This is a genomic window from Mesorhizobium australafricanum (genome assembly GCF_033977265.1).
Lineage (GTDB): Bacteria > Pseudomonadota > Alphaproteobacteria > Rhizobiales > Rhizobiaceae > Mesorhizobium > Mesorhizobium australafricanum.
Genome location: NZ_JAVIIT010000002.1, coordinates 566,244 through 623,090, shown reverse-complemented (window position 1 = coordinate 623,090; position 56,847 = coordinate 566,244). Strand labels below are relative to the sequence as shown.

Annotated in this window: 52 protein-coding genes (2 of these 52 running past the window's edge); 30 read left to right on the top strand and 22 right to left on the bottom strand. The window is 63.7% G+C overall.

The window, feature by feature from the left end; translation table 11 throughout:
- The 3 genes from RFM98_RS06425 to RFM98_RS06415 all read right to left on the bottom strand — a co-directional run.
- Positions 1–500 carry the 5' portion of a response regulator gene (locus RFM98_RS06425; protein WP_320308051.1) on the bottom strand. Its footprint begins 148 nt before the window's first position, so only the first 500 of its 648 coding nucleotides appear in the window; it begins with the start codon at positions 498–500; its stop codon lies off the left edge, out of view.
- Between the two features lie 5 nt (positions 501–505).
- Positions 506–2,206: a sensor histidine kinase gene (locus tag RFM98_RS06420; RefSeq protein WP_320308050.1), complete on the bottom strand. Its 1,701-nt coding sequence runs from the start codon at positions 2,204–2,206 to the stop codon at positions 506–508.
- Positions 2,207–2,449: 243 nt separating this feature from the next.
- Complete coding sequence (locus RFM98_RS06415) at positions 2,450–2,944, bottom strand: LysR substrate-binding domain-containing protein (RefSeq protein ID WP_320308049.1); 495 nt, start codon at positions 2,942–2,944, stop codon at positions 2,450–2,452.
- Between RFM98_RS06415 and RFM98_RS06410 the strand changes: the two genes are divergently transcribed.
- Both RFM98_RS06410 and RFM98_RS06405 read left to right on the top strand, forming a co-directional pair.
- Positions 2,928–3,566: an ABC transporter permease gene (locus RFM98_RS06410; RefSeq protein WP_320308148.1), complete on the top strand. Its 639-nt coding sequence runs from the start codon at positions 2,928–2,930 to the stop codon at positions 3,564–3,566. The two genes, RFM98_RS06415 and RFM98_RS06410, sit on opposite strands and share 17 nt — an antisense overlap.
- Before the next feature lie 649 nt (positions 3,567–4,215).
- Positions 4,216–4,467, top strand: a complete 252-nt coding sequence (locus tag RFM98_RS06405; protein WP_320308048.1) for a hypothetical protein — start codon at positions 4,216–4,218, stop codon at positions 4,465–4,467.
- Positions 4,468–4,709: 242 nt separating this feature from the next.
- Here the strand turns inward: RFM98_RS06405 and RFM98_RS06400 are convergent, their stop codons facing one another.
- Positions 4,710–5,828 (bottom strand): DmpA family aminopeptidase, encoded by a 1,119-nt coding sequence (locus RFM98_RS06400; protein ID WP_320308047.1) that lies wholly within the window; start codon positions 5,826–5,828, stop codon positions 4,710–4,712.
- Positions 5,829–5,835: 7 nt separating this feature from the next.
- Entirely contained in the window at positions 5,836–7,401 is a 1,566-nt protein-coding gene (gene xseA / locus RFM98_RS06395; protein ID WP_320308046.1) for an exodeoxyribonuclease VII large subunit, read from the bottom strand.
- Positions 7,402–7,521: 120 nt separating this feature from the next.
- Here xseA and RFM98_RS06390 point away from each other — a divergent pair, with 120 nt between their 5' ends.
- Positions 7,522–9,732 carry a bifunctional diguanylate cyclase/phosphodiesterase gene (locus RFM98_RS06390; protein WP_320308045.1) on the top strand — a complete coding sequence of 737 codons (2,211 nt, stop codon included), beginning with the start codon at positions 7,522–7,524 and terminating at the stop codon, positions 9,730–9,732.
- 128 nt (positions 9,733–9,860) lie between these two features.
- Here RFM98_RS06390 and RFM98_RS06385 read toward each other — a convergent pair whose 3' ends face one another.
- Complete coding sequence (locus RFM98_RS06385; RefSeq protein ID WP_320308044.1) at positions 9,861–10,817, bottom strand: LysR substrate-binding domain-containing protein; 957 nt, start codon at positions 10,815–10,817, stop codon at positions 9,861–9,863.
- A 237-nt stretch (positions 10,818–11,054) separates the two neighbouring features.
- Between RFM98_RS06385 and RFM98_RS06380 the strand changes: the two genes are divergently transcribed.
- Positions 11,055–11,345, top strand: coding sequence for a DUF1127 domain-containing protein (locus RFM98_RS06380; protein WP_320308043.1), 291 nt, complete (start codon positions 11,055–11,057; stop codon positions 11,343–11,345).
- A gap of 152 nt (positions 11,346–11,497) precedes the next feature.
- Here RFM98_RS06380 and RFM98_RS06375 read toward each other — a convergent pair whose 3' ends face one another.
- The 4 genes from RFM98_RS06375 to RFM98_RS06360 all read right to left on the bottom strand — a co-directional run bounded on the left by RFM98_RS06375 (position 11,498) and on the right by RFM98_RS06360 (position 15,291).
- Positions 11,498–11,776, bottom strand: coding sequence for a hypothetical protein (locus RFM98_RS06375; protein ID WP_320308042.1), 279 nt, complete (start codon positions 11,774–11,776; stop codon positions 11,498–11,500).
- A 14-nt stretch (positions 11,777–11,790) separates the two neighbouring features.
- Entirely contained in the window at positions 11,791–12,819 is a 1,029-nt protein-coding gene (locus RFM98_RS06370) for a DUF937 domain-containing protein (protein WP_320308041.1), read from the bottom strand.
- Between the two features lie 158 nt (positions 12,820–12,977).
- Positions 12,978–14,351 carry a glutamate--cysteine ligase gene (locus RFM98_RS06365; protein WP_320308040.1) on the bottom strand — a complete coding sequence of 458 codons (1,374 nt, stop codon included), beginning with the start codon at positions 14,349–14,351 and terminating at the stop codon, positions 12,978–12,980.
- Between the two features lie 205 nt (positions 14,352–14,556).
- Entirely contained in the window at positions 14,557–15,291 is a 735-nt protein-coding gene (locus RFM98_RS06360; protein WP_320308147.1) for a 16S rRNA (uracil(1498)-N(3))-methyltransferase, read from the bottom strand.
- Between the two features lie 130 nt (positions 15,292–15,421).
- Here RFM98_RS06360 and RFM98_RS06355 point away from each other — a divergent pair, with 130 nt between their 5' ends.
- The gene (locus tag RFM98_RS06355; RefSeq protein WP_320308039.1) at positions 15,422–15,817 is read left to right on the top strand and encodes a GFA family protein; all 396 of its coding nucleotides are present in this window, start codon (positions 15,422–15,424) and stop codon (positions 15,815–15,817) included.
- Between the two features lie 6 nt (positions 15,818–15,823).
- Here RFM98_RS06355 and RFM98_RS06350 read toward each other — a convergent pair whose 3' ends face one another.
- Positions 15,824–16,459, bottom strand: coding sequence for a hypothetical protein (locus RFM98_RS06350; RefSeq protein WP_320308038.1), 636 nt, complete (start codon positions 16,457–16,459; stop codon positions 15,824–15,826).
- 86 nt (positions 16,460–16,545) lie between these two features.
- Between RFM98_RS06350 and RFM98_RS06345 the strand changes: the two genes are divergently transcribed.
- The 4 genes from RFM98_RS06345 to RFM98_RS06330 all read left to right on the top strand — a co-directional run bounded on the left by RFM98_RS06345 (position 16,546) and on the right by RFM98_RS06330 (position 19,851).
- A complete protein-coding gene (locus tag RFM98_RS06345; protein ID WP_320308037.1) occupies positions 16,546–17,244 on the top strand; it encodes a type 1 glutamine amidotransferase in 699 nt (232 codons plus the stop codon).
- 447 nt (positions 17,245–17,691) lie between these two features.
- Positions 17,692–18,156: a hypothetical protein gene (locus RFM98_RS06340; RefSeq protein ID WP_320308036.1), complete on the top strand. Its 465-nt coding sequence runs from the start codon at positions 17,692–17,694 to the stop codon at positions 18,154–18,156.
- Positions 18,157–18,159: 3 nt separating this feature from the next.
- Positions 18,160–19,443: a methyltransferase family protein gene (locus RFM98_RS06335; protein ID WP_320308035.1), complete on the top strand. Its 1,284-nt coding sequence runs from the start codon at positions 18,160–18,162 to the stop codon at positions 19,441–19,443.
- 276 nt (positions 19,444–19,719) lie between these two features.
- On the top strand, positions 19,720–19,851 hold the full coding sequence (locus RFM98_RS06330) for a hypothetical protein (RefSeq protein WP_263498119.1): 132 nt from the start codon (positions 19,720–19,722) through the stop codon (positions 19,849–19,851).
- A gap of 44 nt (positions 19,852–19,895) precedes the next feature.
- Here RFM98_RS06330 and RFM98_RS06325 read toward each other — a convergent pair whose 3' ends face one another.
- The 3 genes from RFM98_RS06325 to RFM98_RS06315 all read right to left on the bottom strand — a co-directional run bounded on the left by RFM98_RS06325 (position 19,896) and on the right by RFM98_RS06315 (position 22,805).
- Positions 19,896–20,663: a metallophosphoesterase gene (locus RFM98_RS06325; RefSeq protein WP_320308034.1), complete on the bottom strand. Its 768-nt coding sequence runs from the start codon at positions 20,661–20,663 to the stop codon at positions 19,896–19,898.
- Positions 20,664–20,844: 181 nt separating this feature from the next.
- Positions 20,845–21,981 (bottom strand): alpha-hydroxy acid oxidase, encoded by a 1,137-nt coding sequence (locus RFM98_RS06320; protein ID WP_320308033.1) that lies wholly within the window; start codon positions 21,979–21,981, stop codon positions 20,845–20,847.
- A 20-nt stretch (positions 21,982–22,001) separates the two neighbouring features.
- Positions 22,002–22,805 carry an FCD domain-containing protein gene (locus RFM98_RS06315; RefSeq protein WP_320308032.1) on the bottom strand — a complete coding sequence of 268 codons (804 nt, stop codon included), beginning with the start codon at positions 22,803–22,805 and terminating at the stop codon, positions 22,002–22,004.
- 208 nt (positions 22,806–23,013) lie between these two features.
- Here RFM98_RS06315 and RFM98_RS06310 point away from each other — a divergent pair, with 208 nt between their 5' ends.
- From RFM98_RS06310 to glcF, 5 genes are all read left to right on the top strand, one after another.
- Complete coding sequence (locus RFM98_RS06310) at positions 23,014–24,336, top strand: DUF3422 family protein (RefSeq protein WP_320308031.1); 1,323 nt, start codon at positions 23,014–23,016, stop codon at positions 24,334–24,336.
- Positions 24,337–24,497: 161 nt separating this feature from the next.
- A complete protein-coding gene (locus RFM98_RS06305) occupies positions 24,498–25,994 on the top strand; it encodes an FAD-linked oxidase C-terminal domain-containing protein (protein ID WP_320308030.1) in 1,497 nt (498 codons plus the stop codon).
- 239 nt (positions 25,995–26,233) lie between these two features.
- Positions 26,234–27,490 (top strand): FAD-binding protein, encoded by a 1,257-nt coding sequence (locus RFM98_RS06300; protein ID WP_320308029.1) that lies wholly within the window; start codon positions 26,234–26,236, stop codon positions 27,488–27,490.
- The gene (locus RFM98_RS06295) at positions 27,487–27,864 is read left to right on the top strand and encodes a DUF4870 family protein (protein ID WP_320308028.1); all 378 of its coding nucleotides are present in this window, start codon (positions 27,487–27,489) and stop codon (positions 27,862–27,864) included. Before RFM98_RS06300 ends, RFM98_RS06295 begins: the two co-directional genes overlap by 4 nt.
- 10 nt (positions 27,865–27,874) lie before the next feature.
- Complete coding sequence (gene glcF, locus RFM98_RS06290; protein WP_320308027.1) at positions 27,875–29,203, top strand: glycolate oxidase subunit GlcF; 1,329 nt, start codon at positions 27,875–27,877, stop codon at positions 29,201–29,203.
- Positions 29,204–29,209: 6 nt separating this feature from the next.
- On the opposite strand, the gene RFM98_RS06285 is transcribed toward glcF, so the two are convergent.
- Both RFM98_RS06285 and RFM98_RS06280 read right to left on the bottom strand, forming a co-directional pair.
- Positions 29,210–30,130, bottom strand: a complete 921-nt coding sequence (locus RFM98_RS06285) for a bifunctional 5,10-methylenetetrahydrofolate dehydrogenase/5,10-methenyltetrahydrofolate cyclohydrolase (protein ID WP_320308026.1) — start codon at positions 30,128–30,130, stop codon at positions 29,210–29,212.
- A gap of 368 nt (positions 30,131–30,498) precedes the next feature.
- Positions 30,499–31,239, bottom strand: coding sequence for a L,D-transpeptidase (locus RFM98_RS06280; protein WP_320308025.1), 741 nt, complete (start codon positions 31,237–31,239; stop codon positions 30,499–30,501).
- Between the two features lie 217 nt (positions 31,240–31,456).
- Between RFM98_RS06280 and RFM98_RS06275 the strand changes: the two genes are divergently transcribed.
- Entirely contained in the window at positions 31,457–32,095 is a 639-nt protein-coding gene (locus RFM98_RS06275; protein WP_320308024.1) for a DNA-3-methyladenine glycosylase I, read from the top strand.
- Between the two features lie 125 nt (positions 32,096–32,220).
- Here RFM98_RS06275 and RFM98_RS06270 read toward each other — a convergent pair whose 3' ends face one another.
- On the bottom strand, positions 32,221–32,604 hold the full coding sequence (locus RFM98_RS06270; protein ID WP_320308023.1) for a hypothetical protein: 384 nt from the start codon (positions 32,602–32,604) through the stop codon (positions 32,221–32,223).
- Between the two features lie 469 nt (positions 32,605–33,073).
- On the opposite strand from RFM98_RS06270, the gene hisS reads away from it, so the two are divergent.
- The 5 genes from hisS to RFM98_RS06245 all read left to right on the top strand — a co-directional run bounded on the left by hisS (position 33,074) and on the right by RFM98_RS06245 (position 39,191).
- The gene (gene hisS / locus RFM98_RS06265; RefSeq protein ID WP_320308022.1) at positions 33,074–34,669 is read left to right on the top strand and encodes a histidine--tRNA ligase; all 1,596 of its coding nucleotides are present in this window, start codon (positions 33,074–33,076) and stop codon (positions 34,667–34,669) included.
- 178 nt (positions 34,670–34,847) lie between these two features.
- Positions 34,848–35,969, top strand: a complete 1,122-nt coding sequence (locus RFM98_RS06260; protein ID WP_320308021.1) for an ATP phosphoribosyltransferase regulatory subunit — start codon at positions 34,848–34,850, stop codon at positions 35,967–35,969.
- Positions 35,966–36,664 (top strand): ATP phosphoribosyltransferase, encoded by a 699-nt coding sequence (gene hisG / locus RFM98_RS06255; RefSeq protein WP_320308020.1) that lies wholly within the window; start codon positions 35,966–35,968, stop codon positions 36,662–36,664. The genes RFM98_RS06260 and hisG overlap by 4 nt, the downstream gene beginning before the upstream one ends.
- A gap of 71 nt (positions 36,665–36,735) precedes the next feature.
- A complete protein-coding gene (locus RFM98_RS06250) occupies positions 36,736–38,502 on the top strand; it encodes an AMP-binding protein (RefSeq protein ID WP_320308019.1) in 1,767 nt (588 codons plus the stop codon).
- Between the two features lie 74 nt (positions 38,503–38,576).
- Positions 38,577–39,191 (top strand): poly-gamma-glutamate hydrolase family protein, encoded by a 615-nt coding sequence (locus RFM98_RS06245; protein WP_320308018.1) that lies wholly within the window; start codon positions 38,577–38,579, stop codon positions 39,189–39,191.
- A 247-nt stretch (positions 39,192–39,438) separates the two neighbouring features.
- Here RFM98_RS06245 and RFM98_RS06240 read toward each other — a convergent pair whose 3' ends face one another.
- Together RFM98_RS06240 and RFM98_RS06235 are read right to left on the bottom strand one after the other, a co-directional pair.
- Complete coding sequence (locus RFM98_RS06240) at positions 39,439–40,113, bottom strand: TetR/AcrR family transcriptional regulator (protein ID WP_430682260.1); 675 nt, start codon at positions 40,111–40,113, stop codon at positions 39,439–39,441.
- A gap of 175 nt (positions 40,114–40,288) precedes the next feature.
- Entirely contained in the window at positions 40,289–41,233 is a 945-nt protein-coding gene (locus tag RFM98_RS06235) for a nucleoside hydrolase (RefSeq protein WP_320308016.1), read from the bottom strand.
- Positions 41,234–41,325: 92 nt separating this feature from the next.
- On the opposite strand from RFM98_RS06235, the gene RFM98_RS06230 reads away from it, so the two are divergent.
- The 4 genes from RFM98_RS06230 to RFM98_RS06215 all read left to right on the top strand — a co-directional run bounded on the left by RFM98_RS06230 (position 41,326) and on the right by RFM98_RS06215 (position 45,083).
- Positions 41,326–42,336, top strand: coding sequence for an isopenicillin N synthase family dioxygenase (locus RFM98_RS06230; protein ID WP_320308015.1), 1,011 nt, complete (start codon positions 41,326–41,328; stop codon positions 42,334–42,336).
- 96 nt (positions 42,337–42,432) lie between these two features.
- On the top strand, positions 42,433–43,290 hold the full coding sequence (locus RFM98_RS06225; protein ID WP_320308014.1) for an ABC transporter substrate-binding protein: 858 nt from the start codon (positions 42,433–42,435) through the stop codon (positions 43,288–43,290).
- A gap of 54 nt (positions 43,291–43,344) precedes the next feature.
- Positions 43,345–44,280, top strand: a complete 936-nt coding sequence (locus RFM98_RS06220; protein ID WP_320308013.1) for an amino acid ABC transporter permease — start codon at positions 43,345–43,347, stop codon at positions 44,278–44,280.
- Positions 44,277–45,083 carry an amino acid ABC transporter ATP-binding protein gene (locus tag RFM98_RS06215; protein WP_320308012.1) on the top strand — a complete coding sequence of 269 codons (807 nt, stop codon included), beginning with the start codon at positions 44,277–44,279 and terminating at the stop codon, positions 45,081–45,083. The genes RFM98_RS06220 and RFM98_RS06215 overlap by 4 nt, the downstream gene beginning before the upstream one ends.
- 19 nt (positions 45,084–45,102) lie before the next feature.
- On the opposite strand, the gene RFM98_RS06210 is transcribed toward RFM98_RS06215, so the two are convergent.
- Positions 45,103–46,011: a hydrogen peroxide-inducible genes activator gene (locus RFM98_RS06210; protein ID WP_320308146.1), complete on the bottom strand. Its 909-nt coding sequence runs from the start codon at positions 46,009–46,011 to the stop codon at positions 45,103–45,105.
- A 166-nt stretch (positions 46,012–46,177) separates the two neighbouring features.
- Here RFM98_RS06210 and katG point away from each other — a divergent pair, with 166 nt between their 5' ends.
- Positions 46,178–48,388 (top strand): catalase/peroxidase HPI, encoded by a 2,211-nt coding sequence (gene katG, locus RFM98_RS06205; protein ID WP_320308011.1) that lies wholly within the window; start codon positions 46,178–46,180, stop codon positions 48,386–48,388.
- 74 nt (positions 48,389–48,462) lie between these two features.
- On the opposite strand, the gene RFM98_RS06200 is transcribed toward katG, so the two are convergent.
- Positions 48,463–49,140, bottom strand: a complete 678-nt coding sequence (locus tag RFM98_RS06200; protein ID WP_320308010.1) for an MIP family channel protein — start codon at positions 49,138–49,140, stop codon at positions 48,463–48,465.
- A gap of 331 nt (positions 49,141–49,471) precedes the next feature.
- Here RFM98_RS06200 and RFM98_RS06195 point away from each other — a divergent pair, with 331 nt between their 5' ends.
- The 5 genes from RFM98_RS06195 to RFM98_RS06175 all read left to right on the top strand — a co-directional run bounded on the left by RFM98_RS06195 (position 49,472) and on the right by RFM98_RS06175 (position 55,241).
- Entirely contained in the window at positions 49,472–50,761 is a 1,290-nt protein-coding gene (locus RFM98_RS06195) for an RsmB/NOP family class I SAM-dependent RNA methyltransferase (RefSeq protein WP_320308009.1), read from the top strand.
- Between the two features lie 94 nt (positions 50,762–50,855).
- On the top strand, positions 50,856–51,317 hold the full coding sequence (locus RFM98_RS06190; RefSeq protein WP_320213315.1) for a PaaI family thioesterase: 462 nt from the start codon (positions 50,856–50,858) through the stop codon (positions 51,315–51,317).
- Between the two features lie 228 nt (positions 51,318–51,545).
- A complete protein-coding gene (locus RFM98_RS06185; RefSeq protein WP_320308008.1) occupies positions 51,546–52,187 on the top strand; it encodes a 5'-methylthioadenosine/S-adenosylhomocysteine nucleosidase in 642 nt (213 codons plus the stop codon).
- A 72-nt stretch (positions 52,188–52,259) separates the two neighbouring features.
- Positions 52,260–53,834 (top strand): glutamine-hydrolyzing GMP synthase, encoded by a 1,575-nt coding sequence (gene guaA / locus RFM98_RS06180; RefSeq protein ID WP_320213313.1) that lies wholly within the window; start codon positions 52,260–52,262, stop codon positions 53,832–53,834.
- Positions 53,835–55,007: 1,173 nt separating this feature from the next.
- Positions 55,008–55,241, top strand: coding sequence for a hypothetical protein (locus RFM98_RS06175; RefSeq protein ID WP_320308007.1), 234 nt, complete (start codon positions 55,008–55,010; stop codon positions 55,239–55,241).
- A gap of 166 nt (positions 55,242–55,407) precedes the next feature.
- Here RFM98_RS06175 and RFM98_RS06170 read toward each other — a convergent pair whose 3' ends face one another.
- Positions 55,408–56,847: the 3' portion of a GMC family oxidoreductase gene (locus tag RFM98_RS06170; protein WP_320308006.1), read on the bottom strand. Its footprint extends 267 nt past the window's final position; 1,440 of the gene's 1,707 nt are visible here — the last part of the coding sequence; its start codon lies off the right edge, out of view; it ends in the stop codon at positions 55,408–55,410.

Genomic DNA, 56,847 nt, shown 5'->3' with positions numbered 1-56,847 from the left:
CCCTGCGCCAGCAGGGTCAGCACGTGCATCTCTCGGCCGCTGAGTTCTTCGCTGCTGACGGCGGCCGCAAGCTTTGCCACCAGCAGCGACGGGATGCAGGTTTCACCTGCATGAACCTTGCGGATGCAGTCGAGCAGATCTTCCCGCTGAGCGTCCTTAAGCAGGTAGCCGCGGGCACCGGCTTTGACGGCGCGGGAAATCTCATGGTCCGTGTCGAAGGTGGTCAAAACGACAACGCGCGCGGAAGGATCCTGCTGTCGGATCTCGCCCATAGCCGCGATACCGTCGAGAACCGGCATACGCAGGTCGAGCAGCGCGACATCAGGATGCTGCTGTCGCCAGAAATCGACGGCATCGCGGCCGGTTGCGGCTTCCGCGACGACCAGCATGTCCGGCTGACGGCCGATGATTGCGGCCAAGCCTTCGCGTACCGTTACGTGGTCGTCGGCAACCAGAACCCTGATCTTGTCGGATGGCGTTTTTTCGGGCGCAACGCTCATGACGTTCAAGCCTCCTGCGAGGGCAATGTGATGCGCACGGCCGTGCCCTTTGCCGGCGAGCTTTGAACAACAAGCTGACCGCCTATTCTTTCGACACGCTCCCTGATTCCGAGCAAGCCGTATCCATCATTCTTGCTCGAAGGATCAAAGCCGCGTCCGTCATCGATCAGATCGAGGCAGACTTCTCCCGGCAGAAAAATCAGCTTGGCGGTAACGAGTTTCGCCTGTGCATGGCGCAAGGCGTTGGTAAGAATCTCCTGACCGATACGAAACAGATTCTCTTCCGAATCCGGAGGCAGCGGTCGCGGTGCGCCAAGCACCGCGAACTCCAATTTCAGGCTGGTTCCTGCCGTCATCTTCGTGAACAGCTCGGCCAGCGCTGCGCTGAGATTGCTGTCATCCAACGCCTGCGGACGCAGTGCATGTACGGAACGCCGGGCTTCGTTGAGACTTTCGCGAGCTAGGCGACGGGCGCGGTCCAGATGCTCTCCAGCTTCGCTTGAAAGCCCCCGCAGGTTTGCATCCTCGGCAGCTTCCAGCTGCACGATCACGCCCGTAAGCCCTTGGGCAAGAGTGTCGTGTATGTCGCGAGCGATGCGATTGCGTTCTGCGATCACGGCCGTTTCGCGTGTCTGAGCGGAAAGGCGCGCGAACTGGATCATCAGCATCACTTGGTTGGCCAGCGCCTGAGCAAGGTCCAGTCCCTCGGTGCCAAACATCCGTTTCTCGACGAAGCGAAGACCGATCGCCCCTTCAAGGTGGCCGGCAGCGAACATTGGCACTAGCAGCACGGTGATGATGCCCATCGGCAGCAGACGGTCGCGCAGAGAAAAGGCTGGAACGGTGCGGATGTCTTCGATGAGGCTGGGTTTTCCGGTACGGAAGACCTCCGGCCACGGCCAGCGCTCTTCCATCGGCAGCCACTTGTCCATCCCGGCAAACCGCGGATCGGCACTGGTTACCACCCGGCCCTCTTCGAAGGCCATCTCGATGCCTATCATTCCACTGCCTGGATCCCGTCGCCAGACGCTGATGCTATGCGCACCGAATTGCTCGGTGATGATGCGCAGCCCGTGTTCCACCAACTTATCGGCGGCGGGTTCCATCGCCAGCGCATCGAGCGTGCTCTTGAGTGCCTCGACCTGGCCGCGCGACAGATTTTCTGAAGCACTGAGCGCCTGCTCGACGCGTTTGCGCTCTTCGATGTCCGTGTTCGTGCCGTACCACCTGATCACCATGCCCGACTCGTCGAGCAGCGGCGCGCAGCGCAACAAAAACCATCGATATGCGCCATCGAATCGGCGCATCCGCGCTTCATGCTCGTCCGGACGTGCCGATTTGATGATCTCGCCCCAATGTTCCACCAGGCCGGGGAGGTCTTCCGGGTGGATGACGCTTGCCCAGTTCCAGCCCAACCCCTCTTCCATGGTGAGCCCGGTATAGGCGCACCATTGGCTGTTCAGAAACTCGACCGAACCGTCCGCACGGCCGAACCAGATCAATCCGGGTGTCGTGTCGGTGGCGAGCCGGAAGCTCGCCTCCCACTGTCGCCGGTCCGCATAGATGCGAAGAGTTTCGTTCTCTTCAGTGAGCCGGGCTGAAAGCATCTGGCTGGCTTCGAGGTCACTCCTCGAGCGGGCCAGTTCTTGCTCGAGCAGTTTCAGCGTCGCGCCCGCGTCGTCAGCTGTTCCCCTGCCTGTATCCATGACGCTTCCTTGACTGTGTGAAAGCAGCCTATCACCCCCGGTTTCGCCCGGAACGAAAAATCGTGCGCGGGCAGCGGCGGCGCAAGAAAAGCGCCCCGACCGCCATCCACTGGCAAAGGCTCGCCGCGACACCGCCGATCAGGAACAGCGGAATGGCTGCTTGAGGACGACTGCGCAGCGTGGCTCTCCCGCTGCGGTACTGTACCCATGGCATCCCGGGCCATCGCGGTTGGCACACAAGATTTACGGCGAATCTGCCCGACGCAAACCCGAATGCTGAGCTTCCTGGCGATTTGCGACCGAGACGATCCAGGCGCGGAGCTCCGCGCCATGAGGCTTTTGCAACGCCGAGCGATCCCAGGCGAGGAAATACGGGTGGGGCAAACGGAGCGGCAGGTTGAACGGCACCACCAGCCGGCCGGAGGAAATGTGATCCCTGGTCATTGATAATTGCGCCAGCACGAAGCCGCGGCCGTTAATGGCGGCGTCAATGGCCGCGCTCGACAGCGAAAATGCAACCTCGCCCGATGTTGTGCGATATTTCGCGCCGATGCTTGCCGCCCACTCGCTCCAGGTTGGCGGCGAGCGATGGTCGCGTGCCCATTCGATTGCAAGCAGCGGCCTTTCGAGGATGTCGACCGGCTTGCGCAGCGGCAATCGCTCCAGCAGCGCCGGCGAGCAGGCCGGCACGACCCAGTCGGTGAACAGTTCGACATAGTGGCTGAAGGTCACCGCCATCCTCACCTTCCTGTCGGTGCTGATCGGTTTCAACCTCGGCCTGGGGCTGGCTATCATGCGCCTGTCGTCGAACAGGCTCGTTTCCGGCATCGCCAAAGGCTACAGCACGGTCTTTCGCGGCACGCCGCTGCTGGTGCAGATATTCCTTTTCTACTATGGCCTCGGCCAGCTCTCCTTCGTCAGGGACAACGCCGCGCTGTGGTGGGTGGTCAGCGACGGTGCGCGCTGCGCGGTGCTGGCGCTGGCGCTCAACACGGCTGCCTATACGTCCGAGATCCTGCGCGGCGGCCTGATGTCGGTGCCGGCGGGCCTCGTGGAGGCAGCGCAGGCCTGTGGCATGTCGCGCGCCTTGCGCTTCCGTCGCATAGAGTTTCCGCTCGCCATTCGCCAGGCATTGCCGGCCTATGGCAATGAACTGGTGCTGACGCTGAAGGGCACCAGCCTTGCATCGACGATCACGGTCCTGGAAGTCACGGGTTACGCCAAGCGGCTGATGAGCCAGACCTTCGCGGTGTTCGAGATATTCGCCATTGCGGGCGCACTCTATCTGGCGACCAATCTTCTGCTGATCACCTTGGTGCGCGTGCTGGAGCGCCACCTCAATCGCCACCAGACACGATAAAGAGATGATAGTGAAGGCAGTTGCTGGGGCTTCGAATAGCACCACGCAACCGTATCGCCGCCTCTGCGGAGGAACATTGCATGCGGTATCGTTCTCGATAGGGTCCTCTCGTCGCGACGGACCCATACGGTGCTCCTCGCCGGGGCCATCGGTCCCGCGTCCCGCCATTGGCGGCGCTATGCTGGCGCTCCTTCGGCTGCTTTCTTTTCCGGTCTACCTCTACGGACCTTCGGAACTTCAATGCGAACTGCAAATCCCAATAGGCTTCCCTGCAAAAGTAGAATGGCTCCGGAGTCGACATTCAAGGAGGACGTCTCTATATACCGCCTGCCTTTGGCGATGGCTGGGTGCGTTTTGCGATACCCATTGTGATGCAAATTCGCTGTCAAAAGAAGAAAAATAGAGCAAAAACAATAACTAATGTAGCGTAGCGATCCCAGCCAACGGTACCACATTCCTCAACGATCTGAACGTGCACCCTGAACCCTTCCACTCCTTCGGCTCTGCGGACCATGGGCAAGATGTCTTGTCCCACAGGCAAGATGTCTTGCCGGTCGAGGCCGACTCGGCTCGAATGGGGTATGCATCCTTTGCGGGGGTGCGGACGTTCATGGCTACCAACCGGCTTAGCCGCTAGGGAAGAAGCAGTATGAGTGAACATGCGATCGAGTTCTTGCGCGGATGGATTGGCGAGAAAGTCCAATGCCAGCATTCGCCGATCAAGATCGAGCAGGCCGAGACCCTCGCCAAGGAGTGCTGTGCCAAGGCCGCCGAGGCAGGCATTCTCCTGGAGGACATCCAGGAAGAGGTCGGCGACATCCAGGAACTGATCGCATCGCGCCTCGAGGAAGCCGCCGAAGAGAGCACCGGCGCAACGGAGCCGGACAAGCCGGCGGAGTAGAAACGCCAGCCCCGGCACAGGCCGGCAGGCGGTATTCTCAGAGCAATTCCAGGAAAAGTGCGGGCGGTTTTCCGTCCGGAATTGCGTAAAAACAAAGAGATAGGGCGTTTGGCCGTTTCCGTGAAACGGTGAAACGCACTAATGCATGTCGCGCCGAACCGGATTCAGGCGACGCGCTTTAAGTCTTTGTTTTGATGCATGTCGTTGTCCCAGAACCGCTGCACACTTCTGGGCGGCATGCATTAGCCGAACGTCTCCTTCAGCCAGGCCTTCGGCAGCGCCGGCACGAAATTTCCGTCGCGTCCCGTCATATCCTCGTTGGCGACCAATGCATTGAGGATCGCCTCCTCGACACCTTGCACGACCGCGTCGAAGAACGGGTCGATGTCGACGTCCGGAATGAACTCCGCGCGTCCGATATTGCCCGAGGCCCCGAGCGCCGCTTCCGGATTGGCGGTCGAGAACGCCAGAAAGATATCGCCCGAGCTGTGGTAGCCATAGCCGCCGGTCATGGCGATGCCGAGCGGCACCCGCCTGGCCAGCCGCTTCATCTGATGCGGCAGGAAAGGCGCGTCGGTGGCGACGATTGCGATGATCGAGCCCTTTTCGGCGCGCGGCGTGCCTTCGCGGATCGCCGGCTTGGTGAGTTCCGGCCCGACGCGCCGGCCGCGAAGGGTGAAATTGTGCCTTTTGCCGAAATTCGCCTGCACGAACACGCCGAGCGCATAACGCCTGTCCTGCCATTCGATGATGCGCGAGGCTGTACCGGATCCGGCCTTGAAGCCGAACGAGATCATGCCGGTGCCGCCGCCGACACTGCCTTCCTCGATGGCGCCGCCTGTCGCGCCGTCGAGCGCGGCGGCGACGTGGTCGAAGCCTACATGATGGCCATTGATGTCGTTGAGGAAGCCGTCATAGGTCTCGGCCGCCACCGGCAGGCCCCAGCCGCTGTCGAGTGCGGCCGGCAATACTTTGTGCATCCAGCGCAGCGTGCCGTCGCGGGTCACGCCGCAGGAATGCGTGTTGGTGATGGTGACCGGGAAATTGAAGGCGCCGGTCTCCTCGATGATGTGCGTGCCGGTCAGCTCGCCATTGCCGTTCTGGCTGAACACGCCGGCAAATACCGGCGTCGCGAGATCAGCGGTCGGCCTTGGCAGGATCGCGGTCACGCCGGTGCGCACCGGACCGTTGCCGACCTGCAGGGGACCGTCGCCTGAAATCAGCGTCGTGTAGCCCACCGACACGCCCGGTACGTCGGTGATGGCGTTGAAGCGGCCAGCCGTGCCATCGAGGGCGACGCCGAAGGCACGCAGGCGCGGCTTGCGCGAAGGCGTGTGAAGGTGCGGGTCGTGGTTGCTCATGCGATCCTCAGAACAACGAACCCTGATTGCCTGGCTCCTTGGCTTTCGCGGGCGACTTCGCGGCCAGCTTCGGCCGCGCGCCGCCGCCGGCGGCGATGGCCTCGGCGGTGCCGTCGGCGAATTCCAGCTGCAGCGACGCGCCCGGCGCCAGTTCCGCGACCCGCTTGATGACGGCGCCGTCGGCGTCCTTGACCAGCGCGAAGCCACGCGCCAGAACGGCCTTATGTGACAGCGTGGATAACAGCCGGTCGGCCTGTGTCAGCGCTGCGCGCAGCCGATCGAGACGCCGCGCCATCGCCTGATCCTGCCTGCGCGACAGTCCCGTCAGCGCGTCGGTCTGCTGCTTCTGGCGCCGGACGATCGGCGCCGGCGACAGTCTTGCCGCCGTGCGTTTGTAGCGCGCGCGCCGTTCGCGCACGATGGCAAAGAATGCGGCCCGCGCCCGGGCAATATCACGGCCGGTCAGCGTGCGCGCTTCGTTGAGTCGCCTCGAAAGCGTGGCCGGCGTCAGCCTTTGCCGCTCCAGCGTTGCCCGCTTGCGCTCGATATTCACCGTCAGCCCGCGGCCGAGGCGGCTGGTCGCATCGTCGAAACGACGGCGCGGCAGCGCCAGCAACTGGTCGGGTGAAGGGAGCGCGCGCGCCGCGGCACGCACCGCCTGGCGCTTGCGCTCCAGATGCCGCGAGAGACACGCGTTGAGCCGCGCGCCAAGGCTCGCCAGGGTGGCCTCCAGGTCCGCCCTGACCGGCACGGCCATCTCGGCCGCGCCCGTCGGCGTCGGCGCGCGCATGTCGGCGACGAAGTCAATCAGAGTCGTATCGGTCTCGTGGCCGACGGCGGAGATCACCGGGATGTCCGAGGCGACAACGGCGCGTGCCAGCCCTTCGTCGTTGAAGCCCCAGAGGTCTTCGAGGCTGCCGCCGCCGCGCGCCACGATCAGAACGTCGGGCCGGCGGATGGGGCCGTCCGAGGTCAGCGCATTGAAGCCGTTGACGGCTGCCGTCACTTCCCTGGCCGTGGTCTCGCCCTGGACCCTGACCGGCCAGACCAGCACAGCGAGCGGAAACCGGTCCTTGATGCGATGGATAATGTCGCGGATCACGGAGCCGGTCGGCGAGGTGACGACGCCGATGACTTGAGGCATGAACGGCAGCCGCCGCTTCCGGCTTGCTTCGAACAGGCCTTCGGCCTGCAGCCGGCGCTTGCGTTCTTCGAGCAGCGCCATCAGCGCGCCGGCGCCCGCCGGCTCCAGATTGTCGATGACGATCTGGTAGTTGGATTTGCCGGGGTAGGTTGTCAGCTTGCCGCTGGCGATCACCTCCATGCCTTCCTCGGGGCGGAACTTCAGCCGCGCCATGGTGGTCTTCCACACCACGGCATCGATCCGCGCGCGGTCGTCCTTCAACGCGAAGTAAGCATGGCCGGACGAATGCGGGCCGCGATAGCCGGAAATCTCGCCGCGCACCCGCACATTGCCGAAGGCGTCCTCGACAGTGCGCTTCAACGCGCCGGAAATCTCGCTCACCGTGTATTCAGTGGCGTTGCTGCGTGATTCGGTTGCTGTTTCACTCATCGCCCGATTGGGGAACGCTTATCGGCTCGCGTCAAGCACGGAGAAACCTCGCTAATATTATAACGCGATCTTAAGCCCGATTTGCTTTGACTGGCGGCAGGAAAGCCGGCCAGGAACGTGATGAGCGCACGCCACAACAGCAGCCCGTTGACGCACCAGGTCACGCTGACCGTGCTGACGCTCGCCGCTTTCGCGTTGGCCATGGTCGTCGGCTTTGGCTTCTACGCCGCAGCCCAGGTCGACGATACCTCGCTCGAACGGCAAAAGATATTCATCGCCGATGGCTTGAAGAACCAGGTTGCGGCGGTCCAGCGAGAGCAGGAAAGCGTCACCGTCTGGGATGACTCCGTCACCAATGTGAAAGCCGGCAACGAGGCCTGGATCGAGGAGAACCTCAGCGTCTGGTTCTATACCTACTACGGCCACAACCGGGTCTACATACTTGATGCCGCGGACCGTCCAATCCACGCAATGCAGGAAGGCAAGGTGGTTGATCCGTCGGCCTATGACGCCGACAAGCCGGAGATATTCCCCACCATCGAGAAACTGCGCGGCATGCTCGTTCAGCCGCCGAAGCTCGATGCCACCGACCAGCCGGCCAAAATGGTGGCTGAGGATCTGGTGTCGCTCGGCGGCCGGCCGGCTATTCTCAGCGTCATGCCGCTGGTGCCGAGCACGGATCGGCTCAAGCAGGAGCCCGGCAGCGAATATCTGCATGTGTCTGTCGAGTTCATCAACGATGCCGTCATCGGCAAGATCGCCGAAAAATACCTGCTCGACGGCGCCCATCTGCTGCCGTTCTCGGCACCAGTCGGTGCGGCGGCCGTTGCGCTGCTCAATTCTCACGGTGTCATCCTTGGCTATATCGGCTGGAACCAGGAACGGCCTGGTCTAACCTTGGTTCGCAAGACCGCCCCGGCGCTGGCAATCGCGCTGCTTCTGGCAGGAGGCGTCCTGGCCTTCTTGCTGCGGCGGCTTCGACGTGCCTCGGCCGCGTTGCAGACCAGCCAGGATGAGGCGCAATACCTCGCCTTCCACGATACGCTCACCGGTCTGCCCAACCGGGCGCTGTTTGAGGACCGCCTACGGCGCACGCTGCTGTTCGCCAGCCAGGACGGAACGCGGGTGGCGCTGCTTTACCTCGACCTCGATCGCTTCAAGCATATCAACGACACGCTCGGTCATCCGGCCGGCGACGAACTCGTGCGCCAGACGGCGGCGCGGCTCAAGCATACCATCCGCGAAGTCGATACCGTCGCGCGGCTCGGCGGCGACGAGTTCGCTATCATCCTGCTCGACGTTCCCGACGTTGGAAGCGCTGAGGATATCGCCGAAAGGCTGCTCTTGAAGCTGCGTGAGCCGTTCAGGCTGATCGACGACCAGGTCTTCGTCAGTGCCAGCATCGGCATCGCGCTGTCGTCCGGATCGGACACCGACGCGGATGACCTGCTGCGCAAGTCCGACATCGCGCTTTACGAGGCCAAGAAGAACGGCCGCGGCCGTTACCAGGTGTTCGCCGGCGACATGGACGATCTTTTGTTGCGTAAGCGCAAGGTCGAGGCGGAACTCCGCAAGGCGCTGGATGGCGACGGCGGCATAAAGCTCGCCTATCAGCCTGTCTTCGCGGTGGACGGCCGCAGGATTCTCGGCGCTGAAGCGCTGATCCGCTGGGGTCATGAGGTGCATGGCGCGCTGCCCGCCGGGCAATTCATCGCCATCGCCGAAGAACGCGGGCTGATCGGCGAACTCGGCAAATGGGCGCTGACCGAAGCCTGTCGCTTCGCGGTCACGACCGAACTGCCCTGGATCGCCGTCAACATCTCGCCCATGCAGTTGCGCGACGCCGGCTTTGCCGCGCAGGTCGCATCGGTCCTGAGCGAAACCGGGCTGGATCCGGCCCGACTGCAGCTGGAGACCACCGAGAGCGTGCTGCTGGAGCACAATGACACGATTGCTTCTGTTATCGCGGCCTTGCGTCAATCCGGCATCCGCATCGTTCTCGACGATTTCGGCACCGGCTATTCGTCGCTGAGCTATCTGCGCCGGCAGTCGATCGACAAGCTGAAGATCGACCGCTCCTTCGTGCGCCTGCTCGACGAGGATAAAAGTGCCGCCGCGGTCGTCAAGGCGCTGATCGAGTTGGCGCTGGCGCTGAAGGTCGAGGTCACCGCAGAAGGCGTCGAGACCAACGAGCAGAAGAGCCTGCTGGTCGGCATGGGATGCGACCAGCTGCAGGGCTATCTGCTGTCGCCGCCGCTGGAGCCCGGCCAATTGCTTGCACTGCCGGGTGTTTCGTCCGCCAACCAGGAACGTTCCGCCGCTCGCGCCTAGAGCGTTTTCACCGTTTCACGGAAACGGCGAACCGCTCTATCTCTTTGTTTTGACGCAATTCCGAGCGGAAGGCTACGGCGAAGTCGCCGAGCCTAACCGCTCGACACTTTTCCTGGAATTGCCCCTGCCTACCAGCCAGGCATGATCTGGTTTGCCTTGACCCGCTTCATCTTGGCGAAGGCGAGTGCGGCGAAGTCGAAGCTTCCCGCCTCCTCGCTGATCGGCACCGAGATATTGTCGAGGCTCTCCGCGATGTGACGGGCGAGCGCGTCGACGATCTCCGGCTGCGAGGTCTGGCCGCGCATGATGCCGATCCGGCAGTCCGGCAACTGGCCGAAGCCGTCGGCTTCGCCAAGCACGCGCATGCCGGGCCGAAGCGCGCATTCCGGCAGCACCGAGACAGCCAGGCCCGAAAGCACGGCGGCGGTGATGACGGTAGCCGAAAAGCTCGAAAACAGGATGCGGTAGTCGCGCTTTTGCCGGTCGAGCACGTCGACCGCGGCGCGGCGCCAGATGCAGTTCGGCCGGCCGAAGGCCATCGGCAGGATTTCCTGCTCATGCGTGGCGTGGTTGGCCGAAGTGACCCACAAAAGCGGCTCGCGCCGCACCACTTCTGACTGGCCGCGCGTGTCGTTGTGCGTCACCAGCGCCAGGTCGAGATTGCCGCGCTTGATATGCTCGACCAGCCCCGGCGTCGGTTCGCACACGACGGTCAGCTCGACGCGCGGGTTGGAGCGCGAGAAGCGCGCCATGATCTCGGGCAGGAAGCGGTCGGCATAGTCGTCCGGCGTGCCGATGCGGATCGTGCCTTCGAGCCGCTGGTCGTCGAAGGCGGCCAAGGTCTCGCGGTTGAGGTAGATCAGCCGCCGCGCATAGGAAAGCAGCCTGTCGCCTTCCTCGGTCAGCTTGTTGGTGCGGCCGTCCTTTTCGAACAGCGGCTTGCCGATCCGCTCCTCGAGCCGGCGCATCTGCATCGACACCGCCGACTGCGTCCGGTGCACCTCTTCGGCCGCGCGGGTGAAGCTGCCGGTGTCGGCAATCGAGATGAAGGTCTGCAACTGATCGAGATCGAGCGGCGCTTTCATCTGTCCAACCTATCATTGATGTTGATGCTACAGATTAAAAACATTCGTTGGATTAATCAATCGCGCGATGGCAAATTGCCACCGTCCACATGAAAGCAGTGCATGTCGCCCGAAAGTGGTCCCCGGTTTTGGGGACAACGGCATGCATCACGTCAATGAATGGAAACCGGAACGGCGCTTCTCCCAAGGCGCCGGTTGCAGGGTTTCGTCCGCCCGACTCCCGAAGGAGAGACTGACATGACCACGATCGAATTCGCCTCCCAGACCCCGCGCATCACCACGCGTCCGGCCGTTGCGACGCTTGTGGTCAATGCTCTCGCCAACAGCTACCGCGCCTGGAAAAACCGCCGCGCCTTCTATCGCCTTGGCGAGATGTCGGATGCCGAGCTTGCCGATATCGGCCTGACCCGCGCCGACCTTCATGTCGCCATCGGCGTGCCGTTCGGCCGCGATCCGACGGTGAAGCTGCGTGCCATCGCCAGCGAGCGTGCCGACACGATCGAGGATCTTGCTCGTCAGGTCGCCTGAACGGCCACATCGCCTGGATTTTCGGTCGCGTTGAACCTTTTCACGGCTCGGCGCGACCAAGTTTCATGCAGGCTCCCACACTCCCTGCCGGTTCCCCGCCGGCCCGCCTGCACATTGCCCGGTTCCTCCTCCAGGACCGGGCATTTTTTTGCTTAAAACCGATCGATAAGCTCGACGAGCCGTCCACCGGCAAAAAGCAAAACTCCGAAGGCCAAAAGGGAGAGGGCGAATATCCCATAGCCGACGCGATTGCTCTCATCTACGGGCTTCCACTGTGACGACAACGGCTTGCCATACTTCAATGCGTCCCGAATATTTCTATACCCGGGTGCCTCACTCGGGTTGAGAAAGTCATATCGATAAGCAGAGTAGACAACGCCGAACAGCGCTGCGCCCATCAAGCCGTTGATGACTATTTCACCTGAAGTCATGCTTTTTGCCGGACTTACCGCCGGTCCATGTCGCGCTTGAACTGGTCGAAGATCGTCCCGACGTTCTTTTCATATTCGTCGCGCTGCTGCGCGCCGGTTTCGAACATCTTGCCGAAAATGTCGTCGAACGGGTTTCGCGGCCGGCCGCTCGGATTGGTCTGCGGCTGTTGCGGCGCGCTCGGCTGCGGTTGGCGCTGTTGCGGTTGCGGCGCCGGCTGTCCGCCGGGCAGGCCGAAACCGCCGCCGCCCTGGCGCAGCATCTCCTCGAAGATCTTGCCGAGCGGGTTGTCGCCATAGGGGCTTTGCGTCGGTTGCGGCTGCGTCTGCTGCGGCGTGCCGCCGCCGAACATATCCTGCAGCACCTTGCCGAGCGGGTTCTCGCCGTAAGGATTGGGCGCTTGCTGGGGCTGGCTTTGCGGCTGCGGCGCGCCACCGCCGAACATGTCCTGCAGCACCTTGCCGAGCGGGTTCTCGCCATAGGGATTGGGCGCCGGCTGCGGCGCCTGGCGCGTCTGCGGCGCCGGCGCGAGGCCGCCCTGTCGCATCATCTGCTCGATGATTTCGCCGAGCGGGTTGCCGCCGCCGAAGCCGCCGGCGGCCTGCATCTGCCCCCCAGTCAGTTGATTGTTGGTCTGCTTGAACAGCCCGCCCATCATCATCGAGGCCATGGCCGGCAGCATCTGCTGCAGCACCTGCTGGCTCAGTCCTGTCGCCTGCGCGGCCTGGCTCGCCACGGCGCGCGAGAGGTCTTTCGAGCCGAACAGATGGCCGAGAATGCCGTTGCCCTCATCGATGCCTTGCGGCGAAAAGGCCCTCGTGGCGTCCTCGAAATACTTGGCGTGTTGGCCGCTCGCCATCGCCGTCATGAAGGCGCCCATCCCGTAAGGATCGGCGGTATTGCGCTGCAGCCCTTGCGAGAAGGCGGGTAGCAGTGCCTGGACCGCGGCCTGCGTCTGCTGCATCGAAAGCCCGTATTGCTGGGCCAGCGCCTGCATGCCGGCGCCGTTCTGGGCCTGGGTGAAAATGTCGAACAGGGAAGGCATAGGGTCTCCTCCGGCGATGTGCTCGTGGGGGAGCCTAGCGCATGACCCCGAAAATCGGAATCGATTTTCGGAGAGGATCATGCGCCAAAGCAAAAGCTACTTTCTATCATGGATTGAAGCGGCTTTTGCTGACCAACCGCCAGGCGGATGCCGGACGGTTAATAGGCATATTCCATGAACACCGGCTCGATCGAGCCGCCCCAGCGCGTGTGATAGGCCGACAGCATCTCCTCGGCACTGGTGGTGCCCCGCGCCACGACCTCGTCAAGCGTGTTGAGGAACGACGTCTCGTCATAACCGTCACGGTTCTTCTTGCCGCGATTCTTCAGGCCCGTGCGCGAGATGGCGAGCACGTCGCGGGCGACGTCACGCAAGGTGGCGTTGCGGAACGGCGCCGCGATGCCTTGCTCCGGCACGGCGTTGCGCATCGCCAGCGCCTCTTCGTAGGTCCAACTCGCGGTCAGCGCCTCGGCGGCGTCCAGCGCCTGCTCGTCATAAAGCAACCCGACCCAGAAGGCCGGCAGGGCGCAGATGCGCCGCCACGGCCCGCCGTCGGCGCCGCGCATCTCAAGGAAGCGCTTCAACCGCACGTCGGGGAACAAGGTCGAAAGATGATTTGCCCAGTCGCCCATCGTCGGCAGGCCATCAGGCACTTCATTGCGAGCAGCACCCGCCATGAACTGGCGGAAGGTGATGTGCGTCATGTCATGATAGTGGCCGTCGCGGATGACGAAATACATCGGCACGTCGAGCGCCCATTCGACATAGTCGGCGAAACCGAAATTCGGTGAGAAGCAGAATTCGAGCATGCCGGAGCGCTGGTTGTCGGTATCGCGCCAGATGTCGCCGCGCCAGCTCTGCAGCCCGTTCGGCCGGCTCTCGGTGAAGGGCGAGTTGGCAAACAGCGCCGTCGACAGCGGCTGCAGCTTCAGCGACACCTGCATCTTGCGGCGCATGTCGGTCTCGCTCTCGAAGTCGAGATTCACCTGGATCGTGCAGGTGCGGTACATCATGTCGAGGCCCTTGGTGCCGACCTTCGGCATGTAGCGCGTCATGATCTCGTAGCGCGACTTCGGCATTTTCGGTGTGTCGGCCAGCGACCATTTCGGGCTGCCGCCAAGACCAAGGAAGCGGATGCCGAGCGGCTCGGCGATCTCGCGCACCTGCGCCAGATGCGCGTTGCCCTCGCGGCAGGTCTGATGGATCGACTCCAGCGGCGCGCCGGAAAGCTCAAACTGGCCGCCGGGCTCCAGCGAGATCGCGCCTTGGCCCGTCGGCTCGACGAGGCCGATGATGCGGCCGGCATCCATGATAGGATCCCAGCCGAGCTTTTCCTGCATGCCTTCGAGGATGGCGCGGATGCCGCGCTCGCCGCCATAGGGCACCGGCGCGTTGCCGTCGACATAGAAGGGGAACTTCTCGTGCTCGGTGCCGATGCGCCATTTGTCGCGCGGCTTATTGCCTTCAGCCAGGTAGCCGACCAGTTCATCGACCCCTTCGATCGGCCGGAAATCACTTGTGTCGCGCGCCATGAAGCCCCTCCGAGCGCATCGCCCCGGAAATCTGCATCGACTTCCTCAAGGCATCCTGCACAGATACGTAAATGTTACAGCGCCCTTCGTGCGTCGAAAAGCATGCTCGGTGCTGCAGGGGCCGGACGGCCGCCGGCGCTAGATGGACGAAATGTCAGGAGCCGATCAAGCAAAAAATCCTGAGCCAGGCCTCAACAGGATTTGATCACCAGTCACCGATCGTCGCCTGGATCGCGGCCAGCGCCGCCACTGCCGCCGTGTCGGCGCGCAGGATGCGCGGCCCGAGCGGGATGGCGGTGACGAAAGGCAGGGCCCTCAGCATCTTGCGTTCGTCGTCGGAAAAGCCGCCTTCCGGGCCGACCAGCAGTGCCAGCTTCTTTTCCCTCACCGCCTGCAAGGCCGGCAGCGGATTGTTGGTCGAGGCATCCTCGTCGCAGAAGATCAGCCGCCGCCCCTTGTCCCAGTTGGCGAGCAGCCGCTCCAGCTTTTCCGCCTCGCGCACATCAGGTACGGCCAGGATGCCGCATTGCTCGGCCGCTTCGACGACATTGGCGCGCAACCGGTCGATACCGGGCTTTGCCACCTGCGTGTGTTGGGTGATGACCGGTTGCATAATGCCGGCGCCCATCTCGACTGCCTTTTGCACAAGGTAATCGAGCCGGCCCTGCTTGAGCGGCGCGAAGCAGTAGACGAGATCTGGCAGCGGCGGCTGCGGCCGCTGCAATTCCAGCACCCGCAGCCGGACCGACTTCTTGGACCGGGCGGCGATCGAAGCCGACCATTCGCCGTCGCGTCCGTTGAAAAGCAGGACCGCGGCGCCTTCGCCGAGCCGCAGCACACGGGCGAGATAATGGCTTTGCTGCCGGCCGGCATCGAATTCGAGGCCGGGTCCAAGGTCGTCCGGTACGAACAGCCGCTGCATTTTGTAGTTGGCGCGCATGGCCGAGCAATGGGCGAGGCTCCCCCTGGCGTCAAGTCGTACGGAAAAGACGACACGCAAAGGTCGGAACCCCAATGCCGGCTTGCCGTGCGATCATACAAGCTAAGAGCCGGGAAATTGCGAGGGATCAATGAGCAAGATTACACGCGGCAGTTGCCTATGCGGCGCCATCCAGTACGAGTTGCGTGGCGCATTGCGTCCGATCGTCGCCTGTCACTGCAGCCAGTGCAGGAAGGCCAGCGGTCATTTCGCGGCAGCCACTCAGGTCGAACAGGCGCAGGCGGCAATTACGGGCGATACATTGCGTTGGTTCAAATCGTCCGAACATGCCGAGCGAGGCTTCTGTACCGTATGCGGCGGTAACCTGTTCTGGCGCCGATTCGGCAGTCCTTTCATATCTGTCTGGGCCGGGACCATCGACGGCAAGACCGGTCTTAAGATGGAACAACAGCTCTATCCGGAATCGGCCGGAGACTATTACGATCTGCCGGCGGTGCCGATCATGTCGCAATCGGATTTGAAATAACCGCGGTCAGCCCGCCCAGACAGGGCGATATCCGGCGCGGAGCACGGCTACGGTTGTCGGTGGCGTGACCATGATTGGATTGGCCAGTTGCGGCGCGTCCAGCCGGATCGCCGGTTGATAGCCGCCGAAGCTCCATGGCAGCGCTGAACCGTCAAGTAGCGCGTAGGATTTGTTGCCCACGGCGATCATTGTGCCGCATGGCAGGGTGGCAAGCGCCGCAGGATCGAGCCTTGCCCCTTGTCCGCCCGAGGCCAGCCGCTCCTTGTGCAACCGCTTGTCGACCATCGGCGCGCGCGGCTCGGCAATGCCGAACGCTTCGCCGAAACGACTGACGAAGTCGGTTGCCCGTTCGCGCCGGCAGAAGAAGCAGGGCCGGTGGCCGGCGGCCAAAGCCGTCACCTCGTCGAGGAAGAACAGCTCGGTCCAGCCGGCTTTGCCCCCGAAACGATTGCGGCCCATCGGCTCGCGCCGTACATTGCGGAATTCGCAGACGCAGATGATCCAGGCCGGCAAGGCCCAGCGCTTCTTCAAAAGCGTCTTGGTTTCAGGGTCATGGATGATGCCGCGATTGCCAGTGAACTGGCCGCGTTCCAGCACGGCATGGATGGCGCCGAAGGGGTCGACCCGGTTCTGCAGTGGCATAGCTTTCTCTCTCGATCCGCATCTTGGCTGAAATACGGACCGCATGATATCGCTCGCCCCAGCGTTTTCATGTCAGCAGGTTTTCGATGCGGGTTTTGGTCGTCCAGAATTTCGACAATGAGGGCCTTGGCCAGATCGGCGCAGCACTTGTGGAAGCCGGCGCCGATATCGACCTGCGCAAGCCCTATCGCGGCGAGACTTTGCCCGACGACAGCGCCGAGCACGATGCCATCGTGGTGCTTGGCGGCGCCCAGAACGCGCTCGACGACGAGATCTGCCCCTACTTCCCCGCATTGCTCGACCTGACGCGCGATTTCGCCGACAAGGATCGCTCGGTGCTCGGCATCTGCCTCGGCAGCCAGCTTCTGGCGCGCGCCTTCGGCGCCAGGAACCAGATCGGCGGCGCCACCGAGTTCGGCTGGCACAAGGTGTCGCTGACGCCGGACGCGAAGTCGGACCCGGTGCTGGCGGCGCTGCCCGAAAAATTCCCGATCTTCGAATGGCATGACGACACGTTCGGCCTGCCGGAGAACGCCGTGCGACTGGCCGGCAGCGCGGTCGCCGAAAACCAGGCCTTCCGCCTCGGCCGCGCCGTCTATGGCTTCCAGTTCCACTTCGAGGCGGATACGCCGATGGTGCGCGACTGGAGCACTTCGTTCGCGGCAACGATCGCCGAGCGCAATCCCGACTGGAACGACCGGCTCGACGACGAACTGGCCAGCAACGGCCCCGACGCCGACGCCGCCGGCCTGGCGATAGCCCGCGCCTGGGTGGCAACGATCTGAGCGCTCGAAACGGGCTGGCGTCATATCGGCCCATGCCGCAAATGACGTGACTCCGCACAGGCTCGCGGGGAGCTCTTTGTTGCTGGTCGTATACAGAGGGCTCTCTCCAGACTTGGCCGGTGTGAAAAAGCCCGCTGCAGTCGTCATATGACGACTGCGGAATCCGTGATCCTGCCTTTCATTAGTTGCCGGGTTCAATCGAGCACACGGAAGCCCGTGCGCTAAGGGCATGAAGATATCCGGCCTCGGCAAACGGGCCAGTATCTTTTGATCATCGCGGGCCGACCCCTGGCATTGCCCGGTGTCGCTCTTGTGGCAGGGGGCTTGTTCATGCGGCTTGTGGGGTTTGTCGTCGGATCAGCGCTCGTTGCCGGTGGTGCTTGCGCGGCGGTCGCGCACGTCGCGACCGATTTGCGGCAGTTGATGAGCTCGGCGGCGGGAGCACCTGTGATCCAACCGGCCTCCGGTTGCGCGCCTCCCGGTCGATGCCAGTTCGGCGGCGGCAATGGCGCAGATCGTTCGACAAGGAAGAACAACGGCCGATCGAGCAGCAGTGGCACTTCTGGCATCACCAGCGGCGGCACGTCCGGCGGGACGAGCGGTGGCACCAGCGGCATTACGTCCGGCGGGACGAGTGGCGCCACCAGCGGCGGGACGAGCGGCGACAACACCAGCGGCGGCACGTCCAGCGGCACCAGCGGCATTACGTCCGGCGGGACGAGTGGCGGCACCAGCGGCGGGACGAGCGGCGACAACACCAGCGGCGGCACCTCCGGTGGCACCAGCGGCGTCACGTCCGGTGGAACGAGTGGCGGCACCAGCGGGGGGACGAGCGGCAACAACACCAGCGGCGGCACGTCCGGCGGGACGAGCGGCGGCACTTCCGGCGGCACCAGCGGCGCCAGCGGCTGAGCCTTGCTGCACGATCTGACAACGTTGCGATCGAGCGCTCCGGATGCGCCTCCGCGGTCGGCTACCGGGACGTGGAGTGGCATCGCCGGTCTTGTCGCCGCGATCGCGGCGGTCATCGCGCTGCGTTGGTGGCAGCAGCCGGATTACGTCAGGACGCTCGCCGTTCTTGCCGTCGTCGCACTCGCCATGGTGGTGGTCGATCTGCAGGTCTACCGGGTGCATCTCAATGCCTCGTCCGGCTTGTCCGCCGCGCCGATGCGACCGCTCGATGTAAAGCGGACTCTCCATAAGTTGGTCGGGCTATGGCTCACTGTCGGTGCCGTCGCCGCGCTTTACTGGCTGCTGCCGGTCTATGCCGACAGCTTTTACGACCCCTTCAAACAGGCGGCGCTCTACGGCTTGCCTGCGCTGGTGCTGCTTTCGCCTGTCTACGTTGCCTTGGTCGACCGCCTGCAGCGCCAGCCCGAGGATGCCTATGCTGAGCTCGGCCACCTCATCGCCTGCGATCGGCCAAGGGACTGGTCGATGCTTGTCGCGCATGGTCGAGGCTGGATCGTCAAGGGCTTCTTCCTGCCCTTGATGTTCGTCTACACCAACAATGATCTCGCCGCGCTCTGGGCAGGCTCACCGCTGGTCCGAATAGACAATTTCGAGCATTTCTTTTCCTTCGGCATCGACTTTCTCTATCTGGTCGATGTTCTTTTCGCGGTCGTCGCCTACACGCTTACCTTGCGCCTGACCGACAGCCATATGCGCTCGACCGAGCCCACCGTCAGCGGATGGGTGGTCTGCCTGTTCTGCTATCCGCCGTTCTGGAGCTCGGTCGGGGTCAAATATCTCGCCTATGATCAGGACGGCGCCTATTGGGGCCGTTTCCTCGAGCCATACCCGCTGCTCTACGGCCTCTGGGGCAGCATCATCCTGGCGCTGGTCCTGGTCTATGCCTGGGCGACCGTCTCCTTCGGCCTGCGGTTCTCGAACCTCACCAATCGCGGCATCATCACCAACGGACCGTATCGCTTGGTCAAGCATCCCGCCTATCTCTGCAAGAATATCGGCTGGTGGATGATCTCGATGCCGTTCCTGAGCACGATGGGTTGGACGACAGCCCTGCAGTCATGCCTGCTGCTTGCCGGGGTGAACGCGGTCTACTGGTTGCGCGCCGTCACTGAGGAGCGCCATCTTGCGGCCGATCCGGCCTATCGAGAATACCAGGCTTTCATCGCCCGCCACGGTTTGTGGGCGAGGATTCGGCGGAGCCCGCCTGGGAGCCAAACGGCGGCTTGACGCAAGGCGTGGCATAATTGGCACGCCCCCACGGTTCCGTCTGGGGAAAACCCTCTTCTTCCTTGGTGTGTGTCCGGCCGCTCGCCTAAGAGGGCGCGCCTTGTATCGTCGGTGCAACCGCCATGAACCTTCTGTGTGATCCAAGCGACACACCTGCGATACAGAATCTGCTTAGAAGCGCGAAATCGTCGAAACATTGAGACGCATTTTATCGTTTCAACGCATTGGTAACCGCCTCGTGCCCAGATGCAGAAAGCTTAACCAGAGATGACGTCCGTGAAAGCAGCTCTCCTGTCCTTTGTCATGCTGTCTGCCATCGTGCTCTGCGGCCTGGGTATCTATGCCGCCGATGCAGCGACCAATCACCGGGCCGTCGACGGCTACGGCGTCACAGCCTCGCTCGACTGAGTCTCAATAAAATCGGAAGCACGGCTGCGCCAGGATCGCGCCTTCTAAAGCGCTTTCCCCTGGACGGTCAGGATGCGTTTGTCGCCGCCGGTGACGGCAAGCGCGCTCAGCGTTCCCGATTTCCAGGCAAGCGTGTCGACATTGACCCGATTGGCCTGCACGTCCGCTTCGGCAACGGGCGTATGCCCGTGCACGATCACCTTGGAAAAAAGCCCTGAGTGGTCGTGGAAGGCATCGCGGATCCAGATCAGGTCTTGCTGGTTCTGGTGGTCGAGCGGCACGCCCGGTCTTACCCCGGCATGGCAGAAGAAGAAGTCGCCGAAGGTCACCGAGAACGTCAGCGAGCGCAGGAAGTCGACATGGCTGCGCGGCACCGCCTTCACCAGGGCCATATGTCCCGGCGCGATGGCCTCCGCCTTGCCGAACCAATGCATGTCCCGCGTAAGATCCACGCCATAGGACTGCGCCGTCTGGACGCCGCCATAATTCATGAACAGGCCGTCCGGCTCGGCATCGGCAAGGAATTCGAGCATGCCGATATCGTGATTGCCGGCGAGCATAATGTTGCGCGGATCGCGCTTTTTGGCCTCGATCAGGAAATCGATGACGCTTTTGGAGTCCGGTCCGCGGTCGACATAGTCGCCGAGATGGATGATGCGCCAGTCGGACGCGGGCGCATATTCCAGTTCGCTCTCGATGTGCCGATGCATGGCGGCGAGTAGGTCGTGGCGCCCATGCACGTCGCCAATGGCATAGAGCCGCATGCCGTCCGGCCCGCGCGCGTCGAGATAGTGGATGCCGGTCTCGGTCAAGGAACCTGTCTTTTCGTGTTGCCGGTCTTTTCGTGTTGATCGTCGGGGCAAGCTAGGACCAATCGATGAACAACGCCCTAGCGATGGCGCTGATCCTTGCCCGTGTCGGCGACAAGGCGCTAGCCGCGCTTAGCGATGGCGCTGATCCTTGCCCGTGTCGGCGACAAGGCGCTAGCCGCGCTTAGCGACGCAGTTGATCCTTGCCCATGTCGGTAACGAGACGCTTGCCGCACAGTGCCAGCGTGATGTCCATTTCCTTGCGGATGATTTCGAGCGCCTTGGTGACGCCGTCCTTGCCCATGGCGCCGAGGCCATAGAGGAAGGGCCGGCCGATATAGGTGCCCTTGGCGCCGAGGCAAAGCGCCTTGAGCACGTCCTGGCCCGAGCGGATGCCGCCGTCCATATGGACTTCGATCCTGTCGCCGACCGCATCGGCGATTTCTTCCAGCACCGAAATCGAGGAGGCGGCGCCATCGAGTTGCCGCCCGCCATGGTTGGAAACGACGATCGCGTCGGCGCCGGTCTGCGCTGCCATCAGCGCATCTTCCTTGTCGAGAATGCCCTTCAGGATCAGCTTTCCGCCCCAACGCTCCTTGATCCAGGCGACATCCTTCCATGACAGCTGCGGATCGAACTGCTCCGTCGTCCAGGACGACAGCGAAGAAACGTCGCCGACACCCTTGGCGTGGCCGACGATGTTGCGGAAGGTGCGGCGCTTGGTGCCGGCGATCCCCAGGCACCAGCGCGGCTTGAGGGCCAGGTCAATGATGTTGGCAAGCGTCATCTTGGGCGGCGCCGAGAGACCGTTGCGCACATCCTTGTGGCGCTGTCCCAGGATCTGCAAGTCGAGCGTCAGCACCAGCGCGGAGCATTTCGCCGCTTTGGCCCGGTCGATGAGGTCGAGCACGAAATCCTTGTCGCGCAGCACATAGAGCTGGAACCAGAACGGCTTCTTGGTGACCGAGGCGACATCCTCGATCGAGCAAATGCTCATGGTCGAGAGCGTGAACGGCACCCCGAACTCTTCAGCTGCCTGTGCCGCCAGCATCTCGCCGTCGGCATGCTGCATGCCGGTAAGCCCGGTCGGTGCGAGCGCCACCGGCATCGCCACTTTCTGGCCGATCATGGTCGATTCCAGCGAACGGTTGCTCATGTCGACCAGCACGCGCTGGCGGAATTTTATCTTGGCGAAGTCCTCTTCGTTCGCCCGGTAGGTGCTCTCGGTCCAGGCGCCGGAATCGGCATAGTCGAAGAACATCTTCGGCACCTTGCGCCGTGCCAGGTCCTTGAGGTCGGCGATGGTAAGGATTTCGCTCATGATGGGTTCCCCGCTGATGGCTAGGAGCGTTTGGGTGTGGGTTCGATATCGCCGGCGTCCGAGCGTTGTCTGAGGCGCAACCTGGACACACGCTGCCAGTCGCCGCTGCGCTCGGCTTCCGCCATCGAGCGCTCGACATAAGTGATGTGGTCCATCGCCGCCTTGCGTGCCGAGATGGGATCGCCTTCCTTGATCGCGGCGTGGATTGCGCGGTGCTGCTGCAACAGCGCCTCGCGCGCGCCGGGCACGCCGAACACCAGAAGCCTGTTCTGGAACACGCCTTCCGACAGCAGCCGGTAGCAGGAGCGCAGCGTGTGCAGAAGGATGATGTTGTGCGCGCATTCGCAGACCGCGTGATGGAACTCGACGTCGATGTCCGCCTCGTCATCGAAATCGCCGGTCCGGTGCGCTTCGTCCATGCGCGCCATGATGCGATCGAGCAGCGCGAGATCCTCCGGCGTCGCCCGCCGCGCCGCGTATTCGGCCGCCACCGCCTCGATCTCGCGCCGGTACTCCAGATAGTCGGTCACCGCCTTGCGGTGCGTGGAGATGAGGTCCGTCACAGGCTTGGTAAAGAGCTGGCCGATGACGTCGGCGACATGCGTGCCGCCACCGGCCTTGGTCGTCAGCAGGCCGCGCCCCTCCAGTGCCTTCAGCGCGTCGCGCAGGATCGGCCGCGACACGTCGAACTGGCGCGCCAGCTCGCGCTCGCCGGGCAGCCGGTCGCCGGTGCGCAGCACGCCTTCGAGGATCAGGCTCTCGATCTGCTGCACCACCTCGTCGGCGGTGCGCGAATGCTCGATCCTGGAGAAGATGTCGCTCAATGGAGACGCCTGGAGAAGGAAACGGATGTCGCCCAGATTAGAGCGTCTGTCACCAACTGGTCAAATTATTTATCCAATTCGTCGGTTACAGTCAGCTCCGCAGCCGCGCGGTTTCATCGGCGCTTGCTAAAATTTGCTGTTTACGCGCCTTGTCGATTGCCGCAAGACCACCGGGTTGCACGAAGGGTCGAAACCAGGGGGACCAGCCGTGTCGGACGAGGCGTCCAATCTCGAATTCCAGCCGCGCGCCCAGGGCAGCGTGATGGGCTTTCCGGCGTATGAGGGGCGGCCAGGTGCGTTGGGCGAGGTCCACGCCCGTCCGCATCCGCTGGTCGACAAACCGCGCGTGCTCGTCCAGCTTTCCTTCATGACCGAGGGCGGCTCCAGCGTCGACCATGCCGTGCTCTCGGAATTGTCGCGGCGGCTCGGCATCGCCGCGCCCGACCGTTCCGCGCGCCATCATGCCATGAAATGGGGCAAGGGCACGTTGCGTTGGGAACGACATACGGAATTCTCGACCTATCTCTGGGAAGGGCCGCTGGCGGAGAACGGCCGGGGGCAGGAGGATTCGCCCTTCGGCAATGGCTTCTCGCCACCAGGCACGGTGATTTCCGGCATCCGGCTCGAAATCCGTAAATGGACGCAGGCGAGCGAAAAGCTGATCGCCGGCTTCGACCCCACCAGCCTGTGCCATTCGCTGGTCGGGCGCGGCGCCGCCGCCATCATCACCGATTTCCGCCAGGACGGCGACGGCCTGACCCGCATGCTGGTGCTCGATCGCGGCCTGACGCCGGCCAGCACCGGCGCGCTGTCGCAGCGGCTGATCGACATCGAAACCTATCGGACGCTCGCGATGCTCGGGCTGCCGCTGGCGTTGACGCTGTCCGGCCGCGCCCGTCGCATCGAGGATCGCCTGGCGCAGACCACGCTGGAAATGAAGGCGGTCGAAACCCGCGACAGCCAGACCTTGCTCGCCGATCTCACCGAACTCGCCGCCGAGTTGGAGGCCGACGCCGCGTCAAGTCTCTACCGTTTCGGCGCCAGCCGCGCCTATGACGGCATCGTCACTGAAAGGCTCGAGGCGCTGGATGAAGAGCCGGTGCAGGGTTTTGATACCTGGGCGGGCTTCCTGCTGCGGCGCATGGCGCCGGCCATGCGCACCTGCCGCTCGGTCGAGGAGCGCCAGGCCAACCTGTCGCGAAAACTCACCCGCGCCACCACGCTTCTGCGCACCTGGGTCGATGTCGAGGTCGAGAAGCAGAACCGCGACCTGCTGGCCTCGATGAACAACCGCGCCCGGCTGCAACTGCGCCTGCAGCAGACCGTCGAAGGCCTGTCGGTGGCCGCCGTGTCCTATTATGTCGTCGGCCTCATCGGCTATGTCGCCAAGGGCGCTTCGGTCTTCGGTCACGCTTTCGCGCCCGAAGTCGTCACCGCGGCGTCTGTGCCTGTCGCCATCCTGCTCGTCTGGTGGGGCGTCCGGCGCGTGCGGAAAATGCATTCCGAGCCGGCAAGGCATCCAGGCGAATAGCGGGCGAAGGTCCCTCATTTCGTGTCGAACCGCAGCGGCAGATTGCCGCTGCGGAAGCCTGCGGTTGCGTTCGTCGCTGGCTGCGACCAAAGCAGCGTTTGCAACAGAAGTGTCAAGCTGGTAAAAGATTTTGACCAGTCAAGCGAGATGAGGCCCGCCCGATGTCCGGCCTAGCCATGCCCAAGCCAGACGCCGAAACGCTGCGCCGTCGCGCCGAAATCGTCGCCGACATGCGCATCATCGTGCCGGGCGAGGGGGTCGTCGACACGGCCACTGAAATGCGCGCCTTCGAGAGCGACGGCCTCACCGCTTATCGGCAGCTGCCGCTGGTCGTGGTGCTGCCGGAAACGGTGGCGCAGGTCTCGCGGGTCTTGAAATACTGCAACGAGCGCAACATCCGCGTCGTGCCGCGCGGCTCCGGCACTTCACTGTCCGGCGGCGCGCTGCCGCTGGAAGATGCGGTGCTTCTGGTGATGAGCCGCTTCAACCGCATCCTCGCGATCGACTACCCGAACCGCATCGTCGTCGCCCAGCCAGGCGTCACCAATCTCGGCATCACCACCGCCGTCGAGCAGGAGGGCTTTTACTACGCCCCCGATCCATCCTCCCAGATCGCCTGCTCGATCGGCGGCAATGTCGCCGAGAATTCCGGCGGCGTGCATTGCCTGAAATACGGGCTTACCGCCAACAACGTGCTGGGCATCGAGATGGTGCTGATGAATGGTGAGGTGGTGCGCCTCGGCGGCGGCCATCTCGACCAGGAAGGCTACGACCTGCTCGGCGTCATGACCGGCTCCGAAGGCCTGCTCGGCGTCGTCACCGAGGTCACGGTGCGCATCCTGAAAAAACCGGAGACGGCGCGCGCGCTCTTGATCGGCTTCCCAACGAGCGAAGAGGGCGGCCAATGCGTCGCCGACATCATCGGCGCCGGCATCATCCCGGGCGGCATGGAGATGATGGACCGCCCGGCGATCCATGCTGCGGAAGATTTCGTTCATGCCGGCTATCCGCTCGATGTCGAGGCGCTGCTGATCGTCGAGCTCGACGGACCGGGCGTTGAGGTCGACCATTTGATCGGCCTCGTCGAGGCGATCGCCTACAAGAACGGCTCGACCACATGCCGCATTTCGCAGTCGGAGCAGGAGCGGCTGAGCTTCTGGGCCGGACGCAAGGCGGCCTTCCCGGCGGTCGGCCGCATCTCGCCCGACTATTACTGCATGGACGGTACCATCCCGCGCAAGGAACTGCCGCGCGTGCTCGCCGGCATGCGCGAGCTGTCGGAAAAATACGGGCTCGGCGTCGCCAACGTCTTCCACGCCGGCGACGGCAACCTGCACCCGCTGATCCTCTACGACGCCAACGTGCCGGGCGAGCTCGACAAGGCCGAAAGTTTCGGCGCCGACATTTTGCGCCTGTGTGTCCAGGTCGGCGGCGTGCTGACCGGCGAGCATGGCGTCGGCGTCGAAAAGCGCGACCTGATGCCGGAAATGTTCAACCAGATCGACCTCGACCAGCAGATGCGCGTCAAATGCGCCTTCGATCCGAACCATCTGCTCAACCCCGGCAAGGTTTTCCCGCAGTTGCGCCGGTGTGCGGAACTGGGGCGCATGCATGTGCACAGGGGAGAGGTGGCGTTTCCGGATATTCCGAGGTTTTGAGTGGATATGTTGGCGCTTGAACACCCCCCTCTGTCCTGCCGGACATCTCCCCCGCAAGGGGGGAGATTGGATGTCGCCCCCGCTTTCGCCAATCGCCACGGTTGCCAGCGAGGCGGGGCGCTGAAGCTGCCGATCTCCCCCCTTGCGGGGGAGATGTCCGGCAGGACAGAGGGGGGTGCGAAGGAACGCGACCTATCTTCTCTCCCCCGCTTTGCGGGGGCGAGGAAAGGCGCTTACCCGTGACCACCTTCACCCCATCCTCCCCCACTGAAGTCCTCTCCACCATCCAATGGGCGGCCGCCGAGGAATCCCCGCTGGAAATCCTCGGCCATGGCTCCAAGCGCGGCATAGGCCGTCCGCTACAGACCGAGCACACGCTCGACCTATCCAAGCTCGCCGCCGTCACCCTCTATGAGCCGGCCGAGCTGGTGCTGTCGGTCCGAGCCGGCACGCCGCTCGCCGAGATCGAGAAGCTGTTGGCCGAAAACGGCCAGCAATTCGCCTTCGAGCCGATGGATTACGGCCCGCTCTTGGGCGGCGAACCGGGCAAGGGCACCATCGGCGGTGTGCTGGCCACGAACCTGTCCGGTCCGCGACGGCTGAAGGCAGGTGCGGCGCGTGACCATATCCTGGGCGTTGCCGCCGTCTCCGGCCGCGGCGAGGCCTTCAAGTCCGGCGGCCGCGTGGTCAAGAACGTCACCGGCTACGACCTCTCCAAGCTGATGGCCAACAGCTGGGGCACGCTGGCCGTTCTGACCGATGTCACCTTCAAGGTGCTGCCGGCTGCGGAAACGGAAGTGACCTTGGCCATCCGCGGCCTGCTCGACGATACCGCTGTCGCCGCCATGGCGCTGGCGCTGGGTTCCAGCGCCGAAGTCTCGAGCGCCGCGCATCTGCCGGAGCGGATCGCCGCGCACGTCGCGGCCGGCCGCCTGGGCAGCGATGCCGCGACGCTGCTGCGCGTCGAGGGTTTTGGCCCGTCGGTCGTCTATCGCGTCGAAGCGCTCAAGCAACTGCTCGGCAAGGCCGGTCCGCTGGAAGAGATCGCGGGCGAGGCTTCGAAAACCATCTGGCGCGACATCCGCGATTGCACACCTTTCGCCGATGGCGGCGCGGGGCCGGTCTGGCGCGTCTCGATGGCGCCGTCGCAAGCGCATCACATGGTGATGGCGCTGCGCATGCAGGCGGCGGTCGACGCCTTCTATGACTGGCAGGGTGGGCTGGTATTGCTCTCGATGCGCGAGGACGACCCGGAGGCCGAGCTGCTGCGCGGATTGATACGAAAGCATGGCGGCGGCCACGCGACGCTGGTGCGCGCGTCTGCCCCGCACCGCGCGGCACTGCCGGTATTCGAGCCGCAGCCGCCGCATCTGGCGGCGCTGTCGGCGCGGCTCAAGGCCGAGTTCGACCCCAAGCACATTCTCAACCCTGGCCGCATGGCTCCGGGCGCCGGCTCTGCTACTCTCACTCGATCAACGGAGGGAGCAACATCATGAGCAACACCGATCCAGGACCGCGCCAGACCGATCGCTGGCTGGAGCCGGGCCAGACCAACGCCTTGGTCATCTACATTCTCTACCTCGCAAGTCTCGTCATCGGCGTGACCGGCATTGTCGGCATCGTGCTTGCCTACATCAACCGCGGCAAGGCGGGCGGCTTCGTCGAAAGCCACTATACATTCCTGGTCAGGACGTTCTGGATTGGCCTTCTCTACGCGCTGATCTCCGTGGTCCTGATGATGCTGGCGATCGGCTTCCTGCTGATGTTCGCGGTCGCCGTCTGGTTCATCGTCCGCTGCATTCTCGGGCTGCAGGCGCTGCAGCGCGGCGAGCCGGTCAAGAACCCGCAAAGCTGGCTTCTGGGACAGTAAGGATTTTTGCGTGCAGACCAATTTCTCCCTTGCCCAGCTTGCTGACCCGCACGTCGCGGAATCGGAGAAGATCCTGCGCAAATGCGTGCATTGCGGCTTTTGCACCGCCACCTGCCCGACCTATGTGACTTTGGGCAACGAGTTGGACTCGCCGCGCGGCCGCACCTACCTCATCAAGGACATGCTGGAGAACGGCCGGCCGGCGGACAAGGAAATCGTCACCCATATCGACCGCTGCCTGTCTTGCCTTGCCTGTATGACGACATGCCCTTCGGGCGTGAACTACATGCATCTGGTCGATCATGCCCGCGCCCATATCGAGCAGACCTACAAGCGCCCGCTGCTCGACCGGTTGACGCGCGCCATGCTGGCCTTCGTGTTGCCTTACCCAAGCCGTTTCCGCGCCGCGCTGAAACTGGCCGGGTTCGGCCGGCCGTTCATCGGCCTGTTCGCGAAACTGCCGGCGTTGAGGCCGGTCGCCGCCATGCTGAAGCTCGCGCCCTCGTCGATCCCGCCGGCATCGCCAATGGCTTCGCCCGGCACGCATGCCGGGCAGGGGACCAAAAAACGCGGCCGCGTCGCCATCCTCACCGGCTGCGCGCAGTCTGTGCTTGATCCGGCGATCAACGAAACGACCATCTCCCTGCTGACAAGGCTGGGCGTCGAGGTCGTCGTTCCGGAAGGCGAGGGCTGCTGCGGCGCGCTCGTCCATCACATGGGCCGCGAGGCAGCGGCGCTTGCCTCGGCCAGGCAGAATGTCGACGCCTGGACGCGCGCCATCGAGACGGGCGGGCTCGACGCCATCGTCATCACCGCGTCGGGCTGCGGCACCACGATCAAGGACTATGGCTTCATGTTGCGCTTCGATCCCGCCTATGCCGAAAAGGCCGCGCGCGTCTCGGCTCTGGCCAAGGACATCACCGAATATCTGGCAGCCCTCGACCTGCCCGAGCCGGTGCGCAAGCTAGGCACGATCGTCGCCTACCATTCGGCCTGCTCGATGCAGCATGGCCAGAAGATCACCCGACAGCCGAAGGAGCTTCTAGCCAGGGCGGGCTTCGTCGTGCGCGAGCCGCGCGAGGGTCATCTGTGCTGCGGCTCGGCCGGCACCTACAACATCCTGCAGCCGGAGATTTCGGCCAAGCTACGCGACCGCAAGGTGAAGAACATCGAGGCCACCGGTGCTGAGATCGTGGCGACCGGCAACATCGGTTGCATCACGCAGATCGCATCCGCCGCGAAGCTGCCGGTGGTGCACACGATAAAGCTGCTCGACTGGGCCTATGGCGGCCCGAAGCCGGAAGGCGTTTCCGACGCCAAGCTGGTCGCCGCCGAGTAGTGAAAGCTACTCCGCCGCGAGCTGGTCCGCCACCCCATAGGTCGCGCGGTAAAGCGCGCGCTGGCGGTTAAGCGCCACCATGGTGTTGCGCAAGAGGATCGCGACCGTCAGCGGGCCGACGCCGCCGGGCACCGGCGTGATCCAGGACGCCACTTCCTTGACGCTGTCGGTGTCGACGTCGCCGACGATGCGGCTTTCGCCGTCAGGGCCGATCTCCGAATTGATGCCGATGTCGATGACACAAGCGCCCGGCTTCACCATATCGGCCTTGATCAGCCGCGGCTTGCCGACGGCGACGAACAGCGCGTCGGCGCGCCGCGCATGGGCAGCCAGCGAGCGCGTCATGTGGTGGCACACCGTCACCGTCGCGCCCTCGCTCATCAACAGGAAGGCGATCGGCTTGCCGACGATCTCGGAATGGCCGACGACGACCACTTCGAGCCCCTTGAGCTCGAGGCCGGTCTCCTTGAGCAGCTCGACCGAGGCGGCCGCCGTGCAGGGCGCCAGATCGAGCTGGTTGTAGACGATGTTGCCGATCGAGGCCGGATGCATGCCTTCGACGTCCTTCAGCGGATGCACCGCCGCCTGCAGCGTCTTGATCGGGATATGCGCCGGCACCGGCCGCTGGATGATGATGCCGGTGACGCGCGGATCAGCGTTGAGGCCGTGGATAGCGGCTTCCAATTCACCGGCGGTGATGTCGGCTGCAAAGCGCCGTTCCTCGAAGCCGATGCCGGCGAGTGCGGCCTTGGCGCGCTGGTTGCGCACATAGACATCGACCGCGTCGGTATCGCCGACGGTGATCGAAACCAGCTTGGGCGGAAAGCCTTCGGCCGTGGCAATCAAGGCATCCTCGCGCACCGAAGCGATGATGCGCTGGGCAACCGGGCCGCCTTTCAGGTAGCGGCTGTCGTCGGTCCGGGTCATGGCTGGCACCTTTGCCTTCTGGAGCAATTCGAGGAAAAGCGCGCTAGCGGCTTTCCATCCGGAATTACGCAACAACTGAGATTTGTGCACTGCAATAGCAGAGACGCGCCGGGAAATCAGCCCCGGAAACGAAACCGCGTGCTTTCGGGGCGACTTGCCGCGCTGTGTATCAAATGAACTCAAAAACGAAAAAGGCAGCGCGGCTTCCCTGCGCTGCCTTCTCGTGACCGACCGTATCCCCACACGGCCCGTCCCCCGTAAACTCTTCACCGGTTTAAGCACATCCCGCAGGATCGCACTATGACTTCGCGGCAACAGCATGAGACTAAAAAATGCTGCGCCGTCTAACCGGCTGATTCGCTGCGCGACTATATCACCTCGACCGTGGTTCCGACATTCACGCGCTCGTAGAGGTCGACGACATCTTCGTTGCGCATGCGGATGCAGCCGGAAGACACCGCACCGCCGATCGTCCAGGGCTGGTTGGTGCCGTGGATGCGGTATTCGGTCGTGCCGAGATAGAGCGCGCGCGCGCCAAGCGGATTCTCGATGCCGCCGGCCAGATAGGTCGGCAGGTAGCGGCCCTTGGCCGCCTCGCGTTTGATCATCACCGCCGGCGGGCGCCAGTCCGGCCACTCGCGCTTGTTGGTGATCTTGTGTGTGCCCGACCATTCGAAGCCCGGCTTGCCGGTGCCGACGCCGTAGCGACGCGCCTTGCCGTTCTTCTCGATCAGGAAGAGGAAATTCTGGTGGGTGTCGATGACGATCGTGCCCGGCCTCTGCGGACCGTCATAAGCGACTTCCTGCGGCAGATAGATCGGGTCGATCTGCGGCCGCATCACCATGCGTTTGGCCGGCTGCTGCACGGCCGCCGTGCGCTGCTGGTCGGGCTGCGCCTGGAACAGCCGGCGCAGCGGCTGCTGCGTTGCCTGCCGGGTCGGGCGCACGATGCCCGGCGCACGGCCAAGCTGCAGCACCCAGGGCGCCGAAAGGTCCGGGCTCACCATCACCGGCGGCCTGTCGGCATAGCGGTCATTGGCGAGCGTGGTCGTGGCGCCGGCGGCAAGAATGGCCACCGCGCCAAGCAGGGAACAAAACGCTGTCTTCATCGGAACGCACCTTGATCGTCGAACTCATCCGGGGCGGAAAGGGCGGCCCTCGGTTTCGCGATCCTTGGCGCGGAGCGGCAAGCAAAACATGAATCGGAATGCGTAAAATGCCGCTTTGTCAGTAAAGCTTTTGGTGTGGTTACCGGCCGGTTCAGGAATCTGGTAAAGCCACGGTAAACTTGGCGCTGACGCGCATTAACGAATGGATCTGCTCACGATGGCAACTGAAAATGCCGGCATTCTCGATGGCACCGACGGCAAGGCGCGCTGCTTCTGGCACGGCAACCTGCCGGATTATCTCCACTACCACGATCATGAATGGGGCCGGCCGGTAACGGATGATCGCCGGCTGTTCGAGAAGATCTGCCTGGAAGGATTCCAGTCGGGCCTGTCGTGGCTCACCATCCTGCGCAAGCGCGAGAATTTTCGCGAGGCCTTTGCCGGTTTCGACTTCGACAAGGTGGCGGCCTTCACCGACGCGGATGTCGAGCGCCTGCTCGGCAATGCCGGCATCATCCGCCATCGCGGCAAGATCGTTTCGACCATCAACAACGCCAGGCGCGCCCGTGAGATGGTCGACGAATTCGGCTCCCTGGCCGCCTGGTTCTGGAAATTCGAGCCGGGTGCGGACGAGCGGCCGTCAGTCGTCGACCTGGCGCATCTGCGCGCCAATCCGACGACGGCCGTGTCGGTCAGGATATCGAAGGAATTAAAGAAGCGCGGCTGGAGCTTTGTCGGCCCCACCACCGTCTATGCCTTCATGCAGGCGATGGGCCTGGTCAACGATCACCTCGAAGGCTGCTACTGCCGCGCCGAGGTGGAAGCCGAGAGGAAGAAGCTGAAGCGGCCGAAGTAGGGTACTCTTTCCCTTCTCCCCTTGTGGGAGAACGCTAGCGTCTCACTCCGCTGGAGCACCCCTCATCCGTCTCGGCGCTATCGCGCCGATCCACCTTCTCCCACAAGGGGAGAAGGAGAGAGTCGCTACTTCTCGTACCGTCCCTTATGGCCACTGCCGTTGATGTTCCAGACCAGGCTGGAGCCGGACACCGTGAGCACCAGTCCGCTGAAGCCGCTATCGTCGGGCGTGTGATGCGTGGAGGCCGAGCCGCGGCCGGCCGGGATCACCTCGACGGTCGAGCCCTTCCTCACCCAGCAGCCCTTGCCGTATTGGTCGTTGGCGCCATAGGCGAGCGCGAATTCGAAGCTGCCGTCTTTCTTCAAAAGCAGCTCGGAACCGACTTCCATGACGCCGTTCAGGTAATAATGGCCGGCAAGGCGGGCATCGCCCGGCTGGCAGGCGTTGGCCGCGCCGGTCGCGCCAACAGCCAGCGCGCCGGCAAGCGCGCACGCAAATTGCAACTGCATGATGATCCCCCGATCGTTGAGTGAAAGTCAGAGGCTGCCGGCGCCGGTCAGAAACAGCCCGGCAATGATCGCCGCCACGGCCGCGAAGGCCGGGTAGATCACCAGCAGGCCAGTTACCAGCGCGTCGCCCACCGTAGGCTTGCGTGTCTGCGTCGGAACGTCGAACGGCCGGCTGGCTGCTGCGCCGGCTTGACGGCGGCGCCGCCGGCAGGCCGCAGCCTGGCCGATTTGCCGCTCTCGATGATGTCTTCAGCCGTCGTCATGGCCCCGAACCCCTTGTTTCGGCGCGCTTTATGGTCGTCGATTGTGTCGGCAGCATGCCGCGCCGATGGCGGAATTGTTTCGTCTTTGGCGCGGTTTTGTTTCAGTTTTTCCTTCTCCCACCAGGGGAGTAGGAGAGGCCCCACCCTTGCCGCTCCAAGCCGCATCGTTTAGGAAACGCGCGCCCATTACCAGAGAAGATCATCCCATGGCCGACAAATCGGAAAAGACGAAAGCGCGGTTGCCGCGCGGTTTTGCCGACCGCAGCGCCGAGGATATCCGCGCCGTCGAAAAGATGATGGCGACCATCCGCTCGGTCTATGAACTCTACGGCTTCGAGCCGGTCGACCAGCCGATGATCGAATACACCGATGCTTTGGGCAAATTCCTGCCCGACCAGGACCGGCCGAACGAAGGCGTGTTCTCCTTCCAGGACGATGACGAGCAGTGGCTGTCGCTGCGCTACGACCTGACGGCGCCGACGGCCCGCTTCGTCGCCGAGAACTACGATCGCTTGCCGAAACCCTATCGCAGCTACCGCTCCGGCTGGGTGTTCCGCAACGAGAAGCCCGGTCCCGGCCGCTTCCGCCAGTTCATGCAGTTCGACGCCGATACGATCGGCACGCCCGGTGTCGCCGCCGACGCCGAGATGGCGATGATGATGGCCGACGTCATGGAGGCGCTCCGCATCAAGCGCGGCGATTACGTCATCCGGGTCAACAACCGCAAGGTGCTGGACGGCGTGCTGGAGGCGATTGGCCTCGGTGGCGAGGAAAATGCCGGCCGCCGGCTGACGGTGCTGCGTGCTATCGACAAGTTGGACAAGGTTGGGACGGACGGCGTCAGGGCGTTACTTGGAAAGGGGCGGCTGGACGAGAGCGGCGACTTCACCAAAGGCGCAGGACTAGCCGATCAACAGATCGATCGGATGACGGAGGTGTTCGGAAGTCCTGGTGGTTTCTGGGACTACGATATGGGTTCCGAAGGCGTCATTGCCGACGATAGGCGAACGATCGACACAAACGGAAAGACTTCGATTCTGAGCAACGGGTTTGCCATAGACGAGTTGCGCTTGGCCTTTTCCAACGAGCCGCTGGCTCTGGATGGAATAAACGAACTCGCCGCAATCAACGACATGGTCCGTGCTGCTGGATACGGAAGCAATCGCATCCGCATCGACCCCTCCGTCGTGCGCGGCCTCGAATACTACACCGGGCCCGTCTTCGAGGCCGAGCTTCTCGCCGAGATCCCCAACGACGAAGGCCAGATCGTTCGCTTCGGCTCGGTTGGTGGCGGCGGGCGCTATGACGGGCTGGTCTCGCGCTTTCGCGGCGAGCCGGTGCCGGCGACCGGCTTCTCCATCGGCGTCTCGCGGCTGATGACGGCGCTGAAGAACCTAGGCAAGCTCAACACGTCGGACGTGATCGCACCGGTTGTCGTGCTCGTCATGGACAAGGATACGGAAAGCCTCGGCCGCTACCAGAAGATGGTCGCCGACCTGCGCGCCGCCGGCATCCGCTCTGAACTATATCTCGGCGGCGCCGGCATGAAAGCGCAGCTGAAATATGCCGACCGCCGCGGCAGTCCGGTCGCCATCATCCAGGGCGGCGACGAGCGCGCCAAGGGTGAGTTGCAGATCAAGGATCTGATCGAAGGCGCGCGCCTGTCGGCCGAGATCACCGACAACGCCGAATGGCGCGCCGCAAGGCCTGCCCAGGTGACGGTGGCGGAAGGCGAGCTGGTTTCTGAGGTAAAGAAGATTTTGGCGGCGCAGGCGGCCGATCGCACGAAGGGTGGCGCTTGAACACCCCCCTCTGTCCTGCCGGACATCTCCCCCGCAAGGGGGGAAATTGGATGTCGCGTATGCTTTCGCCAATCTCCGGCGTTGGAGAATGGGCTCCGAGCCCAAAACTGCTGATCTCCCCCCTTGCGGGGGAGATGGCCGGCAGGCCAGAGGGGGGTGCCTCGCGCCCGACGTCTCCATGACCTCCCGCTACCCCGCCATCGCCGCCGACATTGCGAAACTCTTCGCCACCCGCGACACGCACGCCGTCGAAGTCGCCGTGCTGCAGCCGGCCGATCCATTCCTCGACATGGCGGGCGAAGACTTGCGCCGGCGCATCTTCCTGACCGAGAGCGAGACCGGCAAGACGCTGTGCCTCAGACCCGAATTCACCATTCCGGTCTGTCTCGACCACATCGCCAGCCAGGCCGGCACGCCGCGCCGCTATTCTTATCTCGGCGAAGTGTTCCGCCAGCGGCGTGAGGGCGGCAACGAATTCTTCCAGGCCGGCATCGAGGATCTCGGCGACCGTGACACGGCCGCCGCCGACGCCCGCTCGCTGGCCGACGCGCATGCGCTGCTTTCGCTGGTGCTGCCTGGACAGAAGCTCGCCATCACGCTTGGCGACCAGACCCTGTTCGAGGCGGTGCTGGCGGCCCTTGGCCTGCCGCGCGGCTGGCGCATGCGCCTTGCGCGCGCCTTCGGTTCGGCGCCGATGCTGGAGGCCGCCCTTGCCGATCTCGCCAACCCGCCGCGCAACAGCCAGCTCTCAGGTCCGGTTGCCCTGCTGGTGCTCGACGGCGATGCGGAAGGCCTGGCCGCGCACATTGCTGCCGGCATGGAGGAGGCCGGGCTGTCGGCGTCGTCCGGCCGCGCGCCGGCCGACATAGCGCGCAGGCTGATCGAGAAAGCGCAACTGCGCAGCGTGCGGCTGTCCGACGAGGCGTTCTCGGCGCTGAAGGGCTTTCTCGAGATCGACGTAGGGCTCAGCGGCGCGACCGCGGCGCTCGAAAAATTCGCCGCCGATGCCGGCCTGTCGCTGGGACCGGCGCTGGAGAATTTCGCCGCCCGCGCCAAGGCGATAGAGGCGCATGGCCTGTCCTCGGCGCAAATCCGCTACGACGCCGCCTTCGGCCGCCCGCTCGACTATTATACCGGCCTCGTCTTCGAGATAGCGGTCCAGGGGGGCGATCGCCCGCTCGTCGGCGGCGGTCGCTACGATCGGTTGCTGACGCTGCTTGGCGCGAAGAAACCGATCCCCGGTGTCGGCTTCTCGGTCTGGCTCGACCGTATCGAAGCCTTGCGGGAGAGCGCGCGATGATCACGCTGGCGATCCCGTCGAAAGGCCGTCTCAAGGAGCAGTCCCTCGAAGTGCTGGCCAAGGCCGGCCTGGCCGTCACCCTGCCTGAGGACGACCGCAAATACCGCGCCCGCATCGACGGGCTCGACAATGTCGAGGTGGCCTTCCTTTCCGCGTCCGAGATCGCCGGCGAGATCGGCCAGGGCGCGGTCGATCTCGGCATCACCGGCGAGGACCTGCTGCGTGAAAACCTCGTCGACTGGGAAGCATGCGCCGAGATCGTCGCCCACCTCGGCTTCGGCAATGCCGATGTCGTGGTCGCGGTGCCCGACATCTGGCTCGATGTCGAGACCATGGCCGACCTCGACGATGTCGCCGCCGATTTCCGCCAGCGCCACGGCCGGCGCCTGCGGATCGCCACCAAATACTGGCGGCTGACGCAGCAGTTTTTCTCGCTCAAGCACGGCATCCAGGTCTACCGCATCGTCGAAAGCCTCGGCGCCACCGAAGGCGCCCCGGCGGCGGGGCTGGCGGACGTCATCGTCGACATCACCACCACCGGCTCGACGCTGCGCGCCAACCACCTCAAGGTGCTGGGCGACGGAACAATCCTGAAGTCGCAGGCCTGTCTCGTCGCTTCGAGGAAGCAGCGCGATGCGGCGGACGAGGCGCGGTTGCGGGAAATCGCCGCGAAGATGGCCGCGCTGGTCGCGTAACCCCATACCTTCGGCGGGTTTCCACCGCCCCGGCAGGCTGATAGGCTGGCTCATCCCGGGAGGAGACGGCGATGGCGATCAAACTCGACGAGCTCATGAACGCCACCAATCTGCGCGCGCGTGGCGCCAGTGGCACCTTCGTTGCCCCGCTGGGCGGCAAGGCGCATGTCTCGGGGGATCGTTCGGTGCCCCTGCTCGACAGGACCATTCCGGAGCTGTTTTCCGACACGGTCAGCAAATACGCCACGCTCGACGCCGCTGTCTTCGTCGGCCAGGACAAGCGCTTCACCTGGAGCGAGCTGTCGGACACGGTCGACGCGCTGGCCGCCGGCTTCCTGGCGCTCGGCCTGGAGAAGGGCGACCGCGTCGGCATCTGGTCGCCGAACCGCTGGGAATGGCTGGTGACGCAGTTCGCCACCGCGCGCATCGGCCTCATCCTGGTCAACATCAACCCGGCCTATCGGCTGACCGAGCTCGAATATGCCCTCAACAAGGTCGCTTGCCGAGCGCTGGTCACCGCTGTCAGCTTCAAGACCTCCAATTATCTAGGCATGATCGAGACGCTGGCGCCCGAGCTTGCCACCGCCGAGCCCGGCAAGCTCAAGGCAAAGAAGCTGCCGGCGCTCGAAATCGTCATCCGCATGGGCGACGACAATTCGCCCGGCATGTTCAATTTCGGCGATGTGCTCGCCATGGCCGGCCGCGACGAACATGACAGCCTCGACCGCATCTCCGAAAGCCTGAAGCCGGGCGATGCCATCAACATCCAGTTCACCTCAGGCACGACCGGCGCGCCGAAGGGGGCGACGCTGACGCATTCCAACATCGTCAACAACGGTAATTTCGTCACTTCGGCGATCAGGCTCACCGTCGATGACCGTCTCTGCATCCCGGTGCCGCTCTACCACTGTTTCGGCATGTCGATGGGCACGATGGGCTGCGTCACCAAGGGTGCCACCATGGTTTTCCCGGGCGAAGGTTTCGATGCCGGCGCGACGTTGAAAGCGGTGGCGCAGGAGCGCTGCACCGGTCTCTATGGCGTGCCGACCATGTTTGTCGCCATGCTCGACCATGCCGATTTCGCTGGCTTCGATCTTTCCAGCCTGCGCACCGGCATCATGGCGGGCTCGCCTTGCCCGATCGAGGTGATGAAGAAGGTGGTGTCGCTGATGCATATGGGCCAAGTGACCATCGCCTACGGCATGACCGAGACCAGCCCGGTCTCCTTCCAGAGCAGCGTCGACGATCCGCTGGAAAAGCGCGTCTCGACCGTCGGCCGCGTCCACCCGCATGTCGAGGTCAAGGCGATCGGCGCCGATGGCGCCACCGTCGCGGTCGGCGAGCCTGGCGAACTCTGCACGCGCGGCTATTCCGTGATGAAGGGTTATTGGGACGATGCCGAAAAGACCCGCGAAGCGATCGACGCCGACGGCTGGATGCACACCGGCGACCTCGCCACCATCGATGCCGAGGGCTATTGCAACATCGTCGGCAGGGTAAAGGACATGGTCATCCGCGGCGGCGAGAACGTCTATCCGCGCGAGGTCGAGGAATTCCTCTATCGCCATCCGAAAATCAAGGAAGTGCAGGTCTTCGGCATTCCCGACGACAAATATGGCGAGGAGCTCTGCGCCTGGATCGTCTTGAAGCCCGGTCAAATCACCACCGCTGAGGAGATCAAGGCCTTCTGCGCCGGCCAGATCGCGCACTACAAGGTGCCGCGCTACATCCGCTTCCGCACCGAACTGCCGATGACGGTGACCGGCAAGCCGCAGAAATTCCTGATGCGCGAGGCGATGGTCGAGGAATTGGGGTTGGTGGCGCAGAAGACGGCGTGACGGACCGGAAATATTCACCGTTTGGAAACGCCCCAGAGGGCGCAAACGCTCCACTATGCGTATTTGGACAGGTTATGGATAACGAGTTTCCGAATTTCGCGGCGTTGAGAACCGCCAAAGCTGAAAACATAGATTATCGCATAGTCGTCCGGCGCGGCGCGCGAACCGGCAATGCGATCGTCATGGCCCCGCATGGCGGCAAAATCGAACCCCGCACCTCCTTGATCACCGAGACGATAGCAGGGCGCGATCTCGATATGTATTGCTTTGAAGGGCTTATGCCGGAAAGCAATCGAGAGCTGCACATAACGTCGAGGAACTTTGACGAGGAATCCGCGCTCGAACTGTTGCGGACGAAGTCCACGGTCGTTGCTGTCCACGGTCGACACGATCGCGATGACCCCTCGGCGGTCTATATGGGCGGCAAGGACGCCGCGCTGATTTCAGAAATAGCCGGGCGTCTGCAGGAGGCCGGCTTCAAGACAAAAAAGGATGACCACCCATTTCCGGGCATCCACGATTTGAACATCGTCAATCGTGGACTGACGGGGAAAGGAGCACAGCTGGAAGTACCTTTCTCGCTGCGCCAGCGACTAGGGAACGAGCTGGAACTTCTGGAAAAATTCTGTGGGGCGGTCCGCAAGGCAATCGAGATATTCGATGCCCGAAATGGTTCGATTGTGTCGTAATTGCGTAAAAACAAAGAGATAGGGCGGTTCGCCGTTGCCGTGAAACGGCGAACCGCGCTAAAGCGCGTCGCGCTGAACCGGATTCAGGCGACGCGCTTTAAAGTCTTTGTTTGATGCATGTCGTTGTCCCAGAACCGCTGCACACTTCTGGGCGACATGCATTAGGCCGGCAAGGTTCGCGACAGGCGAGCACCAGCCTGGTCCAGCCCGCGGATGATCTGCGCTTCGTCCTGCCGAGCCACCTCTGCTATCGCTGCCCGGCCTTTATCTCCGACGGTCTCGGCGCCGAGCCTGGTTCCTCGACGAGCGGGCCAAGCAGCACCTCGCCGAACAGCGGCTGGTAGCTGCGGCGCACGGCCGGGTCTTCCTTGAAGGACAGCGCATATTGGCCGATCTGGTGGAAATAGGTGATGCGCGCCCTGACCAGGCTTTCGTCCGGCGAGTAGCCCATGGCGCGGAAGGAGCGGATGAGGAGCGCGATGCGCAGATCGTCCATGTCCTTCACTTCCTGCGCCAGCTGCCTTGATGTGCGCGACCAGTCGCGCACGGCGAGATCGAGCAGGGGGCTGAACGGTGCCTCGTCGACCCAGACATGTACGATGTCGGTGAAGAACTGCAGTCCGTCCACGTCGTGCAGCTCGCGCATCGCCCAAAACGGCGCGCAGTTGATGTTGCGCCATTCCTGCAGCAGGCCGTCGCGAAGGTCGGCGAGGCTGGTGAAGTGGAAGTAGAAGCTGCCACGCGTGACCTTCAGCTGCTTGGAGAGGCGGTCGATCTTGACCTCGGCGATGCCGCGCTTTTCCAGCACCTTGCGCGCAGCGGCAATCCAGGCATCGCGGCTCAGCGTCCGTCGGGCCGTCGTCGATCCGGCCCGCGCTCTGGAGGAGCGTTTCGTCTTCGCCAAGGCGGCATCCGCTTTCAACTGCTTTCAGACCTCCATGGCGGTCGGCGGCAATTCGCCAAGCCTCTCCTGATCAAGCCGATGTTTGCTCGCTTCGCAACCCGCATCCATCGCAGTTCACCACGGAACACGACGTGTCTTTTGCTCCATGCATGTCGTTCTCCCAAAACCGCTATACACTTTTGGGTGACATGCATCAGGGCAATGCGCTGATCCGCTGCAGCATAAGCTCGAAGAACGGCGCCGGCTCGATGCGGCGCAGCACATTGCAATTCTTGCGCCGGCCGGTGACGTGCCACCAATCGACGACGGTCATGCCGATCGTCTCCGGCGAGACGATATCCACCGTCACGGCACATTGACGCTTTTCGTAGATCTCCGGTGCCAAGAGATAGCCAGTGACGCAGGCGTCGTGGATCGGCCGCCCGGGCGTTCCGAATTTGTGGCTGCCATACTGGCGATAGAAGTCGGCGAGGTTGGCGGCCTCGATCGCGGCCCTGCTGCCGGTGGCGCGCAGGCGGTCCAGCCATTCCAGCGTCATCATCGCGGTGTAGGTGCAGTCGATGCCGGCCATCGTCAGCGGCACGCCGCTGTCGAACACTTTGTGCGCTGCATGCGGGTCGACGAAGATGTTGAATTCGGCAGCGGGTGTGGCGTTGCCGCCTTCGAAGAAACCACCACCCATCAGCACCACTTCGCGCAGCCGCGGAATGATCCGCGGCTCCATGGTCATCGCCACCGCCAGATTGGTCATCGGCCCGAGCGTGCAGACGGTCAGTTCGCCCTCCGGCGCATCCATGATGGCGCGGACAAGATAGTTCACGCCATGCTCGCTCTGCAGCGGTGTGACCGGCTCGGGGAGGTCGGCGCCGTCGAGCCCGGTCTTGCCGTGCACATATTCGGCCGTCATCAGCTTCTTCACCGTCGGGCCTGGACAGCCGGCATAGACCGGCACATCGGACCGTCCGGCAAGCTCGACCACCTTCAACGCGTTCTTCGAGGTCAGCGCAAGCGGCACGTTGCCGCCGACCGTGGTGATGCCCACCACCTCGAGCTCGGCCGGCGAGCCGAGCGCGAACAGGATCGCGAAGGCGTCGTCCTGGCCAGGATCGGTGTCGATGATGATTTTGCGTGGTGCCATGTCGTGCCTGCCTTCGAATGCCTATTGATGAGCCCGTCCGGATGTGTAGAAATACAGTACTGTATCTTATGTTCAAGACAGGGTGTTCGAAAATGGACGAACGAGAGCGCGGCGACTTTTCCGAAATTCCGATCCTCGATGTGTCGGCTCTCTACGGCGGCGACCAGGAGGCAATCCGGGCGACCGCGGCGACCCTGCGCCGTCATCTCGAGACGATCGGCTTCCTCTATGTCGTCGGCCATCCGATCCCGCGCGCCGATGTCGAGGCGGTGCGCGAGGCGAGCAAGCGTTTCTTCGCCTTGCCGGAGGAAGAGAAGCTCAAGCTGAAGATCGACAGGAATTTCCGCGGCTATCTGCCCTTTGCCGGCTCGACCATCGTCACCTCGTCGGTGGCGACCGTCAGCAAGCCGAACCAGAGCGAATCGATCTTCTTCATGCATGAAGTCGGCGAAGACGATCCGAGGGCCCTCGCCGAAAAGCCGCTGCAAGGTCCCAACCAGTGGCCGGACGAGTCGCTCGACGGCTTCAGGCAAACGATCGAGCGCTATGTCGACGAGATGGGCACGCTCGCCCGCAAGATGGTCGGTGCCATTGCGTTGTCGCTCGGCCTGCCTGCCGGCAGACTCGACCGCTATTTCGAGCAGCCGACTACCTTCCTGCGGCTTTTGCACTATCCGACGCAGCCGCAGGAGGAGGGGCTGTTCGGTTCGGCGCCGCACACCGACTATGGCTTTATCACCCTGCTCGCGCAGGACGATGTCGGCGGGCTGGAGGTCAAGAACAAAGCTGGCGAATGGGTGCCGGCGCCGCCGGTCTCGGATTCCTTCGTCATGAATGTCGGTGACATCCTGGCGCGTTGGTCGAATGACCAGTTCGTCTCGACGCCGCACCGCGTCATCAACCGGTCAGGCCGCGAGCGCTATTCGCAGCCCTTCTTCTTCGACCCGTCGATGGACGAGGTCATCGAGGCGCTTCCCGTCTGCGTGCCGGCCGGCGCCAAGCCGAAATACGAGCCGGTGCTCTATGGCGACTACCTGATGGAGCGTATCGACAAGAACTACCACTACCGCAAGAAGAAAGCCGCCGAAGCGGCAAGCGCGTAAGCGGTGGAACGGTCCGCCTCCGCGCCGCTCCATATGGCACGGCGCGGGGTGAGTGATGAAATTGCAACCAATGCAATGAGCGACAGGGGAACGACAATGAAAACATATCTGTGCATGACCGGTTTGGCGCTGGGCGCATTTGCCACCGCTTGGAGCGGTCTTTCGAACGCCGCCGAAATTCCGAAATCGGCCGAGGTTCAGCAAAGCGGGACGCTCGCCGTCGCCAATACTCTTGACTTTGCGCCGTTCGAATATCTCGATGCCGATGGCAAGCAGACAGGCATCATCATCGAATTGGCCGGCGCGGTCGCCAAGCTTGCCGGCGCCAAGCTCGATGTCCAGCGCACGCCGTTCCCGTCGATGATCCCCGGCCTGGCGGCGGGCCGCTTCAAGATCGCCTGGGAAACCTTCTCGGCCACGCCTGAGCGCCTCAAGCAGGTCGACTTCGTCATGTTCCTCAAGGCCGGCCTTGCCGTCTCGACCTCGCCGGACAAGAAGGCGAGTTTTAGCGGCGACACGCCGCTTTGCGGCAAGCGCATCGGCGTCTCGGCCGGCAGCGCGTCAGACTTCCTGGTCGACAAGCTGAGCAAGGAATGCGCCGGCAAGGGCCAGGCGGCGATCGAGAAATCGGTATTCAATTCGTCGACCGACATCGTCCAGGCGGTGCTCTCCGACCGCGTCGACGCCCGCATGGACGATGCGACCGCCTCCAGCTACTTCGAGGTGACCAGCAAGGGCCAGCTCGTCGTCCTGCCGACCCTCTATGACGTCGCGCCGCTGGGCCTCGCTATCGCCAAGGACGACAAGGGGACCGCCGACATGATGGTTGCGGCACTCGCGGAACTGTTCAAGAACGGCACCTACAAGACTATCCTCGACAAATACGGCATGGGCGCCTACGCGATCAAGGAACCGTATTTCGTCGGCGCGATGGACGCGCTGCGGGCCGAATGAGATATCCGGCGCCCGGTTCCTGATCGGGCGCCATCCAACTGCAGGAGACCAGCGATGGGCGTGGCCCACCCGGCAGAAATCGGCGTCGAGGCGGGCGCCGCGGTCGCGCGGCTCACCGTCGTGCCGCAGCGCCGTTATGGCATCTGGGTCGGCACGGCGTTCGCCTTGCTGCTGGCCTTCCTCATCGTCCGCGCCTTCGCCAGCAATCCCGCCTTCGCCTGGGAGACGGCCGCGGGCTATATCTTCCATCCCTCGATCATGCGCGGCCTCGCCAACACCTTGATCCTCACGGTGGTGATCATGGCGCTGGCGATCGTCATCGGGACGGTCATCGCCATCATGCGCGTGTCGCCGAGCCCGGTGCTGCGCGGCTTCGCCGGCGTCTATGTCTGGTTCTTCCGCGGCGTGCCGGCGCTGATCCAGCTCATCTTCTGGTTCAATCTGTCGCTTCTGGTGCGCGAGGTCTCGCTGACCCTGCCGTTCCTGGGCACGATCTTCTCCGCCCGCACCAACGATTTCATGACGCCCTTCTTCTCGGCCGTCATCGCGCTTTCGCTCTGCGAGGCGGGTTACATGGCCGAGATCATCCGCGCCGGCATCAAGTCGGTGCCGTCGGGCCAGGCCGAGGCGGCGAGCGCGCTCGGCATGCCCTACCGCATGATCCTGAAGCGCATCACGCTGCCGCAGGCCATGCGCTTCGTGCTGCCGCCGACCGGCAACGAGGCCATCAACCTGCTCAAGATGACGTCGCTGGTGACCTTCATTGCGGTCGACGACCTGTTCTATTCGGCCCAGAGCATCTATGCGCGCACCTTCGAGACGATCCCGCTGCTGATCGTCGTGGCGTTCTGGTATCTCGCGGTGGTCTCCATCATGTCGGTCGGCCAGCATTTTCTCGAGCGCCACTTCGGCCGCAGCGACACGCGGCGCGATCCTTTGACGATGCGCGCGCTGCGCAACGCCATCAGCCTGCGCGGCATCGCCCGATGAGCGACGTGAGATCCGAGAACCGCGCCCGCTTCGGCGTGCCCGCCGATTCCATGGTGTTCGCGCGCGGCGTGCGCAAATCCTACGGCCAGCTGGACGTGCTGCAAGGCATCGATCTCGATGTGCCGGCAGGCTCGGTCGCCTGCATCATCGGCCCGTCGGGCTCCGGCAAGAGCACCTTCCTGCGCTGCATCAACCATCTGGAGAAGATCACTGGCGGGCTCCTGCTCGTCGACAGCCAGTTCGTCGGTTACGACCTCCAAGACGACAAGCTCTACGAGGTGAAGGATGATCTGCTTTGCCGGCGGCGCGCCGAGATCGGCATGCTGTTCCAGTCCTTCAACCTGTTTTCGCACATGACAGTGATGGAGAATCTCATCGAGGCGCCGACGCAGGTGCGGCGCGTCGCGCCCGACCAGGCGAAGGCCGAGGCGGAAATCCTGCTCAAGCGCGTCGGCCTTCTCGACAAGGTCGACCGCTATCCGCGCGAGCTCTCCGGCGGCCAGCAGCAACGCGTCGCGATAGCCCGAGCCATGGCGATGAAGCCGAAAGTGCTGCTCTTCGACGAGCCGACCTCGGCGCTCGACCCGGAGCTCGTCGGCGAGGTTCTGCAGGTCATGCGCGATCTCGCCGAGAGCGGCATGACCATGGTCGTGGTCACCCACGAGATCGGCTTTGCCCGCGAGATCGGCGACCAGCTCGTCTTCATGGATGGCGGTGTGATCGTCGAACGCGGTATGCCGCGCGAGATGATCGCCGATCCGCAATCGCCACGCACGCGCGAATTCCTGTCGCGGGTTCTTTGAGATTGATCTGACGGCCGCCTCACGCCCCCAGCACCGCCCGATCCAGCCCGCGTATGATCCGGGCCAGTTCCACACACTCGTCCTGCCTTACCTTGTTGCGGCGCCAGGCCATGCAGATCAGGCGCTGCGGCATCGGTTCCTGGAACGGCACGATCCTCAGGTCCGGCATGACGCCGGCGGCCCTTGCCGCCATTTCCGGCACCAGCGTGACGCCGAGACCATGCGCCACCATCTGCAAGAGTGTCGTCAGGCTGGTCGCGCCATAGCTTGCCATCGCCACCGGCCGCACATTGCCGCAGACGGCTAAAGCCTGCTCGCGCAGGCAGTGGCCTTCCTCCAGAAGCATCAGCCGCTCCAGCGCCGGGCTCTCGGGCGGCACCGGCGGCGAAGCGAAGGCCGGATCGCCGGCGGGCACCGCGAGGAAGAAGCGATCGGGGAAAAGTTCGTCGGTGACGATCGCCGGCTGATCGAGCGGCAAGGCCGCGATGAAGGCGTCGAGCCGGCCGGAGGTCGCGTCCTCGACCAGCGATGCGGTCACCGCCTCGCGCAGTTCGAGCTGCAGGGCGGGATATTGCTTCTTCAGCTCCGGCAGCACATGCGGCAGCAGATAGGGCGCGACCGTCGGGATGATGCCCAGCCGGAAGCGTCCCGCCATGGTCGGACGGCCGCGCCGGGCAGTCGTCTCGACGTCACGGATATCGGCCAGAATGCGCTCGATACGCGGCTGCAAGGCAAGCGCCTCGTCGGTCATGCGCACCGTCTTGCCGCCGCGCTCGAACAACAGGCAGTTCAGCCGCTCCTCCATCTCGGCGATCTGCGCGGAAAGGGCCGGCTGGCTGACGCCGGCGAGCTTCGCGGCGCGGCCGAAATGCAGCGTCTGCGCCAGCGCGTCGAAATATTGCATCTGCCGGACGGTGAGGCCAATCATAAGCAAAGGTTATCAAAACAAACAGCAAAGGCAATTTGTCTTTATCGGCCGGTCGGCCTAGTCTGGAATCATTCCAGGTTGGCGCGGCCAATGGCCGCCTCCCGAAACTCGGGAACCTCGGCAAAATTCAACCTCGGCAAAAACCTCGGCAGAATCGGAGACTAAGATGGACGCGAAAACCGACGACAACAGCGCTGGCAAATGCCCTGTCGCGCATGGATCCGCAGGCCGGACCAACCGTGACTGGTGGCCGAACCAGCTCGACCTTGCCGTTCTCCACCAGCAGTCGAACCTCTCGGACCCGATGGGCGAGGATTTCGACTATGCCGAGGAGTTCGCGAGTCTCGACCTCGATGCGGTGGTCAAGGACCTGCACAAGGTCATGACGGATTCGCAGGACTGGTGGCCAGCCGACTTCGGCCATTACGGGCCGCTCTTCATCCGCATGGCCTGGCACAGCGCCGGTACCTATCGCATCGGCGACGGGCGCGGCGGCGCCGGTGCCGGTCAGCAGCGTTTCGCGCCGCTGAACAGCTGGCCGGACAATGCCAACCTCGACAAGGCGCGCCGGTTGCTGTGGCCGGTCAAGCAGAAATACGGCCGCAAGATTTCCTGGGCCGACCTGTTGATCCTCACCGGCAACGTCGCGCTGGAATCGATGGGCTTCAAGACCTTCGGCTTCGCCGGCGGCCGCGCCGATGTGTGGGAGCCGGAGCAGGATGTGGATTGGGGCTCCGAAACCAAATGGCTTGCCGACGAGCGCTATTCGGGTGACCGCGAGCTGAGCGGCCATCTCGGCGCCGTCCAGATGGGGCTGATCTACGTCAATCCGGAAGGCCCGAACGGCAAGCCGGACCCGATCGCTGCGGCGCGCGACATTCGCGAAACTTTCGCCCGCATGGCGATGAACGACGAGGAGACCGTGGCGCTGATCGCCGGCGGCCACACCTTCGGCAAGACCCACGGCGCCGGTGATGCCTCGCTGGTGGGCGCCGAGCCGGAAGGCGCCGGCATCGAGGCGCAGGGCCTCGGCTGGTCGAGCAAATATGCCTCCGGCATCGCCGGCGACGCCATCACCTCAGGCCTCGAAGTCACCTGGACGACGACGCCGACCAAATGGAGCAACAACTTCTTCGACAACCTCTTCAACTATGAGTGGGAACTGACGAAGAGCCCGGCGGGCGCCCATCAGTGGACGCCGAAGGACGGCGCCGGCGCCGGCACCGTTCCGGACGCGCACAACACTTCGAAGCGCCACGCACCGGCCATGCTCACCACCGACCTCGCGCTGCGTTTCGATCCGGCTTACGAAAAGATCTCGCGTCGTTTCCATGAGCATCCGGAGCAGTTCGCCGATGCCTTCGCCCGCGCCTGGTTCAAGCTCACTCACCGCGACATGGGCCCGGTCGTTCGCTATCTCGGCCCGCTCGTGCCGAAGGAAGAGTTGATCTGGCAGGATCCGATCCCGGCGATCGACCACGAGTTGGCGAGCGAGGCCGACATCGCTTCACTCAAGGCCAAGATCCTGGCCTCCGGCCTGTCGGTGTCGGAGCTGGTTTCCACCGCCTGGGCTTCGGCCTCGACCTTCCGCGGTTCGGACAAGCGCGGCGGCGCCAATGGCGGCCGCATCCGCCTCAGCCCCCAGAAGGACTGGGAGGTCAACCAGCCGGCTCAGCTTTCGAAGGTGCTCAGCAAGCTGGAAGCCATCCAGAAGGAGTTCAACGCAGCACAGACCGGCGGCAAGAAGGTCTCGCTCGCCGACCTCATCGTGCTTGGCGGCGTCGCCGCGGTCGAGAAGGCGGCAAAGGACGGCGGCAATGAGGTGAAGGTGCCCTTCACGCCAGGCCGCATGGACGCTTCGCAGGAACAGACGGATGTCGCCTCCTTCGCCGCGCTGGAGCCGAAAGTCGATGGCTTCCGCAACTACAGCAGAGGCAAGCAGCCGATGTCGGTCGAAGCGATGCTGGTCGATCGCGCCCAGCTCCTGACGCTGACGGCGCCGGAGATGACGGTACTGGTCGGCGGCCTGCGCGTGCTCGGCGCCAATGCCGGCGGGTCGAAGCACGGCGTCTTCACCGACAGGCCGGGCACGCTGACCAACGACTTCTTCGTCAACCTGCTCTCGATGGCGACTGTCTGGGATCCGGCGGCCGGCTCCCAGCCCGGCTCGGACGAGGTCTACGAGGCGCGCGACCGCAAGAGCGGAGAGGTGAAGTGGACCGGCACCCGTGCCGACCTGATCTTCGGCTCGCATGCGCAACTGCGCGCGCTCTCCGAGGTCTACGGATCGGGCGACGCCACGGCCAAGTTCGTCAAGGACTTCGTCAAGGCATGGACGAAGGTGATGAACGCCGACCGCTTCGACATCGCGAAATGAAATAAGGTCGTACCTCCCAAGTAAAAAGGCGCGGGCCAGGCCCGCGCCTTTTTCGTTCATTCCTTCAAGACGGATCAGTCTTTTTCGAAGATGCCGGCCTTGGCGACGACGCCGGCAATCGCCCCGCCGATCAGCGGCGCGACGATGAACAGCCAGAGCTGGCTGAGCGCAGCACCGCCCGAAAACAGCGCCGGGCCGATCGAGCGCGCCGGATTGACCGAGGTGCCGGTCACCGGGATCATGGCGAAGTGGATGCCGGCCAGCGTCAGGCCGATGACCAGGCCGGCGAAGGCGGTGGTGTGCTTGGCGTTGGTGACGCCGAGGATCACGGTGACGAAGGTGAAGGTGCCGATCAGCTCCCACAGGAAGGCCGAGCTCATGCCCCATTTCGCCTCGTCCCAGCCATTGGCGCCGGAGCCGCCGGTGTGGCCGCCGGCCTGGCCGGAAACGATGATCCACAGCGCCAGCGAAGCGATGATGGCGCCGATGATTTGCGCGATCCAGTAAGGGACGACATCCTTGGCCGGCATCCGCCCCGCCAGGAACACGCCGAGCGTCACCGCCGGATTGAGATGCGCGCCCGAGATCGGGCCGATCGCATAGGCCGCGGCGATCAGGCCGATGCCGAACGCCAGGCCGATGCCTTCCTGTCCGAGTGGCAGCGCGCCGCCGAAACCGCCCGTGACCACGGAGGCCGTGCCGATGAACACCAACAAAAACGTGCCGAGAACTTCTGCCAGATAAGTCTTCATTGCCCTCTCCTCATAGGATCCGTCAAACCGCGTTTCCCGCGCCGCGAATCACTGCCGGGAGAGTATTCCCGCCGGCAACACTTGGAAAGCTGAGAGGTTAAGCCAGCCGGCTGCTTGTGCTTGCCAGTCAAAAGCATTAGAGACCTTTCATATTCTGGTCGATTGTCTTGCTTTTCGACGGCGTCGCCTGCTTTGAAAAACCGTTCGGCGAAAATCGCCTGGTTTTGAAAACATGGTTTCACAGGCAAGCCGAACAGAACTCTTTCAATCCAGGCCTGAAACGCTTTAAGAGCGGGCTGGAGCTAATTTTGTGGTGTAAGCGGAAAACGGGATGCGACTGGGCGGAAGGCTGGCGGCGGCGATAGAGGTTTTGGAAGACATCGGCCGGCGTCACCGGCCGGTGGCCGACGCGCTGCGCGATTGGGGCCTGTCACATCGCTTCGCCGGCGGCGGCGATCGCGCGGCGATCGGCAACATCGTCTATGACGCGCTGCGCCGCAAACGCTCGGCCGGCTGGCTGTTTGGCGAGGACACGCCGCGCGCCATCGGCTTCGGCGCGCTTCTTTTGGAATGGGGTCAGACGGCGCAGTCGCTGAATGACGCCCTCGACGGCGACAAATTCGCGCCGCCGCTGCTCAGCACCGGCGAGCTGAAGGCGGCGACCGAGCGCAGGCTTGACGAGGCGCCCGAGGCCGTGCGGGCGGATGTGCCGGACTGGTGCGCGCCGCTGCTCGAGCAAGCCTATGGCGACGCCTGGGTCGAGGAAGGCGTGGCTCTGGCGCAGCGCCCCCCGCTGGATCTCAGGGTCAACACGCTCCAGGCCGATCGCGCCAAGGTGCTGGCCGAGCTCCAGGGCACGGGCGCGGCGCCCGCGGCAATCGCGCCGCACGGCATCCGTATCCCGCCGATCGACGGCGACGGCCGTCACCCGAACGTGCAGGCCGAGCCGGCCTTCCAGAAAGGCTGGTTCGAGGTGCAGGATGAGGGCTCACAGCTTGCCGCGGCGCTCGCTGGTGCCGAGCCCGGCATGCAGGTGCTCGACTATTGCGCCGGCGCCGGCGGCAAGACGCTGGCGCTGTCGGCGGAGATGGGCAATACAGGCCAGCTCTTTGCCCATGATGCAGAGAAGGTGCGGCTGGCGCCGATCTTCGAGCGCATCCGCCGCTCGCACAACCGCAACGTCCAGGTCGTCAGCAAACCTGCGGAGCTTGCGCCGCTCACCAACCATATGGACCTCGTGCTGATCGACGCGCCCTGCACCGGCAGCGGCACCTGGCGGCGGCGCCCCGACGCCAAATGGCGATTGACGGAAAGGCAGCTCGACGCCCGAAAGGGAGAGCAGCAGGCGATCCTCGATACGGCGCAGGCCTTCGTCAAACCCGGCGGTTTGCTGGTCTACATCACCTGTTCGGTGTTCGATGCCGAAAACGGCGAGCAGGTCGCGGCTTTTCGCGCGCGCCATGACGGCTTTGCGCCGGTCGATCATCGCCAGCTTTGGGATAATCGCTTCCCCGGCCATCAAGGAGCCGCGCGTATTGCCGGCACCGGCGGGATCTCGCTGTCGCCGGCGCTCAGCGGCACCGACGGGTTCTATCTCCATGCCTTGCGCAGGACTGCTTGAGGACATCTGGCCTTTGTTGCGCTGCAACATAAAAGATTGCCTGTCTTGCATGGCTCTGCAATAAGCTTCGCCAGCAAATATGAGGCAAAGCGCCATGGCAGCAGCCAAGATCGTACCCGCTCCCGATTTCGAGGAACGCGTCAGGGCGTCCTTTGCCCGGCAGGAGGCAATGGCGACGATCGGCGCCGAGCTGACGCTGGTGACGCCCGGCATCATCGAGATCGAGATGCCGTACTCGGCCTCGCTCACCCAGCAGCATGGTTTCCTGCATGCCGGCGTCATCTCCACCGCTTTGGACTCCGCCTGCGGCTACGCGGCCTTTTCGCTGATGCCGCAGAATTCCAGCGTGCTGACCATCGAGTTCAAGGTGAACCTTCTGGCGCCGGGCAGGGGCGAGCGCTTCCTGTTCCGCGGCTCGGTGACAAAGCCCGGCCGCACCATCATCGTTGCCGATGGCCAGGCTTACGCCTTCGCCACCGATGGCGAGGCCAAGCTGATCGCCACCATGACCGGCACGATGATGACGGTGGTCGGCCGCGACGGGATTGAGGGGTGAGGAGCGGTCCGCGTAGCGGACGAAAAGCCCCCGAATGGGCTTTTCGAGCGACGAACGCCCGGAGCCATAGCGAAGGGCCGGCAGGCGGTCCGCGTAGCGGACGAAAAGCCCCCGAATGGGCTTTTCGAGCGACGAACGCCCGGAGCCATAGCGAAGGGCCGGCAGGCGGCGAGGGGCACGTTGCCCCCTTTCTCTTCGTAGTGGCAACAAATAGGGGGTAGCGTCGTCATGACTGTCAAAGTGTCGCGCCTGTCGGGCAAATCCGTTCTCTTCGTCATGGCGGTCGAGGCTGAATACGGCCAGCACCTCAAGGACCTGTTCACGCCGCTGATGACCGGCGTCGGTCCGGTCGAGGCCGGTGTCAGGCTGGGCGCCGAGCTTGCGGCGTTGAAGGCCGAAGGAGCGCTTCCCGACCTGATCGTTTCGCTGGGCTCGGCCGGCAGCCGAAAGCTGGAACAGGCCGAAATCTACCAGGCCGTGTCGGTGAGCTATCGCGACATGGATGCTTCGCCACTCGGCTTCGAGAAGGGCGCGACGCCTTTCCTCGACCTGCCGGTGGCGGTGCCGCTGCCCTTCGTTATTCCGGGCATCAAGACCGCCGCGCTCTCGACCGGCGGCGCGATCATCTCCGGTCTTGCCTATGACGCCATCGATGCCGACATGGTCGATATGGAAACTTTCGCCTGCCTGCGCGCCTGCCAGCTGTTCGGCGTGCCGCTGATTGGGCTACGCGGCATTTCCGATGGCGCCGCCGATCTCAGGCACGTCAACGACTGGACGGAATATCTGCACGTCATCGACGAGAAGCTCGCCGCTGCCGTCGGCTTCCTGGAGCAGGCGATCGCATCCGGCGCGGTCCGCCTCGCTTAAAGCTGGAAAAGGACCGAAAGCCGCAGCGCCGAGCCCATTGCGTCGACTCGTTTCTTTCTCTAAAGGCTCGCCATGACGACAGCCAATCCCAAAACCGCTCTGCCCGACACTGTCCTGATCATCGATTTCGGCAGCCAGTTCACGCAGCTCATCGCCCGCCGCATCCGCGAGAGCGGCGTCTTTTCCGAGATCGTGCCGTTCCAATCGGCGGAAGCCGCCTTCAAGCGCATCAATCCGAAAGCAGTGATCCTGTCGGGCGGTCCGGCCTCGACCACCGACATCGGCAGCCCGCGCGCGCCGCAGATCGTCTTCGACGCCGGCGTGCCGGTGCTCGGCATCTGCTATGGCCAGATGGCGCTCTGCGTGCAGATGGGTGGCGTCGCCGAAAGCTCCAACCATCGCGAATTCGGTCGCGCCTTCGTCGAGATCGAGAAGGACAGCCCGCTGTTCGAAGGCCTGTGGGCGCCCGGCCAGCGCCATCAGGTGTGGATGAGCCATGGCGACCGCGTCATCGAATTGCCGCCCGGCTTCAAGGTGCTCGGCAAGTCGGAAAGCTCGCCCTTCGCCATCTTCGGCGATATCGAGCGCAAGATGTACGGCATCATGTTCCATCCGGAAGTGGTGCACACGCCGGATGGCGCGCGGCTGCTCAGGAACTTCGTCCACAACATCGCCGGCATCGAGGGCGACTGGACGATGCGCGCCTATCGCGAACACGCCGTGGAATTGATCCGCAAGCAGGTCGGCAAGGGCAAGGTCATCTGCGCGCTCTCGGGCGGCGTCGACTCCTCCGTCGCGGCGCTGCTGATCCATGAAGCGATCGGCGACCAGTTGACCTGCATCCTCGTCGACCACGGCCTGATGCGCAAGGACGAGGCGGCAGGCGTGGTGGAGATGTTCCGCCAGCACTACAATCTGCCGCTGATCCTGGTCGATGCTTCGGACCGCTTCATCTCGGCGTTGGAAGGCGAGGCCGATCCCGAAAAGAAGCGCAAGACCATCGGCCGCCTGTTCATCGAAGTGTTCGAGGAAGAGGCGAAAAAACTCGGCGGCGCCGATTTCCTCGCGCAGGGCACGCTTTATCCCGACGTCATCGAAAGCGTCTCCTTCTCCGGCGGCCCATCGGTGACGATCAAATCGCACCACAATGTCGGCGGCCTGCCCGAGCGCATGAACATGAAGCTGGTCGAGCCGCTGCGCGAATTGTTCAAGGACGAGGTGAGGGCGCTCGGCAAGGAGCTCGGCCTGCCCGAAAGCTTCATCGGCCGCCATCCGTTCCCCGGTCCCGGCCTTGCCATACGCTGCCCGGGCGGCATCACCCGCGAGAAGCTGGAGATACTGCGCGAGGCCGACGCCATCTATCTCGACGAGATCCGCAAGGCCGGCCTCTACGACGCCATCTGGCAGGCCTTCGCGGTGCTGCTTCCGGTGCAGACCGTCGGCGTCATGGGCGACGGCCGCACCTACGAATTCGTCTGCGCGCTGCGCGCCGTCACCTCCGTCGACGGCATGACGGCCGACTTCTACCACTACGACATGAACTTCCTCGGCGCCGCCGCCACTCGCATCATCAACGAGGTCAAGGGCATCAACCGGGTCGTCTACGACGTGACGTCGAAGCCGCCCGGCACAATCGAGTGGGAATGATTCAGGGCTACCCAAACGGCGCCGAATCTACGCCGATATACGGCGCAAGCCATTGAAAGCAAAAACAAATCCTTTCTAAGGCATTCGGTGCCTATCGGCACGCAGAGTTTGGCTTTGGCGGCCTGACTGACAGACCTTCGGCATATTGCTCGGACAAGTTCTTCAAAGTACCGTCACGGCCAATCAGGCTCGTGACGGTACTTTTTTCTTTAACACATTGAAGATAAAAGGAAATCTCTGCCGCTGGCCTGTGAAATTGTGCTCAACGCCGGGAAGGTCATCGAGGACATCGACAAGCTCGTCTCGCACAGCAGCAACCTGGCGGAGAGCTCGCGAGCCTCTTACGATCAAGTCGTCGACGTCATGAATACCGCGAAGCAGCTACGCCACAAGGGCCTCTTCTGCCCTCAAACTAGTCGATGACCTCGACGAGGTGACCGTGGAGGAAGGAGACCCAGAACCGCAGAAGACTGTAAAGTTGGGAGACGCCGCTCGGGCCGTCGAAACAGTTGAGGCCCAGGCACGCATGATGATCGGGAAGTTCCTCGACGAAGATGAACGTCTCGCAGGCCTCAAGGCACGTCTCAGGGACGAGATCCTTCAGTGCTCGACGTCGTGAACGTATTCGTCGACCCCGGGACATATCAGAGAATCAAACGGCGCCTTACAGCGCCTCCCATGTCCGCGTGACTGCAGTGCGTCAGAAGCCGAAGCTTCCCTCAGGTCGTAGCGGAACTACGCTGAGACGGCCCGATAGTCGCCGCTGCCTTCCCATCCGTGGTCTCGAGGAACATCGCGATATCGCAATAGCGGCGCAAGAAATATTGCGGCGCCGGAATTCGTCCGGCTAGTCAGCCTCCATATGAAGCAGGGACCTTTTTCCCAGAATGGGCTTTCGCACGCGTTTTGTGCATAACCTCATGTATCCCATGTTGCAGGGGAATGAAGATGCAGCTTCAAGCATCCATGGGTAGGGACGATTCAAGAATGTTGGACTTATTTGATCCGAGATTGCCAGACAGTAAGCTCCACAAGAGCTTTCGCGAGATCCGGAATAACCCAAGCTATTCCAAGGTGATGCCCGTAATTTAAAGCTGGGCAGCAGGCCTGCTTGGTAGGAGCGGCGAGGCCAGAAAATTCGTCAAGGAATTTCAGTCAACCTTCAATTCATCCATGTGGGAGATCTATCTCAACAAGGCTTTGACCGACTTCGGCTGCAGCGTGGACTATTCCAAATCCGTGCCAGACTTCTTCGTGACGGCGCCTGGGAATTATCAATTCAACATCGAAGCGGTGATATCGGACCAGCCTGCGGGCGAAAAACAATGGTATCCTTGCAGCTATCAAGATTTCAAGGATCGCGGTGCGCTGAAGCTGGTTGGCGCGAAACCCAGCACAAGCCTTTAACCGCCGGGTTCACGGTCCGGACCAGCTTGCGTGAGACGTGCCAGCCGCGCTGCAACTCATCACGGTTTGATCAGGTGCGCACAATACCGCACACGACCTCCGAAGCCCGGCTTAATTCCGCTCAGCGACACACAATTCTGGACGGCACAACTGCCGACTGGTCTTTTCAGGCGGCCCCGGCCGAGCGCATGTGAGCACGTGTCTTGATAAGGTCCGCCGCTTTCTCGGCGACGGCGACGGTCGGCGCGAAAGTGTTGCCCGAGATCACGGAAGGCATGACCGAGGCATCCACCACGGCAAGATTTTCCAGTCCGTGCACCAGGAGCGACGACGGAGAGACCACAGCCATCGGGTCGTTGCCCATCTTGCAGGTGCTGGTGGGGTGGTACATGGTCATGCAGTTCCGGCGAATGTAGGCTGCGATGTCCTCGTCGGTCTGAATTGCCCTGCCGGGGGCGACCTCTTCGCCGCGATGCCGATCGAAGGCCGGCTGGTCGGTGATCTTGCGCATGATGTGCACGCCGCGCACCAGCACTTCCATATCGTAAGGATCGTCGAAGAAGTTCGGTGCGATCAGCGGCGCTTCGTGCGGATCGGCGCTCTTCAGACCGATATGGCCGATGCTCTTCGGCCGGAGCAGGCAGGCATGCATGGCCCATCCGTGTCCCCAGAAACTGTCCGCCGCCTGCGCCGACGCCATGGTGGTGCAGAAGAAAAGCTGTAGGTCGGGGCGGTCGGTGTCCAGCCCCGACCTGACGAAGCCGCCGGCCTCGCCGGTGTTCGAGGTGAACATACCGCGTCTTGCCGAGAACCACTTCAGCACATGCATGGCGTTGCTGTGCATCGTTCCCCACGAGATGCCGTAGGTGTGGTTGGTCGTCGACCTCTGCTTGAGCCAGGTGTCGATATGGTCTTGCAGGTTGCTGCCGACACCGGGCAGCGCATGCCTGACCGCGATGCCATGGCGCTTCAACTCTTCCGGGCGGCCAATGCCCGACAGCATCAAGAGCTGCGGCGAGATGAAGGCGCCGGTGGCAAGGACAACTTCCCTGGCGGCGCGGATCTGGTGGACCTCGCCGCCGCGTTCGTAGGAAACGCCGACGGCCCGCTTGCCGTCCATCAGGATTTGAAGCGCGCGGGCTTCGGTGAAGATCGCAAGATTGGGCCGCGACTTGGCGGGGTTGGCGTAGCTGCTTTCGGCGCCCCAGCGCTCGCCGCCCTTCTGCGTCAGCCAGTGATAGCCGATGCCTTCCTGCTGGTTGCCGTTGAAGTCGGCATTGATCGGATAGCCGGCCTCGACGCAGGCGTCGAAATAGGTCTGGCACATGTGGTTCGGCGAACGGGGAGGGGAGACACTGACCGGACCGCCGATACCGTGATAGGCCATGTCGATCTGGTCGCGCACCGGCCTGCCGCCGAGAGTGAAATTGCGCGTCGCTTGCGGGGTCGTGGCCAGCACGAAGTTCTCGGATTTCCTGAAGTAGGGAAGCAAGTCGTCATAACCCCAGCCGGGGTTGCCCATGTCGCGCCAGGAATCGTAGTCCTCCTTCTGGCCGCGGATGTAGATCATGCCGTTGACCATGGAACTGCCGCCGAGCGCCTTGCC

Excerpts from the sequence above, each read along its gene's own strand:
- RFM98_RS06370 (WP_320308041.1), bottom strand. The coding sequence starts at position 12,819 with ATGCCTTCCCTGTTCGACATTTTCACCCAGGCCCAGAACGGCGCCGGC.
- RFM98_RS06415 (WP_320308049.1), bottom strand. The coding sequence starts at position 2,944 with ATGGCGGTGACCTTCAGCCACTATGTCGAACTGTTCACCGACTGGGTC.
- RFM98_RS06420 (WP_320308050.1), bottom strand. The coding sequence starts at position 2,206 with ATGGATACAGGCAGGGGAACAGCTGACGACGCGGGCGCGACGCTGAAA.
- RFM98_RS06270 (WP_320308023.1), bottom strand. The coding sequence starts at position 32,604 with ATGCAGTTGCAATTTGCGTGCGCGCTTGCCGGCGCGCTGGCTGTTGGC.
- RFM98_RS06285 (WP_320308026.1), bottom strand. The coding sequence starts at position 30,130 with ATGACCCGGACCGACGACAGCCGCTACCTGAAAGGCGGCCCGGTTGCC.
- RFM98_RS06250 (WP_320308019.1), top strand. The coding sequence starts at position 36,736 with ATGGCGATCAAACTCGACGAGCTCATGAACGCCACCAATCTGCGCGCG.
- RFM98_RS06345 (WP_320308037.1), top strand. The coding sequence starts at position 16,546 with ATGCGGGTTTTGGTCGTCCAGAATTTCGACAATGAGGGCCTTGGCCAG.
- RFM98_RS06295 (WP_320308028.1), top strand. The coding sequence starts at position 27,487 with ATGAGCAACACCGATCCAGGACCGCGCCAGACCGATCGCTGGCTGGAG.
- RFM98_RS06380 (WP_320308043.1), top strand. The coding sequence starts at position 11,055 with ATGACCACGATCGAATTCGCCTCCCAGACCCCGCGCATCACCACGCGT.
- RFM98_RS06245 (WP_320308018.1), top strand. The coding sequence starts at position 38,577 with ATGGATAACGAGTTTCCGAATTTCGCGGCGTTGAGAACCGCCAAAGCT.
- RFM98_RS06215 (WP_320308012.1), top strand. The coding sequence starts at position 44,277 with ATGAGCGACGTGAGATCCGAGAACCGCGCCCGCTTCGGCGTGCCCGCC.
- RFM98_RS06385 (WP_320308044.1), bottom strand. The coding sequence starts at position 10,817 with ATGAAAGCGCCGCTCGATCTCGATCAGTTGCAGACCTTCATCTCGATT.
- RFM98_RS06190 (WP_320213315.1), top strand. The coding sequence starts at position 50,856 with ATGGCAGCAGCCAAGATCGTACCCGCTCCCGATTTCGAGGAACGCGTC.
- xseA (WP_320308046.1), bottom strand. The coding sequence starts at position 7,401 with ATGAGTGAAACAGCAACCGAATCACGCAGCAACGCCACTGAATACACG.
- RFM98_RS06200 (WP_320308010.1), bottom strand. The coding sequence starts at position 49,140 with ATGAAGACTTATCTGGCAGAAGTTCTCGGCACGTTTTTGTTGGTGTTC.
- RFM98_RS06195 (WP_320308009.1), top strand. The coding sequence starts at position 49,472 with ATGCGACTGGGCGGAAGGCTGGCGGCGGCGATAGAGGTTTTGGAAGAC.
- RFM98_RS06280 (WP_320308025.1), bottom strand. The coding sequence starts at position 31,239 with ATGAAGACAGCGTTTTGTTCCCTGCTTGGCGCGGTGGCCATTCTTGCC.
- RFM98_RS06390 (WP_320308045.1), top strand. The coding sequence starts at position 7,522 with ATGAGCGCACGCCACAACAGCAGCCCGTTGACGCACCAGGTCACGCTG.
- guaA (WP_320213313.1), top strand. The coding sequence starts at position 52,260 with ATGACGACAGCCAATCCCAAAACCGCTCTGCCCGACACTGTCCTGATC.
- RFM98_RS06275 (WP_320308024.1), top strand. The coding sequence starts at position 31,457 with ATGGCAACTGAAAATGCCGGCATTCTCGATGGCACCGACGGCAAGGCG.
- RFM98_RS06175 (WP_320308007.1), top strand. The coding sequence starts at position 55,008 with ATGTGGGAGATCTATCTCAACAAGGCTTTGACCGACTTCGGCTGCAGC.
- RFM98_RS06230 (WP_320308015.1), top strand. The coding sequence starts at position 41,326 with ATGGACGAACGAGAGCGCGGCGACTTTTCCGAAATTCCGATCCTCGAT.
- RFM98_RS06350 (WP_320308038.1), bottom strand. The coding sequence starts at position 16,459 with ATGCCACTGCAGAACCGGGTCGACCCCTTCGGCGCCATCCATGCCGTG.
- RFM98_RS06235 (WP_320308016.1), bottom strand. The coding sequence starts at position 41,233 with ATGGCACCACGCAAAATCATCATCGACACCGATCCTGGCCAGGACGAC.
- RFM98_RS06210 (WP_320308146.1), bottom strand. The coding sequence starts at position 46,011 with ATGATTGGCCTCACCGTCCGGCAGATGCAATATTTCGACGCGCTGGCG.
- RFM98_RS06185 (WP_320308008.1), top strand. The coding sequence starts at position 51,546 with ATGACTGTCAAAGTGTCGCGCCTGTCGGGCAAATCCGTTCTCTTCGTC.
- RFM98_RS06375 (WP_320308042.1), bottom strand. The coding sequence starts at position 11,776 with ATGACTTCAGGTGAAATAGTCATCAACGGCTTGATGGGCGCAGCGCTG.
- hisG (WP_320308020.1), top strand. The coding sequence starts at position 35,966 with ATGATCACGCTGGCGATCCCGTCGAAAGGCCGTCTCAAGGAGCAGTCC.
- RFM98_RS06355 (WP_320308039.1), top strand. The coding sequence starts at position 15,422 with ATGAGCAAGATTACACGCGGCAGTTGCCTATGCGGCGCCATCCAGTAC.
- RFM98_RS06220 (WP_320308013.1), top strand. The coding sequence starts at position 43,345 with ATGGGCGTGGCCCACCCGGCAGAAATCGGCGTCGAGGCGGGCGCCGCG.
- RFM98_RS06260 (WP_320308021.1), top strand. The coding sequence starts at position 34,848 with ATGACCTCCCGCTACCCCGCCATCGCCGCCGACATTGCGAAACTCTTC.
- RFM98_RS06400 (WP_320308047.1), bottom strand. The coding sequence starts at position 5,828 with ATGAGCAACCACGACCCGCACCTTCACACGCCTTCGCGCAAGCCGCGC.
- RFM98_RS06360 (WP_320308147.1), bottom strand. The coding sequence starts at position 15,291 with ATGCGCGCCAACTACAAAATGCAGCGGCTGTTCGTACCGGACGACCTT.
- RFM98_RS06305 (WP_320308030.1), top strand. The coding sequence starts at position 24,498 with ATGTCCGGCCTAGCCATGCCCAAGCCAGACGCCGAAACGCTGCGCCGT.
- RFM98_RS06405 (WP_320308048.1), top strand. The coding sequence starts at position 4,216 with ATGAGTGAACATGCGATCGAGTTCTTGCGCGGATGGATTGGCGAGAAA.
- katG (WP_320308011.1), top strand. The coding sequence starts at position 46,178 with ATGGACGCGAAAACCGACGACAACAGCGCTGGCAAATGCCCTGTCGCG.
- RFM98_RS06365 (WP_320308040.1), bottom strand. The coding sequence starts at position 14,351 with ATGGCGCGCGACACAAGTGATTTCCGGCCGATCGAAGGGGTCGATGAA.
- hisS (WP_320308022.1), top strand. The coding sequence starts at position 33,074 with ATGGCCGACAAATCGGAAAAGACGAAAGCGCGGTTGCCGCGCGGTTTT.
- RFM98_RS06225 (WP_320308014.1), top strand. The coding sequence starts at position 42,433 with ATGAAAACATATCTGTGCATGACCGGTTTGGCGCTGGGCGCATTTGCC.
- RFM98_RS06320 (WP_320308033.1), bottom strand. The coding sequence starts at position 21,981 with ATGAGCGAAATCCTTACCATCGCCGACCTCAAGGACCTGGCACGGCGC.